Genomic DNA, 57,671 nt, shown 5'->3' on the forward strand with positions numbered 1-57,671 from the left:
CGTTTGCACTTGTTAAAGTGTTTCTCAAAGCGGGTGCAAAAGTGCAACTTCTTTTTTTAACTGACAAGAAATTTTTGAAGTTTTTTTGAAAATTTTTATTTCCGTTTTTCTTCTCTTTTTCTTAGCAGTTTGTCAAGGAACTTCGCTTGTTTTGCGGGGTGCAAATGTAGCGAGCGTTTTCTAATCTCACAAGCTTTTTTGAATCTTTTTTAGAAAATAAATTTTCTTGATTAATTCGTAGTACTTGTCAGTTTGTTAAAGAACGTCTGCGTCATTGCGGGTGCAAAACTAACACCTTTATCCCGTTATTCAAGCTTTTTAACCCCCTTTTTTTGACGTTTTCTTAACTCTCGCTTTAACTCGCTGGAAATATGACTTTTGAAACATAAAGTTTTTTCCTCTCCCCGACCCTCTCCGAAGGAAAGGGAGACGAAATGGGTAAAAAACCGTGGATGTCATTGTATATAGTAATCGTATCGCACCTTTCTTTATTCACCTAATCCTTCTGAATACTCGGAGTTATTGCCGTTTTACTGGCGATGGACTTGCCGTAGTATCTGTAAAGAGTATCTTTAGTTGTCATTATAGTTATGCAAACAAAAAGTTCCATCTCATTCACAATCCATAAAAACTACAAAACAGATCAAATCAAAAGTATGCATGGGTTACCTTAATATAGAGATAAACACACTTTTTCACTTCGCTCCTATATATAAGGTAACAAAATAGATGTTGCTGATGTGATTTCGCCTTCGTCGAAAGAACAAAATCTATGGAATACTAAACCCGCGTTAGGGATAAAAGTGAAAAGCCCACAGTCCCGCTTTTTTTTGGCGGGACGAGGACTTGCAGCGGATAGCCCGACTCATTATATAAAGAGAGGCAACTACCCGCTAAGATAATTGCCTCGCTTTATATTATGAGGAACGCCAAAATGATACTTATTTTTTCAGCTTTTCAGCTCTGGACTCCCAGGAATCAGTTAGATTATCATAATCAACTGGCTTTGCCGGATTCTGATTTTGCAATCTTCCCGAATCAAATGCCCGAACCAAAATCGTTTCTATCAGATAGTCTTCATTGACATCGAAAGGCGTGTATTTAGTTTTTAAATTAATGTCAAACATACTTGCCGCCGTATTGGACCAAAAGGCTTTCCAGCCACTTTTAAGGTTTTTCACCAGCTCGTACGTTGTGGTACCTGTCTGACGATGTATTAACTTCACCAATATTTGACCTTGTTTACGGGAAAGCTTTTTGAGTTTAGCTTCGAATTCATCACTTAAATAATTTTCTACTATCTTAAAGTATCTTTTTTTCTCCTTATTTGTTTTAAGGTTTGCCATTCCTTTATTAAGAATCGTCAATCGCTCCGAAGCAAGTTTTGCATAAGGATAGGTTTTATAAACACGATTTTGAAGGATTAAGAATTGCTTTCTCGCTTCGGGATCCATTTTTACCTTATATATTAACACTTCCGGTAATTGAATGGTATCATTAAGAATGGATTCGTCATCTTCTAACTCATACCCCATCTTTGTGGTATCCTGCGGTATTACCTGTGCATTAACAGATAGAGTTGTAAATAGAAAAAATAACAAAAATTTAATTAGCTTCATATAGGAAAATTTAATTGCCAAAATTATACATTATATACACAACTGTAATGCCAAATTTATAATTTAGCAAAAAAATAATTTTATGAGTACTAAATCAATATTAAACAAGTCATCACTTGAGTTTTTAGAAAACTACCTTAACAATGCCTCGCCTACAGGTTATGAAAGTGGTGGCCAGAAATTATGGATGGATTATTTAAAACCTTATGTTGATACTTTTATAACGGATACCTATGGTACGGCTGTAGGAATTATAAATCCTGACGCTCCATATAAGGTAGTGATTGAAGGCCATGCTGACGAAATTTCATGGTACGTGAATTATATTACGGATGATGGATTAATCTACGTGATAAGAAACGGTGGTTCAGATCATCAAATTGCGCCTTCAAAACGTGTCAATATTCATACTAAAGCAGGAATTGTGAAAGGTGTTTTTGGCTGGCCTGCTATTCATACCCGCAATAGAAGTAAAGAAGAAGTAGCTAAAGTGGACAATCTGTTTATTGACATTGGTTGCGAAACAAAAGAACAGGTTGATAAAATGGGTGTTCATGTAGGTTGTGTGATTACCTATCCTGATGAATTCATGATTTTGAACGACAACAAATTTGTTTGCCGCGCCATTGATAACCGTATGGGTGGATTTATGATTGCCGAAGTAGCTCGTTTGTTACACGAAAACAAAATAAAACTTCCTTTTGGATTGTATATTACCAATTCTGTTCAGGAAGAAGTAGGTCTTCGCGGTGCCGAAATGATTACCAAAACCATCAAACCAAATGTAGCCATTGTAACTGATGTTTGCCATGACTCTACTACTCCAATGATCGAAAAGAAAATTGAAGGAGATACAAAAATTGGTAAAGGTCCTGTAGTTACTTATGCGCCTGCAGTTCAGAATAATTTGAGAGAATTGATTTTAGAAACTGCTTTTGCAAAAGAAATTCCATTCCAGCGATTGGCTTCCTCTCGTGTTACCGGTACGGATACCGATGCTTTTGCGTACAGTAATGGCGGTGTAGCTTCGGCTTTGATATCATTGCCGTTGCGTTATATGCATACCACGGTTGAAATGGTACACCGCGAGGATGTCGAAAACGTGATTAAACTTATATATGAAACGTTACTGAAGCTAGAAAACGACGAAACATTCTCCTATTTCAAATAGTTTTAGGAGCTAATCCCGCTATTCACTAAATCTTTTCCTTTTTAAAGAAAAAAGGAAAAGGATATCGTTTCTATCGGGGCTAAAAAAAAGTAGCAATCCAAAAATCTTATTTTTTACTTTAAAAACAAAAAAGCATCATTGTAAATCCACAATGATGCTTTTTTATTAAATTCAAATTAAACACTAAAGACCGGCTACTGGTTTTGATTCTGATAGTTTCAAAAATGCAGCTGCTTCTTTTGCATTAGATACTTCAGCATATTTTAATGCATTAATACCATTCTCATTTTTCTCTTTTAAACGTGCGCCATTGGCTAATAATAATTTAATAATTTCAACTTTATTATACCTTGCGGCCATCATTAAAGGAGTTAATCCATTTGATTTTTCGTTAACGTCAGCACCGTAATTGATTAATTTTTTTACAATATCAATTTCTCCTTTACTGATTGCAATGCACAAAGGAGTTGCACCTTCATAAATAGAATGACTGATTTCCTTTTGAGTCGAAGAATTGTAATTTGATGCTTGAGAAACAGTTGAAAATGTTACTAAAGCGATTCCTAGGTAAACGATTGATTTTTTCATGATGATTGTTTTTTTTTGTTAATTGATTGATTTTGATGATTCAAATTGCGAACTAATGTTCTATGCAAATATATGTCTAAAAGAAGGTATCTTGTTTTGCAAAGTACTAAAATTTAACACAAAATTAACTTTACGCGTATTAAATAAACTAAAGATTAAATTAAAATATAAATCTTATAAGTTCTTAATATATAGACGATTAATAATTCTAAATGTTACACTATTTACGATATAAATATTTATGCAAAAAAACTAGTTTCAAACATAGATCATGAAACATAGAAAATTATACATTAACAAAAACACAGTTCAAATTATGAATTGCGGTTTTATAATTAACTTTACTAAAACAATTTTTAAAATGCAGTCATCCGCAACATCAATCGAAGCGTATTTAAAAGAAATCCCTGAAGAAAGAAAAAACGCTTTTACCGAACTTCGTGAAACTATTCTTAAAAATATTCCTAAAGGTTTCTCTGAACAAATGTCTTATGGAATGGTGGGCTATATAATTCCACATTCCATTTATCCAAGTGGATATCATTGTGATCCAAAACTCCCTTTACCTTTTGCAGGAATGGCTTCGCAGAAACATTTTATTGCCTTATATCACATGGGAATTTATGCCAATCCCGAATTATTGAAATGGTTTGTCAACGAATATCCTAAACACAGTAAACAAAAACTCGACATGGGAAAAAGCTGTATTCGCTTTAAAAAATGGGATCAAATCCCTTTTGATTTAATTGCAGAACTTATGAGAAAAATGACTGTTGCTGACTGGATCAATTGCTACGAGACACAATTTAAAAAATCAAAATAATTACTAACCTTAATTTTTAAAACCATGAACATTATCAAAAAAATTATCTTAGCCATTGTAGCAATTATTGCTTTGGCTCTTATTCTTGCTTTGTTTACAACAAAAGAATATGCTATAGAAAGAGAAATCACAATCAACAAACCCAAAGACAGTGTTTTCAATTATATTAAATATGTTAAAAATCAAGATCATTTTAGTGTCTGGAATCAGAAAGATCCAAATATGGTTAAAACCTTTTCAGGAAAGGATGGCACGGTAGGATTTGTATATTCTTGGAATAGCAAGAACGAAAATGTAGGTGTTGGTGCGCAGGAAATCAAAAAAATCATTGAAGGAGAACGAATCGATTTTGAATTGCGTTTCAAAGTTCCGATGGAAGCAACTGATATGGCTTATATGACCACCGTAGCAATTTCACCAAATCAAACCAAAGTAAAATGGGGTTTTAATGGAAAAATGCCTTATCCAATGAATTTGATGTTAGTAGTTATGAATATGGATAAAATGATAGGTAAAGATTTAGAAGACGGATTGAATAATCTAAAAATAGTTTTAGAAAAATAGCAGTATTTCCAATAAAAACAAAAAACCGTCTCGTTTTAAAACGAGACGGTTTTTTTATTTGCAAAAAGTATATTATCTATTCGCTAAATAAGCCAAAACATTTTTCTCGATTCTTTCATCAATATTTGAGATATCCGCTTTAACGAACTTCTCCCCTAGAATATTTTCATACAATTCAATATATCTTTCTGAAACCGTTTCAATGTATTCGTCAGTCATATTAGGAATTTGTTGTCCATCCAGTCCTTGAAAACCATTTTCGATTAACCAACGACGAACAAACTCTTTCGATAATTGTTTTTGTTCTTCGCCTTTATCTTGTCTTTCCTGATATCCTTCAGCATAAAAATAACGAGAAGAATCCGGTGTGTGAATTTCATCAATCAAAACAATTACTCCGTCTTTAGTTTTTCCAAATTCATATTTGGTGTCAACCAAAATCAATCCGCGGCTGGCAGCAATTTCAGTTCCTCTTTGAAACAAAGCTCTTGTATATTTTTCTAAAACTAAATAATCTTCTTCAGAAACAATTCCTTTCGATAAAATATCCTCACGAGAAATATCCGCATCATGTTCCCCGTTATCCGCTTTTGTAGTTGGTGTAATAATAGGTTCCGGGAATTTATCGTTTTCTTTCAAACCTTCCGCCATTTTCACTCCGCAAATTTCTCTTTTACCAAGAGCATATTCTCGGGCAGCATGACCTGAAACATAGCCACGAATTACCATTTCTACTTTGAAAGGGTCACATAAATGACCAACAGCCACATTAGGATCAGGAGTTGCAATTAACCAGTTAGGAACAATATCCTGTGTTAATTCCATGAATTTAGTAGCAATTTGGTTTAGAATTTGACCTTTATATGGAATTCCTTTTGGCAAAACTACATCAAAAGCCGAAAGCCTGTCCGTAGCTACCATTACCAAAAGTTCATCATTGATGTTGTAAACTTCTCTTACTTTACCTCTATAAACAGATTTCTGGTTTGGAAAATTAAAATCAGTAGTTGTGATTGTATTGCTCATTATAATAGTTGTGTGTGTTATTTTGTTCCTGCAAATTTAAAACTATTTCATAGAGTTACGCAAAGAAAAGAACGGAACTCTTACATTTTATTTTTATCTCTAAAACTATTTTTTAAGCAACGTATCGTTGAATAAATTTAGGATTCGGCTGTATTCATCAACCCAAGAATAGGTTTCTTTAAAACCGTGTGCTTCGACTGGAAAACTTGATAAACTCCATTTTTTCTTACCCAATTCTATAAAACGCTGAGACAAACGAACAATATCTTTGTATTCTACATTGTCATCTACCATTCCGTGAAGCATCAATAAATCTCCTTCTAAATTATTTGCAAAATAGATTGGAGAACTTTTTTTGTAAGCATCGGGATCCGTTTCCGGGAAATTAAGAATGTTTCCTGTATAGCCATGATTGTAATGTGCCCAATCAGTTACGGAACGCAATGCGGCACCCGAAGCAAACTCTTTAGGAGTCGTCAACATTCCCATCAACGTAATGAAACCTCCGTAAGAACCACCATAAATTCCAACTCTTGAAGCGTCAATTCCATGATTGTCCACTAGATATTTCTTACCGTCAATTTGATCTGTTAAATCTTTTCCGCCCATAAAACGGTAAATTCCCGTTCTAAAATCACGTCCATATCCATCACTGCCTCTATAATCAATATCCAAAACGGTATAGCCTAAATCCACCAATAAATTATGAAACATATATTCTCTATGGTAATTGCTCCAATAGTTATGTGCGTTTTGCAAATAACCAGCGCCATGAACAAACAAGATTGCAGCTTTATTCGCATTGGCGGTTTGTGGTTTATACAATCTGGCATTAACTGGAGTTCCATCTTGCGCCTTGAAAGTAATCACTTCCGGTTCACGCCAAGAATATTCTTTGAAACTTTCCGATGTTGAAGATGTTATCTGATTTAAGTTCGTATTCTTTTTATTAGACGCAACATACAATTCCCAAGGTTTGTTTTTATACGAATAACGAACCAATAATGTACTTTCGTCAGGAGACAAACTCACTTCATGGGCGCCGTCTTTAGTTAAAATAGGCTGCAAAACTGAATTTGCCACTTCCAATTTATAGAAGTTTCTGTTTCCTGGATGCGTAGTCGTTGTGGTTAAATAAAAAGACTTTTTATCTTTTGCCAAACTCACGTTGCGCACTTCCCAATTTCCTTTGGTCAGTTGGGTTTTCTTTTTTGACTTTAAATTATAGATGTACAAATGGGAATAACCTGTTTCTTCCGATTGGAAATAAACGGTTTCATTGTCTCCCAAAAATCCAAGTGTTCCTCTTCCAAAAGAATTCGAAGGGATTCCGGGTCCTCCAATCCAAGCTTCATCATGTTGATGGTCTAATTCCTGAAAAGTTCCTTTTTCTAAATTTAAACTGACAATCCATCGGTCTTTGTTGTCCTGACTTCTGATTTCGGCAATGGCAAAAGATCCATTTTCATTGTAAATAGGTTCCTGAACTACGATTAATTTGTTCTTTTTTTCTGTAGCTTTTGATTTCTCATATAATTCTAAATATTTAGGTGTATCCTGAATGTGGCTTAACGATGAAAAATCTACAAAATAAACAGAATCTTTGACAATGTTATACACTCCAAATTTGGTTGCTACCAAATTATCTACAGAAACTTTTTCCTTAGTATTTTCGATTTGGTTGTAGCCGTCAGCGGTAATGAAAACTTCCATTTTTTCATTCTTACGTTCTGAATCTTCTATTAATCTGAAGGTGGCATAATTTCCTTTTGGATCCACTTTTAAACTTCCAAAAGTATTTTTTCCATAATAATAAGGCTTTGGAAAATCAGATTTTGTGGTTTTTGATTTTGCCAAATTCCATTTTTTCAAAGCTTCCTGATCTCTGATAAATTGAAACAATTCCTCCTGTTGGCTTTTCAAAAAGGACTCTTTTTCAGTTGCACCATCTTCACCTTTTCCTTTTCTGAAATTAGTGATTTGAATGATGGAACCTTCATTGGTATTGAACTGAAACAGGTTTTCATTTTGTCTGAAATAAAGTATTCCAGGCACAGAACCCATTTGCAAATTAGAAATCGGACTGCTTTGTTGATACAGTTTTTTGGATGATTTACTTTTTGCAGCATATGAATACAATCCTCCTTTATCTATGTAATAATACAAATCCGGATTTGCTGTTTTTTTAAAATCTAATTTTGAAAAAGCAGCTTCATTTGGTGACGCTAATTCTGGTTTTGATAATCCGTTTTTCCAAAAATAAGTACTTGTACCCAATTCATTATTTGGATTCCAATCAAAATAAACTTTTTGACCATCTAAAGACCATCTTTCGCTCTCTGGTTGCGCACCAATGAAAGCGTTACCTTTCATGATTTCTTCCAGTTTTAGCGTTTGACTTTGAATTGTTATGGAAAACAAAATACAGATAATAAGGATTATTTTTTTGTTCATTTTACTGTTTTTATTAAAAATGGATTCTAAAATTATTTTCAAAAGTACTTATTTAAAAGCTTTTAATTATTTAATAGTTGCTGGGATATGTATTTTGCAACTCCTTCATTATCATTAGTAGAAATGACTTCTAAATGAGAAAGTCTATCTTTTAAACTTTCAGGTGCATTACCCATAATTAAACCTTTCCCAGAAGATTTAAGCATATTTTCATCATTAAATCCATCTCCAAAAGAAATTGTTTGTTCGAAAACAAAATTCTCTTTTTCCAAAATTTTGGCAATAGCAACACTTTTATCTACCGATTTATCCATAAACTCCAAACAAAAAGGAAGGCTAAAAGCATGGCTAAAATCATCCGGATGTTTTTCTAGAATTTGGTCTCTTAAATCAACTAATTTTTGATGGTTATCATGAGTGAAATAAAATTTTATACTTTCAAAATCTTCCAATGTCTTAAAATCAACAATTTCAGGCAGATATTTGGATTTTTTTTGGTAACTGTTCAGTTTTTCGTTGTTTTTATTAGTCTGCCAGAGGTTTTCCTTGAATAAAATAGTGGTAATCTCGGGATCAATTTGTAAATCAAAAACAGATTTTATAGCATCGCTTTGAATATCAAAAGAAAAAAGAAGCTCTTTTTGAGGCGAATGGATTCTGGCTCCGTTTGAAGTTACCAGATAAACCGGGCAACCCAAGTCTTCTACAATATCTAGTGCATCTAGGTGATGACGGCCAGTAGCAACAATTATTAAATAGTCTTGATTGTGGAGTTCTTGAAAAACAGTTTTGGTATATTGGGATATTTTGTGGTCTGAATTGAGTAAAGTTCCGTCTAAATCGCTAATTACGACTTTAATTTTTTCTGTTGAAATCATTTTTTTTAACTGTCATTTTTAATAATTCCAAATTTATTGCATTTTGAAGAGATATACAACGATTAAAGAAAAGTTTAGTAAAAAACCCATTTCAAAATTATCTCTCCTATTCATTTCCTTTAAGCAAGAATGCGATTTAGATTTTATCCTTATATTTTTAAAAAATTAATTGTTGCATTTTAAATACAACAATTATAAATTGTAGCTATATTTGTAAAAAATTAAATGTGATACTATCATGAATACAATTCAAAAAGAATTAATTAAAGCAACAGTGCCGATTTTAAAATCGAATGGGAATGATTTGATTGCCTACTTTTATCAAAGGATGCTGAAAAACAATCCAGAGTTAAAAAATATTTTTAATATGGCCAATCAAGCCAGCGGAAAACAGCAAAATGCATTAACAGGAGCCGTTCTAGCTTATGCTGAAAATATTGAAAACCCAAGTGTATTGATAAACGTGTTAAAATCAATTGGAAACAAACATGTAAGTTTAAATATTGCGCCAGAACAATACGATATAGTTGGAAGCCATTTAATTGGTTCAATTAAAGAAGTTTTGGGAGATTTAGCCACTGTAGAATTAATTGAAGCATGGACTTGCGCCTATCAAGAATTAGCTCAAATTATGATTGGCCTTGAAGCCGAAATGTATCAGAAAGCCAGCAATAAAAAAGGAGGATGGAAAGGGTGGAGAAACTTTATAATTTCTAAAATTGTTGAAGAAAGCGATGAGATTAAATCATTTTATCTAAAACCGGAAGACAATAAAGATATAGCCGATTTTTATCCGGGACAGTATATTTCCGTGAGTACGTTTATCCCTGAACTAGGTCATAAACAGCCCAGACAATACAGTTTATCTTCAGCTTCCAATAATGAATTTTATAGAATTTCGGTAAAAAAAGAAAAAGGAATAAACAGCACTCCTAACGGAATTGTTTCCAATACACTGCATAATAAAAAAGAAGGTGACAGTATTGAGGTCAGTGCTCCCGCCGGTGTTTTTTATGCCGATCCTGATTCTAAAACCCCACTGGTTCTTGTAAGTGGTGGTGTTGGAATCACTCCTATGATGAGTATGATTGAGACCAATAAAAACTCACTTCAAAAAAACAGAACGGTATGGATTCATAGCTGTCGTAACGAAAATGTTCACGCTTTTAAAGAAACTATTCAAGAGTTAAATGATGAAAACACATGGCTGACTTCATTTGTTTTTTATGAAACTTTACCCGAATCAGAAACAAATGCTATTGAAGGTAGAGTGAATTTACTCGAAATCAAAGAAGAAATTCTTATTAAGGATGCAAAATATTATATTTGCGGACCTGCTCTTTTTATAAAAGTTCAATATCAATCCTTAGTTGAACTTGGAGTCAACAAAGAAAATATACTTTATGAAGAATTTGGTCCCCAATTATTAAGCCTTAATTAATAAAACTCTTATGAAATTGAATCACTTTACTGATTTTAGTATGCGCGTTTTGATGTATTTAGATCAAAAAAAAGAAACTCCTTTAAGTTCTTTAGACGAGTTAGCTGCTGCTTTCAAAATCTCGAGAAACCATCTCATTAAAGTGGTTCAATTCTTATCAGCAAATCAGTTAATCCATACTAAAAGAGGTAAAAATGGTGGAATCATAATTTCTGACAAAGCAAGAGAAATACCATTAGGGGATTTGATTCACCTTTTGGAACAAGATGATAGTCCTGTTGTAAATTGTAATTCAAAACCTTGTGTTTTTCAATCCCAAAATTGCAAATTAAAATCATTATTCAATACCGCTTATCTCGCTTTTCTTGAGAGTCTAAATAAATCCAAACTTTCCGATCTGGAATTTAATAATTGGAATGCTATGTTTCAAACCATATAAAATTTGAAAAGCATTTATATTATCCTCTTTTCAAAATAGAAAAATTCATAAAAAAAACGCCCTTTAAATAAAGGGCGTTTTTTGTTTTAATCGTTATTCTCAATCTGTTTGTATGCATCAATCACTTTTTTGACCAATCGGTGTCTTACAATGTCTTTGTCATCCAGATAAATAATCCCAATTCCATCAACATCTTTTAAAACCAACAAAGCTTCTTTAAGACCTGAAATGGTTCTTCGTGGTAAATCGACCTGACCGGGATCACCTGTAATCATGAATTTAGCACTTTTCCCCATACGCGTTAAGAACATTTTCATTTGGGAATGCGTAGTATTTTGGGCTTCATCCAAAATTACAAAAGCATTATCCAACGTTCTTCCACGCATGAATGCCAATGGCGCGATCTGGATAATTCCCTTTAAAATATAATCTTCCAATTTTTCGTTCGGTAACATATCGCGTAAAGCATCGTAAAGAGGTTGCATATAAGGATCTAGTTTTTCCTTCATATCGCCTGGCAAAAAACCAAGGTTCTCCCCTGCTTCTACCGCTGGACGAGTGAGTATGATACGCTTGACTTCTTTTTCTTTCAATGCTTTTACAGCCATGGCAACTCCAGTATAGGTCTTACCTGTTCCTGCAGGTCCAACGGCAAAAACCATATCATTTTTTCCCATAGTGTCCACCAACAATTGTTGATTGGGCGTCATAGGTTTGATGATTTTTCCTCCTACTCCGTGTACTAAAATTTTATCATGTCCCAAGGCTCTTCTCTCGTCTTGACCGTCACTTAGAATAACACGTTCAATAACATTGTCATCAATAGTGTTGTAACGTGTAAAGTGAAGCATTAACCGCTGAAAACGTTTTTCGAACTCGTCTAAAACCTCTTTTTCTCCAAAAGCTTTTAAAGTTGTTCCCCGAGCGACAATCTTCAATTTTGGGTAGTATTTTTTAATTGTTTCAAGATGAGTGTCTTGAGCGCCCCAAAAGTCTTTTGGAGCGATGTCTATGAGCTCGATTATTCTTTCGTTCAAATGAGGTAGTTTTAAATTAGAATTAATTTTTTTATAAATCAATTGGCTGTCGGGTATATTTCTTGTTTTTAAATAGAAATTGTTTTTTGTTTTTCGTTTTTTGAGTTTACTATTATTAGCTTTGCACTTCTCAAATTTAATAAAATTAGGTTTACATAACACCAATAGTTATAAACAAATTTATGTCAATAATTACCCTAACTACCGATTATGGCTTGAAAGATCACTTTGTAGGTGCGTTGAAAGGGAAAATTTTGTCTGAGTATTCCGAGGCAACAACTATTGACATTTCACATGATATTGACCCATTCAACACAGTAGAAGCAAGTTACATTATTGGAGCATCGTATGCGAGCTTTCCAAAAGGTACGGTTCATCTTGTAGGAGTGGATATGGAATCGAACAAAGAGAATCAACATATTGTGATGCAATGGAACGATCATTATTTTATTGCCGCCGATAATGGGATTTTAAGTATGCTTTCGCAAAAAATTGTTCCGCAAAAAATGGTGGCAATTAATATTCACGATCGTTTGCCAAGCGAAGCTACTGATCTGGATGTATTTGTAAAAGTAGCCTGCCATTTAGCCAAGGGTGGTTTAATGAACGTCATTGGTAAAGAAATAAATACGATTAAGCAAGTGACCAATCTGCAAGCCACTATTTCGGATGATGGGAATTCATTAAAAGGTCATGTGATTTATATTGATCATTTTGGGAATGTAATTACCAATGTTTCTAAAAAATATTTTATCGAAGTTGCCAAAGGAAGACCGTATGAAATTGTTTTGAAAACCAAAAATATTAAAACAATTTTGCCCAATTATTCCGCAATTGCGAGTTCTGAAAAATATCCGATTAAATCTTACGAAGGAGAAAAATTAGCTATTTTCAACGAAGCCGGTTTTCTTGAAATCGCCATTTTCAGAAGCAATCCATCCAAAGTAGGTTCAGCGAATAGCTTGCTGGGGTTGAATTATAGAGATGTAATAAATATAGTATTCAGTTAAATATTTTTTGATTTTTGATTGAAGATTAACGATTTATGATTTCAGATGTAAAGCAACATAATATGAAAACAATTATAAAAATAAGGTTTAAAGATTTAAAACAGAATTATCTTGAAGTACAACAATTTCTTGAAGAAAAATCTGGCGAAAAAAAAATATGCAATAAATCAAAAGTAGCAAATGATTTAAGTCTTTGGGGAGATGATAATTATGATATGTTAGAAGATTTTATTACAAAATATAATTTAGATTTTTCTGGTTTTAATTATGGTGAACATTTCGAAAGTGAAGGAGAAATGTTTGGTCCTTTAAACTTCTTATTCGGTTTTGTGTTTACTATTTTATATATTTTAAAATATGTCCTATTTCTAACTGTTGCATTATTTTCAAAAAAACATTCTAAAGAAATAAATGATTTTAAATTTCACATTGAAGAAAATAAAATTGAAAAGAAAGACTTAACAATGGGGGATTTAATCGCTTCCAAAGTACAAGGAAAGTTCAATTTAAGAGAAAATGTCAAATTTGTTTTTAACTAATTGCAAAATCTAAAATCATCAATCGCTAATCATAAATCTAAAATCAAAATGTTTGTACGAATAGTAAAATTGAGTTTTCACGAGGAAAATATTCCCGCTTTTTTAGAAAACTTCGAGTTAATGAAAGATAAAATTCGAAATGCACCTGGAAATCGTTTCTTAGAATTGTATCAGGATAAAAATAACAAAAGTATTTTCTTTACTTACAGTTATTGGGAAACCGAAGCCGATTTAGAAAATTACAGGAATTCCGAACTTTTTTACGATGTTTGGACATTCACCAAGAAATTATTCAACGACAAACCAGAGGCTTGGAGCGTGGATAAATTAGTAAGTTTAAAGTAATTAGTTTCAGTTTCAAATAAACGAATACACAAATAAACGAATAAACATAAAGAATGAAATCAATAGTACTACGAGAGATAAAATCCTTTTTCGGTTCGCCCATAGGCTACTTAGTTATTGCCATTTTCCTAATTATTAACGGATTGTTTCTTTGGGTTTTCGAAGGAGATTATAATATTTTGAATACTGGATTTTCTGATTTGACTCCATTTTTCACATTGGCGCCATGGATTTTGATATTCTTGATTCCTGCCGTAACGATGCGCAGTTTTTCGGATGAAAAAAAACAAGGAACGTTAGAATTATTACTGACGAAACCGTTGAGTATTTGGCAAATTGTAAACGGAAAATTTCTTGGAGCTTTGCTTTTAATTGTAATGGCGATTATCCCAACATTCATTTATGTAGCCGTTATTTCCAGTTTAGGAATACCGGAAGGCAATATCGATATGGGAAGCACAATTGGTTCTTATTTTGGATTATTATTCCTGATTGCTGCCTATTCAGCCATTGGAATATTCACTTCAACGCTCTCTGATAATCAAATTGTGGCTTTCATTGTTGCGGTATTTTTATGTTTTTTCTTCTATTTTGGATTTGAAGGTTTAGCTTCTGTTATTCCCAATATGTCTTCCATAATCGCCTCTTTAGGAATGCAAGATCATTTCAAAAGTATGAGTCGTGGCGTATTAGACACAAGAGATATTCTTTATTTTACAAGCATAACCGTTGTCTTTCTTTCATTTACTGTTTATAATCTAAAATCTTTCAAATCGTAATGATACCTATTAAAAACAAAAATCTAAAAAACGTATTGTTCACCATTGTTATTTTGCTGATCGCAAATGGCATTGGAAATCACTTTTTCCATCGTTTTGATTTAACAAAAGATAAAAGATACACGCTTTCCCCTACTTCTTTAAACATCATTAAGCAAGTTCAAAATCCTTTGTCTATAAAAGTATATATGCAAGGCGATTTACCGGCTGAATTCAAACGTTTACAACAAGAAACAAAACAATTACTGGAAGAATTTCAGGCGTATAATACCAATATTGTTTTTGAATTCGTAGATCCATTGGAGAACGAAGACGCAAGCATGGACAATATTAAAGATTTGTATCGAAAAGGGCTTACGCCAATAAACATAACCGTTGACGACAAAGGAAAGCAATCCCAAGCGATGGTTTTTCCTTGGGCGATTGCAGTTTATGACAATAAGGAAGTTAATATTCCATTGTTGAAAAACATTATGGGCGCGACAACTACCCAAAAAGTGATTGGATCTGTTCAGCATTTGGAATACTCAATCGCCGAAGCTTTGAATAAAGTCACCAAAGCAAAGCAAAAGAAAATCGCTGTTATCAAAGGAAATGGAGAATTGCAAGATATTTTGATGGCTAAATTTCTTTTGCAAGTACGCGAAAGTTATCATATCGGCCCATTTACATTAGACTCGGTTGCCAAAAGTCCAATAGAAAGTCTACAGGCTTTAGAAAAATATGACTTGGCTGTTATTGCTAAACCTACTGAAACATTTACTGATGCGGAGAAACAGGTTTTGGATCAATTTATCATCAACGGAGGAAAAACATTGTGGTTGATTGACCAAGTTTCGGCAGAAATGGATAGTTTGTACGATTCATCCGGAGCCACTTTGGCCTATCCAAAAGATTTGAATTTGAATGATATGTTCTTTAAATACGGAATCCGAATCAACCCTGATTTAGTAAAAGACGAACAAGGAAGTCCCATAAAACTAGCAACCGGAGAACAAGGAAGTGCCACTCAATTTCAGGAATTTAATTGGAAGTTTGCACCACAGGTGTATCCAAACAGTTTGCATCCGATTGTGAAAAATTTAGGCGGAATCAAATTTGATTTTGCAAATCCTATCGATACCTTGAAAAACGGAATTAAGAAAACCATTCTGTTGCAATCGTCTCAATATTCGAAGAAGATAGGAACTCCAACAGAGATCAACCTGAATAGTGTTGCCGAAGAAACTTCGCCAAATGATTACTTGAACAAAGGAAAGATTCCATTATCGGTTTTATTAGAAGGTTCGTTTCATTCCATGTTTGAAAACCGAGTTTTGCCATTTGAACAAAAAACATTTCAACCAACAGGGAAAGAGAACAAAATGATTGTTATTTCTGATGGGGATTTGATAAAAAACCAATTGGATAAAAACTTTCAACCGGTAGAATTGGGTTATGACCAAAGGTCTGGAAATTTGTATGATAATAAAGATTTCCTGATAAATTGCGTCAATTATCTATTGGATGATACCGGACTTATTAACATTCGAAGCAAAGATCTTGATTTACCTTTATTGGATAAAGAAAAAGTTTATGAAAACTATACCCGAACACAAATCCTAACTATCGGGCTTCCAATTCTTATTTTGGTCCTTTTTGGTGTCGTATTTACTTTCCTTCGAAAAAGAAAATACAGCAAATAGATGTTAATAAAAAAGTTTCCAAACTAGAATAGTTTACGATATATTTGTAAAATGTATCGTATTTCGGATTTAGAGAAGTACCTTAAAAAATAAAACAAAACAGATGAAATTTATAGTATCGAGTTCGTACTTATTGAAGCAATTACAAGTTTTAGGTAACGTTATCAACAGCAGTAACACTTTGCCTATTTTAGATAACTTTTTATTTGATTTAGACCATAATGTGCTAACGGTTTCTGCTTCTGATTTAGAGACAACCATGTCAGCTACTTTAGGAATTGATTCAGAAAGTAAAGGAAGCGTTGCTGTCCCTGCAAAATTGCTTTTGGAAATCCTTAAAACATTTCCGGAACAGCCATTAACTTTCACGGTTGAAGAAAACAGTACGATTGAAATCAGTTCTAATTCTGGAAAATATGCTTTGGCTTATGCTCCAGGAGACGAATTTCCAAAATCGGTTAACTTAGACGATCCATCTGTAACACTTGTTCCTGCTGATGTTTTGGCAACAGCCATAAGCAAAACAATATTTGCTGCCGGAAATGATGATTTACGTCCGGTAATGTCTGGTGTATTCTTCCAGTTTTCGCCACAAGGATTGACTTTTGTAGCAACTGATGCGCACAAATTAGTGAAATATGCGCGTACTGACGTAGTGGCTTCTCAAGTGGCTGATTTCATTATGCCAAAGAAACCTTTGAACATCTTAAAAAATATTCTTGGTACTTCGGATGCTGAAGTAAAAATTGAATACAACGATTCGAATGCTACTTTTTCTTTTGACAATTACCTTTTAATGTGTCGTTTAATTGATGGAAAATATCCAAATTACGAAGCGGTAATTCCAAAAGAAAATCCAAATAAATTAATGATTGACCGTTCTCAATTTTTGAGTTCTGTACGTCGTGTCGCTATCTTTTCGAATAAAACAACACACCAGATTCGTTTGAAAATCGCTGGTGCTGAATTGAATGTTTCTGCTGAAGATATTGACTATTCCAATAAAGCTGAAGAAAGATTAACATGTGATTATCAAGGTGATGATATGCAAATAGGGTATAATTCTCGTTTCTTGACTGAAATGTTGACTAACTTGCAATCGGATATGATTATGCTTGAAATGTCATTGCCAAACAGAGCCGGAATCCTTACTCCTGTTGATGGATTAGAAGAAGGTGAAACTGTTACCATGCTTGTAATGCCAGTAATGCTGAACAGTTAACATTATATTTTGAAATTGTTATATTTTGATTTTTAAAATTCAAATATAATACTTACCATTGTATAACAAATACGCTATTAACCAAACCATTTTTATATTTAAAAAACCGTCTCGATTTATCGGGACGGTTTTTTGCTTTTATTCCTTTTGTATTTATGAGATTCCTCCTCCGAAATGACAACTTAACGTTGAAATCTAAGGAATCTAACAATCCAAACTAAATCACACCCATTTTTTTCATCAGGAACGTAGCGCTTCTATTTTTACAAATTCCATCTCGAAGTTTGTAGTCAAAATGGAGTTCGTCATTGATAATTTCTACTTCAAAACATTTATTAGTCAATATATTTGGATATTCATTCGTTGTCAAGCAAACTTCTATATCGTGCGTTGCAATGGCTCCAATTGCTTTTTTACCAATCACTTTTTTAACCACCTCGATTGTTCCGTTGCGTTTATCATCTGAATTGGTTCCTCGTAATATTTCGTCTAGCAAGACAAATGCTGGTCTATTTTCCAGTTCGTCCATGATTTGCTTTAAGCGCTTTATTTCTGCAAAGAAATACGATTCACTGTCTGACAACGAATCCGATAATCGCATCGAAACCAAAACAGGTAACGGATGCACATTTGCTTGGCTGGCACAAACTGGCGAACCCATTCCTGATAATACCATATTGATTCCCAAACTTCTCAAAAAAGTACTTTTTCCTGACATATTGGAACCGGTTAAAATCATAAATGATTGCGGTTGAAAACGCACGTCATTCCCTACTCTAGTTTTTTCATTTAGTAATGGATGACTTAAATTAGAGAAATCAATTTCAAAATTGGTGTTTAATGTTGGATATGCAAACCCCGGATTATTATAGGAAAGATTTGCTAAACTATTCAGCATTTCGAATTCACCAATAACTTTCAACCAATCTTCAAGAACCGGCGCATGACTGGCTTTCCAGTTTAAAAGGCTTTTTAAAACATGAACATTATATAAAAAAGTTCCATTAAATAAAATAGCAGCCACATAATTACTTATCGAATCCATCTTCGAAAACAATTCGGATAACTCTTTAAGATCTACACTCGCTTTTCTATTCTTTAAAACCAATTCACTTTGCAAAGCGTTTAATTTCTCCGATTGAAAAGTTTCATTTTCAATTTTCTGAACCAGTAAACTATACTGATTTATAATTTTATCAATATTTTCTGCTTTGGCAATTTCGGTTTGGATTTGCTTGAAAAACTTTCCTAAAATAATTATGTTTCCGATAAAAACATAAGATAAAAATGACAATATAACAATATTTGAGGTTATAAAATAAGCTAACAAAAGTCCTCCGAAAATAGCTGGAGCAAGATACATCAACACTGACATTACTTTTGAAAAAGGAGCACTTTTACTATCCTTCCAATTCAATAATACCTGATAAGCTTCTTTAGTATCCTGACCTATTATTGCTAATGCCAGAAATTCCTGACGCCAATCAAGCTTAACTGCAAGTTCTTGTATTGCCTCTTGATTTTGGGTAATTTCATTATTAGAAAGTGTATGCAACAACTGATTCGCCAACGTCTTTTTTCCAATAAAAGTTCCTGTTCTATTAAGACTCTGAAACAAAGAATGTTCGCCGAAAATATCTAAATCATAGGCATACGGATGTTGGAAATCATTGAATTCCTGTCCGTTTTCGAAAGGGATTTTGTTTCTTTCGAGATAGGAAATTTCATTTTCATTAATATTCAAAAGCGCTTTATTGACTTGCTTCTGGAAAAGTAATTTAGTGTGAATACGCATCAAGAACACAAACAATCCAAAAAGAAGCACTGACAAAACAATAAAAACAATTTCGCTGTTTTTGATGTAATAATACAGGGATACCAAAAAAAATACAATAGCCAGCAATCTTAAGATGCTTATACTATTGTACTTTTTATTAATCCCATTTAATACTGCTGAAAACCCTTCTTTTTTTGCTTTGTATATTTCCATAATTCATTTGAATGAAAGACAAATATAGCAAATTAGATTTCGGGGGAAAGCCAAATTTAACACGTTAATCAATATGAATCGCTAAAATTGGAATATCAAAGTTAACCGCTATTTTTTTGGTCAAACTAGGATTAAAAATTCCTTCAAAAAAACCTCTTTTATAGGTAAGCATTGTCAAAATATCAATGTCTTTATACATAATAAAGTCTAAAATGGTTTCTTTCACTTCATTACAGCTAATAACAAAAAACTCAATGGGCTCCTGCATGAATTCCTCTTCCCAACTAGCTATTGTATCTTTGGAAACATCAGATTCATTGGTTTTGACATAAAGACATTTCACTTTGGCTTTTGTTTTTTTAGCAATCTCCAAAACCATTTTCAACGCTTTTTTATCTTTAGGTCTAAAACGGGTTGTAAAACCAATGGTCTCAATTTTTTTAAATTTTGCTTCAGCAGGAACACATAACATCGGGACTTCAATTCCAGAGATTACAGCTCCTGTATTTGTACCTACGAAAAAAGCATCCCAACCAGTGGCGCCTGATGTTCCCATTATTACAAAATCTATTTTATCTTCTTTAATCGATCTTTTGATATTAAAAAGCAAATCTCCATCCATAAGCCTGTGCGTCATTTTTATTTTATCCAAATGACGTTCTTCAGCTATGGCGCGTAATTTTGGGATTTCATCCTTAAACATATCAAATTGAGACAACTCTAATGAATCATAAATGACGGCATAATTTTCTGGGAAAAACTGGTTGTCATATATAGGCAATTCAAATGTGTGCAATAAAACGAGTTCACCCTGAACTATTTTTGCAAATTCTAAAGCATGAACAAAAGCATTTGTGGCCACCTCAGAAAAATCTGTCGGGAAAAGAATCTTTTTCATTTTATTAAGTATTAAAATGGTTTGTTTATCAAAGTTAATTATAAAAACTTAGGTTAAATATGATTAATATCAGGCAATCTGTTAAAATAGTACTCAAATCCAGCCATTACCGTAAATCTTTATAAAATCAAATTATCCAAATCTTAAATGCTTTATTCATGAATAGCAAGAATAGGTACGTTCACATGAAAGGCTAATTTTTTTGAAAGACTAATTTGAAATAATTTTTCAAAGAAATTTTTATGGTATACATGCATTGCAATCATATTGATTTTATATGAATCAACGAAATTTAATATTATACCTTCTACATCATCGCCTGAAATGGAATGCAAAGCTATGTTATGGCCTTTACTTAATTCATTCCAATCTTCCATATAGTCATTCTTATTTTCATGATGTGGCGATTGTACGCGCAAACAATCAATATGTGCCTGAAATACTTTGGCCAAAGCCTTCACTCGCATAAAGGGTTCAATATCTTCGGGTTTATATTCTGTAATAAAAAGCAAATTTTTTATGGGTTGGTATTTACAGTGTTCAGGAATGGCCAAAACAATTGCTTTGACATCATTCATTACTTTTGTTGCTACCGTACCCAAAAAAGTCTCTTTTAAACTGGTCGCGCCTTTAGTTCCCATTACTATAAAATCAATATTTTCGTGTTTTAGTATTTTTTGTATTTCATCAATCAAATTCCCTAAAATTAAAACATGACTTATTTTTACTTTATCCAAATTATTTTCTTCGGCAATATTTCTTAAAATTGGAACTTCATCTTTATAGTTTTCGAAATTACTTAACTCGGTAACATCATAAATTTCATGTAAGTATTCCGAAACATTAACATAATTGACCTTTGGAAATTGATAAACATGCATTGTAATAATTTCAGCATCTATCGAATCTGCCAATTTTAATGCGTAAATAAATGCATTTTTGGATGCATCCGAAAAGTCGGTTGGAAATAGAATTTTCTTCATGACACCTATTAATTAATTGTTAGTCAATTCTTTACATAAAATTACAACAAAAAAATAAATTAATTAGGATAAATATCTCATAGTCTTATTTTTAACTGAAAATAAAGTTAATGGTTTTATAAGGGAATCTTGTTGCTTTACAAGTTTTACTTACTTTTGCATAAAATTGAATACAAATATGATACCTCAAGATTCCATAGTGGCACTGGCAACTCCTTCGGGGGCCGGAGCAATAGCCGTAATTCGAATTTCCGGCGAAGATGCCATTACTATTGGTAATTCTGTTTTTCGATCCATCAAAAACAAAGATTTAACAACGCAAAAAACACATACGTTGCATTTAGGCCATATTGTGGATAATGCCAAAACTTTGGATGAAGTCTTGGTGTCTATTTTTAAAGGACCAAATTCCTATACTGGCGAAAATACGATTGAAATTTCCTGTCACGGTTCAACCTATATCCAACAACAAATCATTCAATTATTGCTTCGAAAAGGTTGTCGTATGGCTGATCCCGGCGAATTTACGTTACGAGCTTTCTTGAACGGAAAACTTGATTTGTCACAAGCGGAAGCCGTTGCCGATTTAATTTCATCCGATAATGAAGCTTCACACCAAATTGCGATGCAACAAATGCGTGGTGGTTTTTCTAATGAAATAGCCAAATTACGGGAAGAATTATTAAATTTTGCTTCGCTAATCGAACTGGAATTGGATTTCGCCGAAGAAGATGTGGAATTTGCAGACAGAACGCAATTCCATGAATTATTAAATAGAATTGAGTTTGTCCTAAAACGATTAATCGATTCGTTTGCGGTGGGTAATGTCATCAAAAACGGAATTCCTGTAGCTATTGTGGGTGAACCCAATGTTGGGAAATCAACGCTTTTGAATGCTTTATTGAATGAAGAACGTGCTATCGTTTCGGAAATTGCGGGAACAACACGCGATACTATTGAAGACGAATTAGTGATTGGCGGAATCGGTTTTCGATTCATAGACACAGCCGGAATTCGCGAAACGGAAGATGTGGTGGAAAGCATTGGAATTCGTAAAACTTTTGAAAAAATTGAACAAGCACAGGTTGTCGTTTTTCTTTTTGATAGTTCCGAATTTAAAGTTTCAGGTTTAAAGTTAAAAGTGGAACTGGAGAAAATCAAAAATCAGTTTCCATTGAAACCGCTTGTAATCATTGGCAATAAAGCCGACAAGTTAGAAGAAAATGAAATTGTAAATCTGAAAGCTGAAATTCCAGAAATCTTGCTTATTTCTGCTAAAGAAAAACTGGGTGTTGAAGATTTAAAAAATCAATTGCTTACGTTTGTGAATACTGGAGCATTACGAAATAATGAAACAATCGTAACTAATACAAGACATTACGATTCTTTACTGAAAGCATTAGACGAAATACAAAAAGTAAAATTTGGACTTGAAACCAACTTGTCAAGCGACTTGATGGCCTTGGATATTAAGGAAGCGTTGTATCATTTTGGGATGATCACAGGTCAGGTTACCAATGATGAATTGTTGGGGAATATTTTTGCTAACTTCTGCATCGGGAAGTAATCTGCATTATTAAAACATCATATTTCTACGTTCCAAGTGCTATAAACAAAGGGATTTCTGCGTGTTGATAGATGACTTTGTTTACCCTTATTTACCCTATTTGTGCTACTAATCGTGTTACTATGTTTTGTGAATCGATATTTTTTATGACTTTTATGATACCATAGTCCGTAAAGTAGCTTCTATATTGAGTTGTTACTTACAGATAGCGTTTTAGTTGATAAACAAAGGAAAATCATATAATAAAAAAGACAGTAAGTAATAATGAGTCATTTACAAATCAAAAGAAATTGTGTAGTCTGTAAAGAAGAATTTATAGCAAAAAGTAGTAAAGGTATCTATTGTTCTATGATATGTTATAAGAGAAATTGGAGGGAATTACAAAAGGAAAATACTCTTGTGATTCCAAAGATAAAAACAATTATAACCAAAGAGGATTTAAACTCAAAACATTATCTATCAATCAAAGAAGCAGTTGTATTGTTTGAAATTTCAGAGGTAACTTTGCGTAGGAAAATCAAAGAGAATAATTTGAAATACGTATGTTTGAAAAATCGTTTTTTGTTTTTGAAGTCTGATTTAAAGAAAACACTATTTGATATCCATAATGTTTTTTAAAAAATCATCTGTAGTTAATTTATTCTGTTTATATAATTCAAGTGTTTCCCCACATACCCAATCAACAAAATCCCTGATTTTTTCTTTCACTAAAAGTTCACTATGTATGTTAGGGTATTCTAATTCGGTAAAACCTTGATAGAAGAAATCTCTATTATAAATATCCTGTTCTGATAATTTCCCTCTTTCATCTGCATTATCTTTAGGATAACCAATAATATCCAAAACAACACTTAAATTATCAATAACAGTTTCATTGACATCAATTTCATCGTTAATCAATAATTCTGACAATTGAAGATCTTGATAAAATTGAATATACAGTAAATTCACTAAATGTTCTATCATAATTAAACTCTATATTTTTACTCTTTAAAATCTTTGTTTGAAATATATTTTTGTTCGTCTTTCCAAAAATCAAAAAGCTTAACTTTTTCCTCTAAAAAAAAAGTAGTTCTTCCTCTAAAAGTACAATGTTTTCTATATTTTTCTACATATTTAAAAAATCCTGCTGAGGGCAAATAATGTTCAGATCCTTTTATTTTTTCCGAACTAAGAACTAACAAAGTCAAACATGGTCTTTCGTTATCAATTTCGAATTTGAGAATCTGCCTTAGTTCATCACGGAATTTATCATAATTATCTATATTGGAAAAATCATATTTTAAATCACAATCTATATTAAAATTCTTATAATAGGTTGTCTCTTCTTTTCTTGCCAGTTCGATAAGATGACTTCTCATTCTTCTTACTTTTATCGTCATTTTATCTGTTTTGAATTCTAATTAATTGAAATAACATTCAATTTTCACTATTTAATAAAACGTATAATCAATTTACAAATCAAAAATAGCAAAATATACAATACAAAAATTTTAGAGTGTTGAACATTGTTAAAACGATTTTCAGAATAAGACGTTGTACTCTATGTTTTCAATGGAAATCAAATTGGAGCATATTTATTCAAGGGTTTATAGTCAATGCACTTACTACACATCTTCATTTGTATCTCCTATCCTTTTTGTTAAATCCCGTGTTTTCACAATCTTTTGTTTAGTATAATATCCAGAATTATGTTCGTATTTATCTAAAAAACCATATTCATTCAATTGCTTTGTCCAAATAGTTATACTCTCTTTACTTGCATTCAACCTATTTGCAGTAGTATCTCTTTTTGAAAAATACTCCTTATCTCCTTTACTCATAGAATTATATTCTCCCCACAATAACTTTGCTCCAGTTTGTAAATGAGGATGATTATAAACCTCAAAAGGCAATAAGACTTCTCTTTTATCCTTCAAAGTGATTTCAACATTATCTAATTTATCCGTTAATCTATAAAATCTTTTATCATCACCATCTTTGACTAAATATTTTTTTTCAATCAACTGTCTTCTACATTTTCCAACAATATTTTGATTTATTCCAAATAACTCCCCAATGTATAAATTGGTATATTTGTTATAACCCCTTTTAAAACTCAAAGTGTAATCTAACGATAATATGAGTTTTTCATTAAAAGACAACTCCATATTTGACAGTATTTTATGAGGTATCTTTAAAATACTCTTTATCAATTCTTCGTTTTCTTTCATACAATTCTATATTTTCTAATTACTTATTTTTTACTACTTTTAACTATTTAAATCTAACTACTATTGTTTTATGATAAAAACGCAAACAAATAATCTCTAATTTTACACTTCAATATCATTTATTATACACTACAATAATACTAAATTTAATTTACTACTATTATAAATATACATTTCAATACCATCAAATATACCCCTATAGTTATATATATAATTAACAAAAATAATTATAAAGATTATATAAAAAGGTAAATTGCAAACAACAAGTAGTTTGTTTTTGTTTTTTCTTCTTTTATACCTTTTAAAACTACTACTACTACTACTACTACTACTACTACTACTACTACTACTACTACTACTACTACTACTACTACTACTTTTGAGAAATATGATTATTCCTTCTCTTTGAAATTTATTACCATTAATCTCCAACTGCTATTATCACTTCCACCAATAACAGCAGTTAGAGATTAATACTAATAAAAAATGTAAGTTCTAAACAGTCAAATACTATTGATTTTATTCTTCTTTGAATAATTGTTTACTTCAAAAAAAGAGACAAACACTCCTTTGAACGAAAATAACAATATTGTACATCGTCAAATTGCTTTTTCGTATAAAGTATCAATTAACAGATTTAAATTGTTGTAAACTCTTAAAAACGGTATTGTAGTTAATTTTAAACGATTAAATAAAAACTAAAATCAAAAACAGTTAAAAAATATTAAAAAATAAAGATTGATTCCTCATAACTTAAAACCTTTTGAATATCGGTTATATTCTGTGTTAAGAAAGTAATTTATGGTTTATGGAAAATACAAAGTAGGTTATTTTATAGGGTTTACTGTTGTCTGTGTTACTAATTAGGAGGGACTTTACACCATAATTAGTAACCAAAAAAGAGAAAACAATGAAAATCTACTTATCTGTGCGTAAAGGACAACAATCAAAAAAGAGTTTTGAAAAAGGTAAACCAAAAATGAATAGTTTGTTTTTGATGTACCACGATGAAGAAAATAAAAAAAGGAACTATGAATTTTTGAGACTATACCTCTACGATAAACCGAAAAACTTTTTAGAGAAAGAACACAACAAAGAAACCCAGTTATTAGCTGAATCAATAAGAGCTCAAAAAATATTGGATTTACAAAGTAGGAAGCACGGATTTGTAAGTAGTGTAAGTGGAAAAATAGGTTTTTTAGAATATTTTAAACAAACAACAGATAAAAAATGTGAAGTAAATGGAACTTGGGGATCGTGGTTAAGTACTTACAAACATCTAAATAGCTTTTGTAAAGGCAAGGACATTCCTCTATCCAAAATCGATGATTTCTTTTTAGAGAATTTCAAAATATATTTATTGACTAATAAAATATCATCACACGGCGGAAAATTATCTCAGAACTCAGCATTATCATACTTCAATAAAGTAAAAACAGCTTTGAAAGAAGCTTACCAAAGTAGGATGATTTCTGAAAATCCATCTCTGAGAGTAAAAAGCATAAAAGAGAAAGAAACCAGTAGGCAATATTTAACCTTGGGAGAACTGCAAACATTAGTTAAAACTGACTGCGACTATCCAATAATGAAAGAAGCCTTTGTTTTTAGTGTATTAACTGGATTGAGATTTTCAGACATAAAACCATTAAGATGGAAAAACATCACTTTTGATAAACTAAACGGTTATATGCTCAAGTTTACTCAACAAAAAACAAAAGGAGTAGAAAATCTGCCGATAAGTGAACAAGCTGTTAAAAATCTAGGGGAACGAAAAAAGGATGATGATTTAATCTTTGAAAACTTAATATACAGTGCTTATCATAATAAAATATTACACAAGTGGATTTCCAATGCTGGAATTGATAAACACATCACGTTTCATTGTGCGAGACATAGCTTTGCTACTTTGCAACTGACAATGGACACCGATATTTATACCGTAAGCAAATTATTAGGGCATCGCCATTTGAAAACTACTGAAATCTACGCAAAAGTGATAGACAAAAAGAAAATAGACGCAGTAGCAAATATGCCTGATTTGTTTTTATAAGAGTGTTTAATAATAGATAAATCGCTCCCGTTATCTCATATACTTACTACTGTAATTGTTTGAATGATAATATTTAATCGAAAAATTGAAATCGAAAATATTAAACATTAAAATCAAATAATTATGGTAGTTAATAGTACACCAAAAGAAGTGGTAGAACTCATTAAAATAAGAGGTTTTGCCAACACATTAGAAGCATCAATTTATTTAGGAAAGAGCATTCATTACATTAGAAGATTATCTAGGGATAAAGTTTTAATCTCATATAAACCAAACGGAAAATGTATCTATTTTAAAATTGAAGATTTAGACGATTTTCTAATGAGTAACAAACGACTTAACCGAGAAAACATAACACAAAAAGCAGCCAAATATTTATTCAATAGCAGGAGATAATTAACCTGTTATGGTGGGTGGTGCTTTGCGTCTTTTTACTTTTATAGACTGTGGAATTTATGATTTTAACATATTACAGCGGACTATCTGGAAGAAAATCCTTTGGGGAACAGTCAAATATTTCTGCTAATTTATTGATATGTGAAAGATTATACTTAGCTCTGGATTTTGAACTCTCAATATCTCCAATAAAACCGATAGAAAGATTCAAAGCGTAAGACAACTCTTTTTGAGATATATTTCTCTCTAACCTCATTCGTCTTACTGCATCAATAACATACTGTTCTATTGGTTCTAAACTTGGATTGTCCATAAATAAATCATTTGGACAAAGTGAGTTAATGCCTAAAATATATTCACTCGTACATATACGAGTGTTTGAAAAAATGTTGATATTTGTGTAAAAAAAATAATACAATGAAAATCAAAATTTTAATCTTAGTGATATTTTATCTTCAAATATCTGCTCTATGTAATGCTCAAAGTCTATCTAATATAGTGAGACAAGATTTTTGTAAAAATGCAATTGAAAATTATTATTACGGAAATGGAACCTTTAATAATTTAATGAATATTTCTGCAAAGAGAATAGGATTAGATACTCCTTTGAAAATTGATAATGCTGTACAAAACCTATGTTCTAACATAAAGCTTCAAAATGAGGTATTTAAAAATATGCACGAATTAAGCAGGGGATTATATGAAGAAGAACAATATATGAGTATAGGCATGAGACGTGCAAATGCAATGAAATTAGTTCACTATTATACCGCAATTGAGGATGTTAAAAATCGCAAAAAATTAGAGTTGTCAAAAATAAATGTTCAGATAGAAAAGAAGAATAAAACACCAAATACTCTGCCCTTCCAGTTATCAGAACTCAATAATAATCCTATTTTAACTATAAATGATACATTAAAAATCAAAAATGATTTATTTCAAATTGTTGATTCATTAATGAATAGGAATGTTAAAGATGAAAAAGTCAGGTTTTCTGATTTGAAATACTCATTCCTTTTTGAGGTTGATTCATCAGGTAATATTTCACACGTGATTAATTCATATAACAATAAAAAAGTAAAAATAAATCTAAAAAGCTTAAAATTCAATGAAGCAGGTTATGTAATGAAAAACAATATCAAAAAATACGTTTCATTTGTATATCCTTTAAAAATCACTGTTTCTAGTTCGGATGTATTTAGCAAAATCGATGTTTCGGTAAAACGTGAAAATGATAAATACATTATTGAAAACATTGACACCAGTCCTTATGCATCATCCCCTGGAGGCATAATCTCCTTTAAAGAAAAATCATTGAAAAATAATTCACTTTTGCCACCATTGAAAAGACATATTCTTAGTGAATCACCTGTAAAAACAACAAAATCTTTTTTGGGAAAAAACACCACATACAGAAAGTTTAAAGTTGATAAATACCTAATTAATATTGACTTAAAAAATGATGAAAAAGTAATATATAAATTTGACGATGTTACTTTTAACATAACCGAAGAAGCCAATTAGTATTTATAAAGTCTTCCAAAGGTTCTTATCAAATTCCAAAAAAATTAGAACTTTCAAAGTTTTAGAGTGGTTATAGATTACAGATAAAAATTGTAGAACCATCGAAAAGAACGATTAAAGTATAAAAAATAGATAAATACATCTATCAAAAAATATCGATTAAATCTACATGTTCTAAAGTATATATAGATTTAATTTTTAATGATTTAATGAAGTTTTATTTTATTCATTACCAAAATAATATTATATTCGTTTATAGTCAATTATTTACAAAAAGGAGTTATTTTTGAATTTAGAAAAATCTTTTATGAAAAAATATCTTCCAGTTTGGTTTCCACTTAAAGAAATTAAATGCGAATCGAAAAATACATCTATAAGTTCCCTTGCTCCAAAGATATTAACCAAAAAGGAAGATATTGAGAAAATACAACCGTATTTAGATAAATTAAGGGATACTATTAATGCTAAAGATGTAAATAATATTGCATTAACTGGTAGTTATGGTTCGGGAAAAAGCACAATAATTAAGACATTCAAAAATCTTAATCATAACAATGAATATTTAAATATATCATTAGCATCTTTTAATAACACAGATAAAAACAAAGAAAATTTAGATAAAGAACAAAAAAAGTTAAATAGAGAAGAACTTGAAAGGCTTTTAGAAGTTAGTATTTTACAGCAAATTTTTTATCACGTCAATCCTTCAAAAATTCCAGAATCTCGTTTTAAACGAATTATTATTATACCAAAATTTAAATTATGGCTAATTTCTATTGGATTTATATTTTGGTCGTTGAGTATTATTTTACTTTTGAGATATAATTATTTAGATAAAATTAATCCAATTAATTGGCATACAAAAGATAATTTAGATTGGTTTTCAATTTTATTAGTTTTTCCAATTGCTTTTTTTGGAGTAAGTTTTTTTTCAAAATCAATTGTAGAATTATTTAAAAATTCTAAAATAAATAAGTTAAACATTAAAGGAGAATTAGAATTAGGAGAAAATATCAATAAGTCAATTTTTAATGAACATTTAGATGAAATATTATACTTCTTTGAAATGACACACTACAATGTAGTCATTTTTGAAGATTTAGATAGATTTGACAATACAGATATTTTCACTAAATTAAGAGAAATTAATATTCTACTAAATAATTCAAACTTGATAGAAAGAGAAATTAAATTTGTCTATGCAATTGGAGACAACTTATTGAAGGACAAAAAAGAAAGAGTAAAATTCTTTGAGTATATTATTCCTATTATTCCATTTATCAATTCTTCAAACGCAGATGAACAACTAAAAACATTGATAAAAGAAACAGATTTAGATAACAATATTTTCTCAAATGAGTTTCTTTCAGACGTTACAATTTTTATAGAAGATATTGATATGCGTTTACTTACAAATATCTTCCACGAATTCGTAATTTATAGAAATACATTAAAGCCTGAGTTTATAAAAAAACCTGAAGAGTTATTTGCAATAATTATATACAAAAATATTGATCCTGAAGATTTTGAAAAACTAAACAATAAAAAAGGAAAGTTATATAATTTAATAAATGGGAAAAATAAATATGTAGAAAGTTTAATTAAAACATTAGATGATAAAATAGCAGATTTTGAAATAAATATTGAAGATATTAAAAAAGAAAAAGTTTTAAATCTTGATGAACTAAGATCTATCTATATAATTATACTTTCCAAAAAATTACCGAATGCATCTGAAATATATTTAAATAATAAAAGGTATAATTGTGGAGATTTAATAAATGAAGATTTATTTAATGAGGTAATGAAAACCTCCGATTTTAGATATTATCAAAATGGAAATGGATTTTATAATAGTGGTATTTCATTTTCTAATATTGAAAAGGAAGTGAACTCAAATTATAATTATATTAAAAGAGAAAGTCTAATACTAGATAAACTAAATAACAAAGAGCAAACTTTAAAGAATGATATTGATAATTTAAAGACTAAAAAAGCAGAAATAAATTCTTGGGAATTAAAACAAATATTCGAAGAAATAGATTTAAATCAATATTTAAATGATTTTTCTAACAATGGATTATTAAGAAACCTAATTTTAAATGGATATATCAATGAGAATTATAATGATTACATTTCATTATTTCATGGAGTCAATTTAGATAAAGAAGATTTTCAATTCAAAAAAAATGTTGTAGGCAAATTTCAAACTGACTTTTATTTTAAACTATCAAAAATAGAAAATTTAGTCGATGAAATTGATGAAAGACATTTCAAATTCGAATTTATATTGAATTATGATTTATTAGACTTTTTAGGAGAAAAATATTCTAAATATTCTTCGAAATATGATGCAATAGTAATCTTACTAACGAATGAAAAAAAGAGGTCTATTGAGTTCATCGATGGATATATAAATCACAACTCATATTTAACTAAGGAAGCTTTATTTGAAACTTTTGGTAAAGAAGTATTTGATGAAGATACTTTACAAAAAATAAATAAAAAAAATAATAAAAAATTAGACATTTTCATAAATAAACTTACAATTTATTGGGGTGGCTTTTGGGAATATATTTATATAAACAGTAATTACCCAGAGGATAAAGTTAATATGTATTTGGGATTGATTATTAGATTTTCAAAAATTGAAACAATTATAAATAATCAAAATAAAAAATTATTAAAAGAAGCTATTGAGCAAAATCCACATTTTTTATCCTTAATAGAAAAATCGAACGAACTAAACTTCTCTGATAAAATATCAAAATTAATTGAACAACTTAATGTTAGTTTTGAGATATTGGAAAATCCAAATAATGAAACCAAAGAATTATTTGAGTTTATATTAAATAATGGCTACTATCAAATTAATAAGGTTAACCTTTTGCAAATGCTCAATTTATATGGTGAAAAAGAAGAAACCTTTGAAACTGCTAATTACTCTACTATTCAAAATTCGAACTGTAAACCATTGATTGAATATGTTAACGCCAACATAAACAACTATGTAGACGATGTATATTTAAAGTTAGAACAAAATAATTCTGAAAATGAAGATGCTCTATTGAAACTATTAAATAATGAAGATTTAGAAGATCAATTTAAAATTAAAATAATTCAAAAAGTAGAAACTCTTATTTCTAATTTAAGTGATATTGAAGATATTCAAATCAAAAAAGAATTATTAATTAACTTAAAAGTTGTTGTTGATTGGGATAATGTAATTGATTATTTTAATAATTGTGAGGATAAGATTGATGAAAAACTCATAGAATATTTGAATACAGAAGAAGTAAGCAATCAATTATCAGAACTTAGTTTATCGAAAGATGACAAAAAATTTGAGGGAAGTCTTTTAGTTTGCAATGAGATTAAAAACGATATATACAAAAAGCTATTAGACTGTATATATTATGTATATAATCAATTAAGTTTTGAAAATTTAAGTGAACATAAAGTAGTTAGTTTGGTTGAGAGAAAACTTACTATAACTAAATCAAACTATGATAAATTGAGAGAGAATTTTGCAGATAATCACATAACATTAATTGTCAGAGATTTTAATACATTCTTTGAAAAAATTGAGGATTTTGAAACTGATGTAGATGATATTTTAAGTATATTGAAATATGATAAAATTACTATTGATAATAGATTTAAGTATATTTCTAAATTAACTGTACAAACAATTATTGATAATAAAGCAATTGCAAAAAAAGTAGGCGAAATAATTTTAAGTAAATCTTCTAAAATTGAATTTGAATTCAATACAATTGAAAGCATTGTAAAAAGTTTAGATTCTACAGAAAATAAAGTTAAATTCGTTAATCTATATTTTACAGAACTTAGTAATGAAAACATTATTTCATTAGTCAAAAGTTTAAGTTACAATCATAGTGAATTATTTGTAAAACAACACAAACCTCTATTTAATGATAATATCTATAACAGAGATTTATTAACTAAATTGAAATCAAAAGGATTAATAAATAGTTTTGGGATTTATGTAAAAGATAATTCTAAAATTAAAGCGGTAGCTAACTACTAAAAATAAATTTTTAATGTCATACAAAAAAAACTATTTGTTATTTCTATTAGTATTTATATATTTTCTGATAGCAATAACTGCTGACTACATAAACATTTTACCTGATTTTGTTAATATCCAGAGATTTGAACCTAAAGAATATTTTGGTTTGATTCTTAGTTCAATTTCATCAATTTTTGGAGTATTAATGGCTGTAATCATACTAACAATAGAATTTTCAAAAGAGAGATTAAATAAAAACAAATATATAGATTCATTAGATAATCAATTAATCATTAATTCTATATATTTTTCCATAAGTTTAATTGCACTCTCCTTCTTCGCCTATGTAAATATTAGTAAATTTGATAATTCAAAGAGCATTACTATTGGTTATTACATAGGATTAATGTTCTTAATTTACATTTATTCAATATTTCCTGTAATAAAAAAAATCGTTGGTAAGAGTAGTCAAATTAAGGAAAATATTGAATTAGCAAATTCAATAACGTTAGAATCATTTAAAGCAGTTTCAAAATATAGATATAATTATGATAAACAAATAACTGAGATTGACGACTCTTTAAAATTATTAAAAAAAGAGATTGATAAATACATCTTGAATAATGATTTTACATCATATGAAAAAATAAATAGAGATATTTTAAAAAATGCTTTGAAAATTATTGAAGATGGAGATGATAGAGAAATTTGTGATATTATTTTTGATGCTTTAACTTGGCTTTGGAGAGAAAACTCTAAAACAGCTATAAGAGCAAATGATTCCCAATACTTCGATTTAATGTGGAATTCTATTAAAGAAATTTATATATATTTTTCCGAGAAAAGTTCTAATCTTCTTCATTTACAAGAATTACATTTATTTCTAAGTTTAGATTTAAAAAAATTATATCTCAAGCTTGGAAATACTATATCTCTAACAACCGCTTTAGATTGCATTGAAATTTCTTTTAATAGTAACGTTTATAGAAATTGTCCTAACCAAGAGGATTTAAAAGACCTTATTAGATTATATGAAAAAGGTGAATTTAAAGAAACAGCTTTTTATGATTCTATGCAATGGGATAGTATCAATGATATAATTGGTTATTTAAATATAGTCGGGGAAATAGCTATAGAACTTTCAGATAAGGATTTGTTTGAAGAATGCAACCGAAGAACAATTTCAATCTGCTCAAATATTAATTTTCATATTCAAAAACTTGGAAATTATCAGAAAGGTTATTTAACGTGGAGTTTATTATTGTCGTCTTTTAATGATTCAAACAATGCTTTGAAAAAGGGACTATATGAAACTACTTTGGATTGTTTTGATATACCAAATTATTTCATAGGAAGATTAATTGAAAATAAAGATACTAATGAAAGAGATATTAGAATAATCATCATTACATTGGGGAATTATTTGATTAATGCTTTTAGAGAAAAAAAATTATATACAAATTATGAATATAGCAGTACTCTCAAAGACTTTTGCCTAATTGGAATTCATTCAATTAAAAATTATCATAAAAATTCATTGGATAAAAAAACTGTTGATTACATTTTTATGTTTTTGAAATATTTGAAAAACTACATTGAAGATGAAAAATTAAATGAGTTTTCAAATGAATACAATGATGTTAAAAGAGCTGTAAGTCATTTTATCAATGTTGCAACAAGTTTAAATGATTTCAAAGAAGATAAAAAACCACTAAAAAAATGGATTGAATTACATAACGATTTTAAAGAAGTTTCAACAGAAAAAGAATTCGGATTTATAAAATGGAAAATATAGAATTACTTAATTTAAGATTAAATAAACGACTTTAAAACTAATTAAATAAATAGCAGATTTTACCAAACAGGATACTATAAACGTATAAACCCACTAAAATAAAGAAATTACATATTCTGTATCGGGAAGTAAGTTCAATGGCAATTTCAATGGACCCGCGACAAAATACATACTTTTATAAAATGATAGCTTTGTGATTTAGCGGCAATTTATTGATAGCTAATTCAGGAATGCGAATCGGTTCTGTTTCTCAAAAAGAATGCCATCAGCTCATTATCTCTTAATCTCATTGTTGAAATTAGAATAGCAGGTGCAATCTGTCGCGCATCCATTTCAATGGCAATAGCAATTTGAACTAACAAGAAAGTATAATTTTAGAAAATATAGCAAACAATCCTTAAAGTTTAATTTTCTTCGTCATCGTCAAAATCAAAAAAATCTTCCGGATTAAAAGGAATGTCATCATCTGGGTCTTTGTCATGGGCAGAAACTCCCGATGGATTGAATAATCCCCATTCATCTTTGATATAATTCCACATGTCAAAACCCGCCACCCAGTCAATGAATAGCAAACGGAATTCATCAATTTCTTTGCGCAATAATATGATATAGTCTTTGTCTGTGATACCTTCCTCAAAACGCAAACTTCCGGCCTGAACATATAATTCCCGGGCAGCTTTTCTAATTATTGCAGCATTTTCCATTCGTAAATCGTATAAATCACCCGCTTCTGCTCCTGCAATTTTTGCTGGAATTATCATTGCATTTTCAAGCATAAAACGAACTGTAGTTTCTTGCAAAAATTCATTATCAGCAGGAACAATTTGTACTAATCCTTGAGTGAGTTTTATAATTTGTTCTGCCTTTTGCATAAGAGGCATTTTTCGGGTTTCATCTAATCTGGACATATTTTATATTTCTGATTTTTTTTAATCGACACTTTCAATATTTTTGTTCACTTTTTAGTCTTTTTTCCTATAAAAAAATTCGACTCAAAAGGACTAATTCAAATTTAAATCGCCAATTTCTTTTATAAAAACTGTGCCAAGATAGGATCTTTATCTCTTATATTTTGCTATTCCTAAGAGGTTAGCTATTTTTTTTATTGGTTAAAAAATGCATGATTAGCCAGGCCAATAAATAGGCAGAGCCACACATAATAAATATAATATTATACCCAGCTGTTATATTGCCCAAAAGCTTAAAATGATCTAAAATCATACCTATGGCTAAAGGAAATAGGATGCCTCCAACGGAACCTGCCATACCGCCGATACCTACAACGGAACTGATGTCCTTTTTGGGAAAATAATCGGAAACCGTAGTAAAAATATTGGCGCTCCAAGCCTGATGGGCTGCCGCCGCCAAACTGATTAACCCCACTGCTACCCATATATTTTGGGTAAACTGTGCCAGCATGATAGGCAGCACACAAATGGCAATGATAAACATGGTCGTTTTACGGGCTCTTTGCACATTCCAGCCTTTTTTGATTAAATAGGAAGATAAAAAGCCACCTCCTATACTACCGATGGTTGTGGCGGTATAAACAATAACTAAAGGTAAACTTGGTTTTTTTAAATCAAGATTAAAAGTTTCGGCAAAATAAGAAGGCAGCCAAAACAAAAAGAACCACCAAACGGGATCCGTTAAGAGTTTACCAAAGATAAAGGCCCAGGTTTGTTTTATTTTAAATAATGTAATCCATTTAACGGGAGCTTCCGTTTCCAAGACTACTTCATTATCGCTGTGGATATAATCGAATTCTTCTTTGGATATTTTTTTATGTCTTGCAGGGGTTTCATAGTATTTCCACCAAAAAATTAACCAAATAAAACCAATGGCGCCCGTAATGACAAAGGCTTCTTGCCAGCCGTAAGCGCCTAAAATTGCGGGAACCATGATGGGAGCAACAACGGCACCCACATTGGCACCCGAATTGAAAATCCCTGTCGCCAGCGCACGTTCTTTTTTAGGAAACCATTCTGCTACCGATTTTATGGCAGCCGGAAAGTTACCGGCTTCCGCCAAACCTAAGCCTACTCTGGCCATGCCAAAGCCAAAGGTACTCTTGGCAAATGCATGGGCTACGGCGGCTATACTCCAAAAGAATACCGATACGGCATAGCCCAGTTTGGTGCCAATTTTGTCAATCCATCGGCCGAAACCCAAAAGACCAATGGCATAGGCTGCAGAAAAAGCCATCACAATATTACTATAATCCGTTTCTGTCCAATTGAATTCTTTTTCCAAGGTAGGTTTTAATAAACCAATCACTTGCCTGTCGATATAATTAATTGTGGTTCCGAAAAACAACAAGGCCAGTATACCATATCGAATTCTTTTTTCTGAAGATATATTCATTTTAGGATTGTTTACAAGATTGAATTAGAATAGTAGCCTTTGTTATATAATCGGAAAGGGCTTCAAAATTGCCTTCTTCAATTAAGTTGGTTTGCAGAAGTTTGCTGCCCATACCTACGGCCGATACTCCGGCTCCAAACCAAGCCTTCAGGTTTTGTTCTTCAGGCTCTACCCCACCGGTAGGCATAAATAGGAGTTCGGGAAAAATATCTTTTATGGATTGAATATAAGAAGGACCCACTAAATTGCCTGGAAATATTTTTACCAACGTAGCCCCAAAAGTTTGGGCTTGGTGAATCTCTGTAGGTGTTAAACAGCCCGGGATCCAAGCCAGGTTTTTTTCCAGAACGATTTTCGCCACATCTGGAGAGACAATGGGACTCACGATAAAGTCGGTTCCTAAATCCAAGAATTCTTTTGCGGTTTCAGCAGTTTTTATGGTGCCAATACCCAGCAATAAATCAGGCATTTCTTTTTCGGCTACCGTCTTGAGTGCTTTAAAATTAACCAAAGCGTTTTTTCCGCGGTTCGTATATTCAAGTACGCGGACTCCTGATTGGTACAAAGCACGCAATATGTTAATGCTTACGTCTTTGTTTTCATGGTAGTACAAAGGCAACAAGCCCGACTGTATGATTTGCTGAATAACACGTTCTTTCTTATTCATGATGTATTAACTTTTCTATTTCTTCTGCTTCAGATGTGGTAGCATCTCCTTTTATAAATAATTTTTGATAAGCTGCTCTTGCCGCAAATTCAACCGTTCGTTGCCGTTCTTGTTTATGTAGTATTCCATAAATAAGTCCAGCCATAAAACAATCGCCGGTTCCCACTTTGTCTATGGGTTTTGCTGCAAATAAAGTTTTGCTTTTATACATGTTTCCTTGTTGGTATAAAACCGCAAAATATTTTACACTTTCTTGTTCATTAAAACGAAAAGTATTAGCAACAGTATTGCAATTGGGATATTTTGCCAAAATTTCTTCGGAGGTATTTTTAGCATGTTCTACTAAATCTGAATCGCTTCCCGACCCTATTAATTTTGGATTAATTGCGATGCCTAACATTTTTTCAGCGGCCCAAATATTGCCCATAATCACATGGGCATAGGTAGCCAGTTTAGGCATTACATCAATGGGCTCAAGGCCATATTTCCACAGTTTTTCCCTGTAATTCAAATCCAAAGAAATGATGATTCCTTTTTTTGTGGCTATAACCAACGCTTCTTCGCAAAGTGCCGCAATATTTGCATTTAGCGCAGGCGATATGGCGGTAAAATGAAACCAAGAGACGCCTTCGAAAACTTCTTCCCAATTGATACTTAATGTTTTTAATTCGGAAAACGAAGAATGTTTACGATCGTAAATCACGCCTGCATTTTTAACATCGGCACCTTGATTGAGATAATAGGCGCCAATGCGTTCACCCGACTTAATAATAGTATTGGTATCAACACCCATTTGCTGATAATAAGTAATAATGGTGTTCGACAAGAAATGATCAGGTATAGCAGTACAATAAGCTACAGGGATTTTCCATTTGGCTAATGCCAATGCGACATTGCTTTCCGCGCCGCCTATATAGGCTACCATATCCTGTTGTTGTGGGAAGTTTCCCCCCATGCTGTATCTTAAAAGGATTTCCCCAAAACAAAGTACTTTACCCATAATTAAAACAAAATGTTTTTTTAGTAATATTGTGTCTAATCCTCAAAAAATGAAAAGGACTATGAAACGTTAAAAATTGCTTTTAATATTTGAGTCGGTTACCTTCCCATCCATCCACCATCTACGGTCAATAAAGTACCGTGCACATAATCGGCAGCTTTTGAGGACAGAAAAACGATAGGGCCTTTGAAATCTTCCGGTTCTCCCCAACGGTTGGCAGGAATTCGCTCTAAAATGGAACGGCTTCGGTTTTCATCGGCACGTAAGGCTGTAGTGTTGTCAGTAGAAATATAGCCCGGTACAATTGCGTTTACATTTACGCCATTGGCTGCCCATTCATTGGCGAAAGCTTTTGTCAATTGGGCAACAGCGCCTTTGCTGGCGGCATAACCAGGAACGGTAATTCCTCCTTGAAAGGAAAGCAATGAAGCGGTAAATATGATTTTTCCCTGTTCTCTTTTCAGCATTTCCTTGCCAATTTCCCGTGTTAGAATAAAAGGGGCGGTTTGGTTTACGGCTATAACTTCATCCCAATATTCATCAGGATGCTCGGCAATAGGTTTGCGTAAAATAGTTCCTGCGTTGTTTACCAGAATATCTATTTGAGGATGGTCCGCCTTTACTTTTTTAATGAAGGAATGTAATGCTTCCCGATTGGAAAAATCACATTGGTAAGCGTAAAATTTTCTTCCGGCAGCCAATACGTCTTGTTCTACCTCGCTGCCGCTAGATTCTAAACTGGCCGAAACGCCAATAATATCTGCGCCGGCTTCCGCCAGCGCCAGCGCCATTGCTTTTCCGATTCCTCTTTTACAACCAGTTACCAAGGCTAATTTGCCGTCTAATTGAAACATTTCTAGGGTTTTCATTTTGTCTTTAATTAATTGTGGTTATTTTACGGTTATGACCAAAGGCTCCTTTATTTGCTGATAAAAATTATCTAAATACTTGAACCATTGTTTGGCATTGGTTATTTTTCCGGCCTTATTCCAAGCGGCTCCGGTGAAGTAAACGATAGGTTCATTATTTTTAACTGCGGTTTTGGCTAATATTTGTGCATTGCCCACAAGCATATTGCTTACCGGAGTGGTTAATATGGAGCCAACGCCTGTGGTGCCATCTTCACCGTGAGTAGGTTCCCAATAACCAATTATGCCTTGTTGTTCGTTTAACGAAATGATTCCGCTTTCGGGTCTTTTGATTATTCCTACAACAACGGGTAGTGGTTTGTTGTCTTCAAAGGAATAGACATTTTCTATACGATTGAGCTGTGATCCTGCGTCTAAAGAAATGTTTTTTGTGGCTCTAACTTTTATTCCGCCTGCATCCCAAGTGTCATAAGTCAATTGGAAAGAGGAGCGTAAAGGCCCGTTATCCAATACTTTCCATTGATGATAATTTGCCGAATATCGAATAGTATCGTTTACATATGGTGCCATATTGCCTGCGCCCAATGAAAAACCAACATGATAATAATCCATCCCATTGCCGTTATCTATGTGGTAATTTCCTAGTTTATAACGTTCGTTAATGATCAATTTGTCCGTCCGCTTAACCCAAACGTCTAAGCCGTAAGCATCTTCTTTTGTTTTTTCTATAGCTTTACCATAGGTGCGAAAGGCTATTTTATCATTTTCCCAAGCGAAATCATCCTTACGTTCCGGCACAAAACGGGCATAGGTTTTGGCAACAAAAATTTCTGGTTTTCCTTTTTGTATCAAAAGGGAAAGTGTCGATTTTGCTTTAACACTAACTTGCACCAGTAAATTTTGAACTGAAGAAAGCCCGCGATGTTCCAGCTGGAAAGGGACTTGCTTTTTGGTCACCGCATTAATCACCACAAAGTTAGTGGTGTCTATTTGCGGATAATGGGATAAAACAGTTTCCCATTTTAAAGCTACAACAGCTTCTTTTCGTTCCAAAGTCGAACTGTTTTGAATGCTGATGGTAGCTTTTGTTTGGGCCAAAAGACCCATAGGTAAGATAAGGGCAAGCCAAAAAAAGGATTTGATGATTTTCATAGTGAGTTATCTTAAATCATTAATAGCACAATGATCCATGTCGCCATAGTCTAAGTTCTCGCCGGCCATGCCCCAAATAAAAGTATAATTAGAGGTTCCCGCTCCTGAATGGATGGACCAATTGGGTGAGATTACAGCCTGTTCGTTCTGCATCCAGATGTGTCTCGTTTCTTGTGGTTGACCCATAAAATGGCAAACACTTTGATTTTCGGGTATTTCAAAATAGAAATACGCTTCCATGCGTCTGTCGTGGGTGTGGGCTGGCATGGTGTTCCAAACACTTCCAGTTTTTAGTTCGGTCATTCCCATTTGAACCTGACAGGTTTGCACCACACTATTCACGATTAATTTATTGATGATGCGATGGTTAGCCGTTACTGCTGATCCTAATTCTACAATCTCTGCATCAGATTTTGTTATTTTTTTGGATGGATAAACATGATGAGCCGGAGCCGAATTCAAATAAAATTTTGCCGGATTATTAGCGTCAACCGATTCGAAAAACACCTCTTTTGTGCCTTTTCCAAGGTACAAAGCTTCTTTAAAGTCAATTTCAAATTGCTCGCCATCTGCGGTAACAATCCCTTTTCCGCCTACGTTAATCATACCGATTTCTCTTCTTTCCAGAAAATATTCAGCTTTTAAATCATTAGGATTGGGTAGCGCCAATTTTTGGTTTATTGGCATGGCACCTCCTATAATAAATCTGTCGAAATGAGATAAAGTCAGTCTAACCTCATCGGCACTAAAAACGGTTTTAATTAAAAAATTTTCGCGTAAAGCTTCAGTATCCATTTGTTTTGCTTCTTTTGGACTTACCGCAAAACGACTTTCAAAATTGGAATTCATAAGTGTTGTTTTTATTTTTTTGTATTCTTAGGGTTTGATTTTAGCCCATTATTTAGCTGAAAAATCTCCAATACTGCTTTTTTGGCATGAGATTTTTCTACTAAATTCTTCAAAAATGAAGAAGTATTTTAGGTTGACATCCTTCTTATCAACTGCACAGGTATTGTTGTAACTTCAGTTTGTACAGTAGTCTCGACTTCATTTGTTTTCTCGGTTAATTTTTTCATCAATTCATCGACTATTTTATTACCGACCAATGTTGGAAATTGTTCTACCGTAGTAATCGATGGCCTGATGATTTCGGTTCTGGAATCATTGGAATAACCAACAATTTTCAAATTTTCGGGCACGGCGATATTGTGTTCGCGGGCAAACTCCAATACCGCAATGGCGCTAGTGTCATTGGATGTGAAAACGGCATCAGGTTTTATTTCGTCTTCAAATATTTTTTCCATCGCCTTGCGGGCATTTTCGTGTGTTAGTTCTTGATAGAAAATTAGGTCTTCATTAATCGGAATGTTGTATTGTGCCAGTGCTTTTTTATAACCTGTAGAGCGGTCGATATAAAGATTGGAAGTCAGCGGTCCTGAAATATGGACTATTTTTTTGCATCCCAATTCCAATAAATGTTGGGTAGCCAAATATCCTCCTCTGAAATCATCGCCTTTAACAATCGTTGCTTTATAAGGTTTAGTAGGTACCCTATCGTAAAAAACCAAAGGAATATTGTTGTTGACAAACACATCAAAATGGCTAAAATCCTCGGTTTGGAGCGTACAGGCAACAATCAAAGCATCAACCCGAGAGGAAAACATAATGTTGGCCAGTTCTTTCTCTAACTGTAATGAATCGTTTGACTGGCAAATGATCAAATTATAACCCAGTTTATGCAATTGGTTTTGTATAGTCGTAATTACTTCAGCATGAAAAAACATCGATATGCGAGGAACCATTAGACCTATAGTATGGGTTTTGTTACTGCGCAGACTTGAAGCCATTAAATTGCGACGGTACCCCAATTTTTCAGCCATATCCAACACTCGTTTTTTAGTCTCCGCTTTTACATAGGTCCCATTATTTAATGCTCTAGAGATTGTTGCAGGAGAGAGTTTTAAAGCCTCTGCAATATCGAGTATGGTATTATCTTGATGTTTTTTTTCTTTTGGCATAATATATAGTATGATAACTAATTAATTTTAAAGGTATTGGTGTGTTTTTTAATGTTATTTATTTTTTTCTGCTTTATATTCATTTTCAAATGCTACTAAAATAAATTTTATTTTCAAAATAAGAGTTTTTATTTTATGTTAAACGCTTTTTATTACTAAATTTTGAAAAATAAGTGAGTAAAAAAATACTTTTTTCATAGTTCTATTTACGTTTTGGCTTGTTGATAGGCTTCTTTTATTTCTTCTGTTCCTCCTACTTCGAGTACGATAACAAAAGGTTTATTTGATTTATATTCCGTAGGAATTGCAATGCTATAAAGGCTGGAATTCTGTTTGTTTCTTCCTCTGTTAATAATGTCTGCTGTTTTTTTATTTTCTAATAAATAGGCTTTAATAGGTTTTAATCCTCCTTTTGGGATTTCGATGTTTACTCTTTCATTAATTGGTCTGTTTATGACAGTGAGATAAATTTTGTTGTCTTTCTTGGTATAATAACCCCATCCTTGTTTCTTTAAATTAACGTAGGTGCAACCATATATAGCTTCATTGTTTATCTTCATCCAATCCCCTATTTCCTTTGCCAATTTGGTTTCTTCGGGTCTGATAGCTCCTTTGCCATCAGGACCAAAATTAAGAACGAAATTACCATTCATGGAAACCGATTTTACAAGCATTTCTATTAAATCATCGGAAGTTTTTACATATCCTCTCCAATCTGAATGATAGCCCCATTGATTTTCGGGGACTGTCATCACGCAATCCCAGTCATTTCCGTGTACATCCTCAATTGAATTTGGTAAATCACGTTCCCATCCTTGTTCATAATCGCCCATCAAAACACCATTACTATCAAAACCACGTTTTCCGTTTTCATCAGCTCTAAATCGACTTCCTATTATTAGTCCGGGACGCATTGCTCTTAATTCTTTTTCCAATTGGTCCACCCAAGCAAATTCTTTCATCCATGCGCCATCCCAAGTGCCATCGAACCAAAGTCCTTTTGCTGTTGGGTAATCCGTTAATAGTTCGATCAACTGATTGCGGGTAAATTCTTTGAATGTCGCATACCTAGTCTTCTCTTCATCCGTTTTAAAAGGTTTATAATTAGACCAATTCAGCCTGTCTTCAGGAGTTATCCCAGTACCTGCCTGATAACCCGGATGATTCCAATCAATAATAGAAAAATATAGGTAAACATCAATCCCTTCCTTATCATAAGCAGTCACTATTTCTTTAAGTATGTCTTTCTTATAAGGGGTGTTTTTAATGTTGTAATCCGTGTATTTACTTGGCCAAATACAAAATCCATCATGGTGCTTGGTGGTTATAATTACATATTTAGCGCCCATGTTTTTAGCCTGTTTTGCCCATGCTGCAGCGCTAAAATTGACAGGGTTGAATTGTTTGTACAACTTATCATATTCGGCATTCGGCATACCTTCCCAAGAACGAATCCATTCCGCAGCTCCTCCATAATATTTTCCATCCCAATGCCCTCCCGGAATGGCATATACTCCCCAGTGGATAAACTGTCCCAGTCCATACCCTCGCCAACGAGCCATATCAGCATCCGTTCTTTTTCCTTCTCGGTGTGAACCGTACTGCAATGAAATTTTTGTTTTTTCTTGGCTAAATGATTTTGCAGGCAAGCAAATTGTTGCAATGAAAACGATAAGAAGTAAATATTTTGCTGCTCTATTTTTTGTTTTTGTACTCATCTTATTCCTAGTTTAACAGACTGGTGTTTGTTGTTATTTATTTAGTAGTTTGATCTTTTTTGTAGCTGAATATTTGGATGCGATTAATAATCGACCGCATAATCTTTCTCAAAAGGTTGGCCGCTCCAAGCCTTACGTTGTGTCCAATCTGTAAAGGGTTCTGACCAAAATTCATGAGTGGCAGGTAAACCCAATGGTAAAAACACCAATGACGTAATGTACATACTGCCTGTGTTAGAATAATAATCGGCAAGGTTTGTTTGCTTATCGCCTACTAATCCCAATGTTAACCAATTTCCTTTTGTAAATGTGGATGGGATGAACATATTCTTCATCACTAATGTTAACGCAGATCGTACTTGGGCAGGTTTTATCTCTTTAGGCAAGGCATTATCCAAAGCGAGTTTTACCAATGGCCAAAATGCCCCCACGCGGTAAGTAGAAGACCTGCCCACCACTAGATACGTGCCTTCGGGTGAAATATACCGCTCTTGAAAAGAAGCATAACGTTGCATTCTTTTGTAAGCAATGTCATATTCCTTTTTGTCTCTTCTTCCCTTTGCTACATTTACTCTCAATACTTCAACCAGCATCGTATGGATGACAAAGCCATTATAATGGTCGAAGTGAAATTTATCGCCATCGCTATACCAGCCATCGCCAACATACCACTTGTTTATTTTATCAATAGCAGTATCAATTCTTGCCACATCAATGTCTTCATCAATACTCAATAAAAAACTCTCAATAATAGCTGCAAATAAAAGCCAGTTGCTGTTGAATGGCTTTATTCGACGAATGGTCTTGAATTCATGGATGAAACGTTGCTTGGTTACCGCATCCAAGGGTTTCCATAATGTATCGGGAGCTGCTAATAATGCTTGTGCTATATAGGCCGCATCTACTAGAGGTTGTTGTGTTTTTGAAGAACCCCAATACAAATAGTCGGGGCTGTTTGGGTCTACAGCATGAGCAAGGCTTTGTTGTGTTTGCAAAAGCAGCCGTTGCCTAATTACACCTTCAGCGGTAGCATCTTGGGGCAAAGCAAGAAAAGGAGCGAGCCCAGGAATCAGTCGGCCAAAGGCTTCCATATATGCCACTTGTTTATTTCGCCCGTCCCAGGTTGGACTATATTCCATAGGCATGTTTTTTCGCAATTCTCCCTTACTCATATTGCTTAGTATGGGAGTTGCAATTTTATCCATCAAATCTAGCCAATAGGCACGATCATTTTGTTTTTTTATTTTAGTGCCATCAAAAATATCAGTTGTATTTGCCACTATACTTTGACCAGGGACAAAACCTGTAAAAGCAAGTAAGGATGACCATTTAAGAAAGTTTCTTCTTTGCATTGTTTGTTGTTTTTTTTTACTGTTTCAAATTGTTTTTTATCGCTCTCTGTTATTGAGGATTAAAATATTCATCCGTTTCAAGTCTGCTAAAAAAAGGAGTACTTTTGCCTCTGAAAATTAGCTTTCTCAAGACTTGTTAAGAGGATTTTACAAATACCATTTCTTATATCGCAACAATGCCTCCAAAAAATAATAATCGGCATAAGTAAGTGGCACGTCTATCTCGCTTTTATGCGGTATCGATCCTACACTATGCATTAAAAGAAAGCCTCCATTTTCTCCCAACTTAGCACGGTATTTATCTGAAGCAAGAGATTGGATCATCTTTTCTGCTGAAGTCAAATACAACTTTTTCTCTTTTTTGTTGGCATATTGTCCCAGTTCTAATAATGCCGAAGCCACTACCGCTCCTGCAGAAGCATCTCGTAAAGCATTTGGCATGTTTGGTGCGTTAAAATCCCAGTATGGAATTTTATCTTCAGGCAAATTAGGATGATTAAGTATAAACTTGGCAATATTTTTTGCTTGATCAAGGTATTTTTTATCTTTTGTGAAACGGTACATCATTGTATAGCCATACAAAGCCCAAGACTGTCCACGGCTCCATGCACTTGAGTCTGCCGCACCTTGCGCAGTGATTTTCTTCAGGACTTTACCTGTGTTTAAGTCATAATCAATTACGTGATATGAACTGAAATCTGGTCTAAAATGATTCTTTATGGTAGTATTCGCGTGTGTGATAGCAATCTCTTTATACTTGGCATCTCCTCCGTTATCTGTCACCCAGCTTAATAATTCCAGATTCATCATATTGTCAATAATCACGGGACAATTGTAGATTTTACTGCTATTCCAACTTTGAATTGCTTTTATGGAAGGACGATATCGGGTTGCTAATGAAGCTGCCGAAGTATCAATAGTGGCTTTATCTTCTGGTCTGCCAAACAATCTGTAAGCATTACCAAAGCTGCAATACATCATAAAACCAAGATCGTGGTTGCCTGTGTAATGTTTTTCTTTTTCCAGGATCGCCAAGCGTTTTCCCGCTTCAGCTCTTATTTCTGAATCTTTTGTGTATTCATAAATATATAAAAGAGTTCCAGGGTAAAAACCGCTGCACCACCATTTAGTATCGCTCGTTTCCACCTTGTTAGTTTTGGTATTAAATGTTTTAGGCATAACATCCCCAGCCACATTTTTACTTAAAACCTTGTATTGCTGGGCGGCAAAACTGAACTGCTCATTGATGAGCTGCGTCATTTTGTTTTTAGTTGAGGTGTTTTTGTTTGATTTATCTTGTGCAAGAATGGTGTTGGACATCCATAGGCATAAGAGTAGTATAAAAACAGACTCTCTTTTTGATGATTGTTTCATGTTATTTTGGTTAAATTATATTTATTTTAATCGGGGTTTAATAGTTTTTAACAATATTATAAAAACGTTTTCATAAATTGTGTGTTTATTTGTAGTTTTTTAGTTTTCGGCTATTCTTAATTTATAATTGTTAAGTAATAATTTTTTCTTATCTATCAATATGATGCGGTATAACTTGTCTTGCTTCCAAGAAGTTAGCAATCGCTTATCGGTAAGGGGCAATTCTTCTATCTTTATTTCAAAAATGGCTGCGGGATAATAGAAATTGATGCTTTTCCCTCCTTTTTCTTTCAGTTTTATTTCGCCAGCTTTTACCAGTACTGGAAGCTGTGTTGTTATAAAATGTTGCTTCGATTCCCCTTTGTATTCCTTCAATGAGAATTGATCCTCAATTACTAATTCGGGCTGGGATGTTCTTTTCAGGGTATAGGTTCTGTTCCAAAATTTACATGAAGCGGATTCTGGATAAGCGCCCGCTACGTTTAAACCAAAGCGGAGCTGGGATTTTGAGTTTTGAAAACTGACCTGTGAGGCTTTGAATTTTTTTCCATAGGCTTGGGAAAAACCGTTAATCATAGGTACATTATGGTAGTCCGATTGCATGGTCCAAATTTCATATCGCTTGGGACCAAAAGTTTTTGACGAATAGGTTTCTACTCCGATATCTGCTAAAAGAGGTGTCCCTTCATGATAAAGAACAAAGGTGCCTATGTCATTGTGATTATGGCTTTCATCATTATAACCGCCTTTTGCGGCAAAGAAAAAACCTTTTGAAGGATCTTTGTGTGTTCTTCCTCCAGCAACTTCAGTGCCATTATACCAAAATGACATTTCCGTAGCTTTGATGGCGGGGGTAGCCTGAATTGATGGATAAAGATCGACATTATGTATTGCAACATCTAAAGAACCTTTTGTAGGAGAGCCATAAAAATTTTCTTGATTGGCCAAAAAAGACCCAAATTGTTTTAATGAAGTATCATTTACATAATTTCCATATCGAAAAACCACACCTGGATAGGTATGCAGCCTCACGGAAGAGTCAGCAAAATTGATATAATAATCTTCATTAACATGGGCATTTAATATATAGGTTCCCATATTTTTTATAATAGGAGCATCAGATAAAGATATTTTTCCTTCGGAATAGGTTTTTAGCAGTTCCAGATATTCCATCATCTTGGCAGCAGCATGACTCCAATAGGCTGGTCCCTCTTCGCAAGCACCATCGTCTTTGTAGTAATTTATAAATTTATCTACAGATTGCATACTTTTTGTAATTACTTGCTTACGTACTTTTGGTGTTACTTCGTTCCCCAATAACAAGGTGCTTAATAGTACATTGTAATTACACCATGGGTTCCAATTGTTTACGAAATTCTCGTTTTTAAAACTCATCCACCAAAAGTCATCTCGAACGGTGTAGGGTTCGATAATTCTATGGGTAATTTCATAAGGAATCCTTGCTTTTAAAAAAGGGGAAGTTTTTTCGAAATCCTCTTTAAAAAAATAATACGTCCACGCCAGTGTACTCGCGGTTTCTCCAGCGCCTAAATCTATAATTGGATCATTAATATTGGGGATTCCGGCACCTCCTTTTTGAGAAGGCAAATGAGCTGATAAAACCCAGGTGGATTGTTCACATACCGCCCAACTTCCATTAATAATGGCATCCAAAAACCTTCCTTCGCCTTCCAGAACCTCAGCAAGAACCAATTTTTTTAAAACATCAAGGCCATCCGACCAATATTTCTCCATTCCCATACGATCTCCGCTACGTTTATAATCAAGATACGCTGTTGCCGGAATGCTAGGCCAATTATACGTCATAATTTCCTTGGCGTCAGATAGTATCTTTTTTTGGACGTCTTTAGGCAAGTTCATCAGGCGATTATGGAATTCTTTTTTTTCAAATGGTTTGTATAGTGTTGAATCGAGCGACTCTACTACGTCTTTTTGAATTATGGCTGTTAGTAGGTCTCTTTTTTTTTGGGCATTTGAAACAATAGAAAAAAGTAAAAACATTCCAAAAATAGCCCATCCAAAGGTGGACTTATTATTGTTTCTGCTTGTCTTGAAGGGAGTAGAAAAAAAAGAGGTCATATATAGAATGCTTTAACAATGTTGAACTTTATAGTATCTAATTCCATTTTATCTTAAAATTTACTGGACTATTTATTGATAATGTTGTCATTTCGACGGAGGAGATCACATAAGGAAATCCGATTACGTGATTTCTCCTTCGTCGAAATGACAAACTATCTGTTTATTTATTCTAGTAAATACAAAACTAAAAGAGTATTAGTAATAAAAGCCGTTTAAATTTTAATTCAAACGGCTTTTGGTTTACATTACCAATTTGGATTTTGCTTTAAGTTAGGATTAAGAGCCAATTCATTAGTTGGGAAAGGCCATAAATAATCTCTGGAAACGTCGAATTTTCTAGTAGAAGCTCTTTGAGCTATGATAAATTTTTGTGGATTTAGCATAGGTAAAACTGAGGTGCCAAATTCCGCAAAGAAATAATTTCCTAACATCTCTTTAGGAAGTTCTGTTTCGGCAGTTTTCCATCTGATTAAATCCCAATAGCGAAAACCTTCAAGCGCAAGTTCTACTCTGCGTTCTCTTCTTAGCTCATCTCTCATGTTCAACCCTTTGGTAGCTACAAACGCATTTGTTACTATAGGCATATTAACCGTAGCTCTTTTTCTCAGCAAATTAATCGTTAGGTTCAGGTCAGCATCACTAATGCTGCCATTCAATTCATAAGTGGCTTCAGCATGAATCAGTAATACTTCAGCATATCTTGTAATTGGCAGGTCAATATAGGATCTTGATACGTTCCAATCAGCAATATTGGCATAACATCTATTAGCAAAACCTGTTTGTGCAAAACTTAATGGAGGCACGGTGAATACCAGTTGCGTTGCAATATAGGGATCTCCTCTCTTGAAAAATCGATCGCCCATTCTAGGGTCTCTGTTTTTGAAAACTTCAGTTGTTGTGGTAGGTGTTACATATAGCGGGGACTGGGTTGTAGGTAAGCCGTCTGTCATCAAATAGGAGTCTGCCAATGCTTTTGTAGGACTTGCTGCCCCTCCCTCTAAATTTCTTTGAGTAGCATGAGAAAGTGTCGATTCCGTGGTGTTTTTACCGTATTGTTTCACCAGAATATTTTCTTTATTGGCAAAACCTTCCCCTTCATATTGAAACAATTGAAAGTAATTTGCAAACAGGCTATGTTGTCCTGAAAGCATTACCAGTTTTGAAGCATCTTTGGCTATAGTCAGGTGTTTTACAGGATTTCCATATCCATGAAATTTTGAACGTGTTCCTTCAAACAAAGCTACTTGGGCTTTTAGAGTCAAAGCTGCGGTTTTTGAGATTCGCCCATAATCCGCAGATCCTAATTGTGTTGCGGTTCTTAATTTGAGAACAGCATCGTCTAAATCTGCATATATGGCATCAACAATTTCTTCTCTTGTTGCTTGCGCAGCCTGTAATTCAGGTGCATCTATGTCCAATGTTTTAAGTATTAAGGGAACGCCTCCAAAACGTTGTAATAATTGATAATAGGCCCAGGCTCTGAAATATTTGGCCTCAGCAACATACCAATTGACACGTTCTGCTGTCACACCAGCTGCCAAAGCTTTAGCCGATTTTTCTATCATATTATTGGCGGCTCTAATGGTGGTGTAATTATTATTGTAGCTTCCATCTGTTGACCCGGGAACTCTCGAGCCATCACTAATTGAATTTGGGGTTCTGCCATAAGCATCATCTGACCAAGTGTCGTTAGTTATCGGCAAAGTTGGTAATCTGGTATAAAAATAATTAGCGGCTAATTTCAAATCATTTTCGCTTACCCAGAACGATTGGTCGCTTAAACTTGTTTCTGGAACTCGGTCCACATCACACGATGATAGAGTTGCTATCAAAAATAATACAGCAACTATTGTTTTATTTGTAGGTATCATAATTCGTAGTTTAAAAAAAATTAAAATGTTAGGTTAACTCCAAATGAAATTATTTCAGACACTGGGTAATCAGTATAAATGCCATTTCTTTGTTCCGGGTCAAAGGTTGTTTTAAATACGCCAAATTTAGAAACGGTAGCAATATTTTCTGCTGAGAGATAGAATCTTACTCGGCTTAAAAATGCTTTATCTAACACGCTTTTTGATAAGGAATACCCCAATTGTATGTTTTTTAGTCGTGCATAGGCGGCGTCTAAAACCCATCTGTCCGAAGGAATAAAGTTGTGGTATCCGTTTAAATAAGGTCTTGGGAAAGCAGCATTTTGATTTTCAGGTGTCCAATAGTCAGCATGGATAGCCATTGGCATAATATATGTTTCGGCAAACGGCGTTATCATTTCTGAGCTAGGCATGATAGCTCTCTTGCCTACCCCTTGAATAAAAACAGTAAAATCTAAATTTTTCCAATTTGCATTAGCATTAATTCCAAATAAATAACGTTGTTGGTCTTGACCTAATTGCACTAAATCGCCATGGTCTTCTATGGTTCCTTTACCTTGATTAATTTTCCCATCGCCATTTTGATCGATATAGGCAATATCACCCACTCCCGTAAGAGTAGAATAAACCGGTGTTGTTGCTAATTGTTCCGGAGTGTTGATGTACCCTGGTGCCGTTTTGTATCCCCATATTGTAGCTAAAGGATATCCTTCGATAAGTCTATTTGTCCCAATTCCTATTACACTGACACCGGCATAATTAACCAGTTTGTTTTGATTGTCAGACAGGTTGAATCCAATACCATAATTAAAATCGCTGCCTATTTTGTCTCTATAATTTACCGCCAATTCCCAACCCCAGGATTGTAATATACCGTTATTGATCCTTGGTGTACCTACGCCAAAAGTACCAGGTAACCTTAAGGGAGTCAGCATGTTTTTATTTTCTTTAGTATAATAATCAAAACTGCCTGTCAACTTATTTTTGAAAAATCCAAAATCAACTCCATAATTGAATGTTTCTACTGTTTCCCAAGATAAACTGGAAGAAGGTATAGAGTTTTGAGAAAAGAAAGAGCTTCTTATTTCTGCGCCTCCTAATACCAGATTAGAACCTGTGGAAAGTTGACTTAGGTAATCATAATTGCCGATATTCTGTCCCAGTGCATTTGCTAATTGTCCCCAGGATACCCTTGGTTTAAGTTCAGAAATGAAAGGAACATTTTTTGATACCCATCCTTCTTTGTGTATGTTCCAGCCCAATGAAGCAGAAGGAAACGTTTTAATACGTAATCCGGGTGCCAAACGGGAACTTTCATCTGTTCTTAGGGTTGCTTCCACAAGATATTTGTCTTTGTAACTATAATTGAAACGCCCAAAATACGATTGATTCGCATATGTTTGAATACTTTGACTATTTGTTTTAGTGGTTGCTTCTCCTAAATTTAAAGTAGGGACATCGTTACTTTTTAAATTAGTCGCGCCAGCATTGACATTTGAAAACCGGTAGTCTTCCCATTGGTAACCCCCTAAAACAGTAAATTCATGATTTTCAGCTATCGTGAGATTGTAATCAGTCAGAAATTGGAAATTTTCTGTTCTCAAAATATCCTGGTCTAAGACATATCCATTTGGATTGTTCAAGACATAGAGGGGTTTTGTACGTCCCCATAATTCAACAGTTCTACTAAAAACTTCTGAGTCTTCTGATCTTAGTTTGCGTCCGTATATTGTTGTGAATTTAAGTCCTTTAGCTAAATCTTTTATGGTCATCTTAAATGTCCCGTCGAGATCGTCTATGGTTCGTTTGTTATATCCCCCTTCGGCCAGGTATGCATAAGTATTGAATCCTGAGATACCACTCATGCCGTTTAAACGTCCTTCGGGAGTAAATATTGGGAATCTCTGCCTTACTTTATACAGTTGGTAGAGTAACGCACCGCCTCCATTAACACCAGCTGCGGGCGCATCCGTGTCATGTACAGCATACGATATATTTGAATCTAAGCGAATGTGTTTTGTTAAGTCTGTTCCAATATTCATGCGTAGGTTAAAACGACTAAAATTATCTTTACCCACTTTAAATATTCCTTCCTGATCCAAATAGCCTACAGAAAATAAATAATTTGTTCTTTCAGTACCGCCACTGGCACTTAAATTATGGGTTTTCATAATTGATTGTTCTTTTACTACCTGCTGCATAAAATCTTTTTGATCGTAAAAAATATACCTCTCAGGGTCAGCAGGATCCAATATGTATTCAACGCCATTTTTAATGTTATCTAAGTCTGCAGGAGTGTATTCAGCCCCTGTCCCTCTATTCTTTCTGGCAAGATTAGACAAATTTGCTTCGTCCAGTAATGACATCCTTTTTGGGAGGTATAATGGTTTTTGAACCGCTAACTGAGTGGAATATTCAAATATAGTTTTACCTTCTTTCCCTTTTTTTGTAGTCACTAATATCACACCTCCGGCCGCTTGCGCACCGTAAATTGCCGCCGCTGCACCATCTTTTAAAACGCTCATGGTTTCTACGTCCAAAGGATTTATCGTTTGTAAGTTAAACAAAGGAGTTGCTACGCCGTCTATAAGTAGTAATGGGTTTACACTGCCATTAGCAGAAGTTACCCCGCGAATTTGAATGTTTAGATTTTCCCTACCGGGTTGTCCGGTTGTTCGTGTTACATTCATCCCTGGAACGGTACCTTGCAGCGCAGTTGCTAAACTCGTAACGGGACGGTTTTGAATCGCCTTAGAAGACACTGTAGAAACGGCACCTGTCAGGTTTTCTTTTTTCTGGGTTCCGTATCCAACCACAATTACTTCGCTGAGTTGAGACACATTCTCTTTTAGGGTTGCGTTCACTTGGGTCTTAGTTCCAACAGCAATTTCTGCATTATCAAAGCCAATGTAGCTGAACACCAAGACGGCATTTTCGCCTGAGGCTTTAATTTCATATTTACCGTCAAAATTGGTTATCGTTGAAGTTTTAGTTCCTTTTACAAGGACTGTTACTCCTGGTATTCCTGCTTTGTTCACATCGGATACCATACCGGTTACTGTTTTGCTCTGCGCCTGTGCAAATGCAGGGGCAAAAAACAAAAGAATACCAACAAGCAGATATTTGAAAATAAAAGCAAAGGGTTGGTGATTCAATTCTAAATCTTTTTTCATACGCATTATAATTTATGGGTTGGTTTAGTTTGTTTGACAATATTATAAAAACGTTATCATATAAACAAATTAAAAATAAAAAATATGGAAAAATAACCTAAAAGGCATGTGATAACCATTATTTTGAAGGAAATTTTCGGTTATATTATTAGGATTTTATGTAATTTATTATGGGTTATGTATTTATTAGACAAAAATAAAACGCTTTTTATTTTTATTCCGTTTCCCTTTTTTAGAGGCCGAATACGGCTAATCGCTTGTGGTTTTTATGAAATATTTCAATATAAATGAAAACGTTATTTTTTTTACAGAAATTACTCAGTTGTGTTTTTTTGTTAACTTTTAAGGCTGCTTGAGAGAATGAAAAAAAAAGGATTTGTTGTTTAATTTTAAAGCACAAAATTGTCTAAGCAGTTTTTGGAGATAAGGAGTATTCTTTCCGATTTAGAAAATAAAAAAAAGAAAGCACTCCCCATGGGTGGAGGAGTACTTTCTTTCCGTAATCAAGCCAACTTTTGAGACAGTAACTGTCTTTTTTGTTGTTTTATAATTTAATCAACTTTACAACAGTTCTGTCGGCTCCTTGGCGTATTTCTACAAAGTAAACACCAGCCGCAAAGGTTTGTCCGAATTCTATTGATTTCCCAACTGCTGAATTGATTTTCGCTACCAGCTGTCCGTTTACATCAATTACTCTGATGAACAGTTCTTCAGTGCCGTTACTTTGTACATCCAGTTTAAAATCGGACGTACTTGGATTAGGATAAACTTTTACCGTTAATCCGTTAGCAATGTTAGCCGTTTTCATATCTGTTGCAACAAGGTCAACTTTAGCAGTATTTGCCGGGTTGCGATTTATGATAACTTCACCTTCATTTACCGCTTGTTCCTCAGTAGATCCGGTCCAGTTATTGGAGTACCAGAGGCTTCCATTTTTATTCCAAACAGTGATACCTATCTTGTCGGTAGCGCCAGAGCTGCTGCCATCGGTCATAGTTACCTGCAGGGTGGCGTTACCGTCAATTGATATCGGCGCCAGTGGGTTGGTGATGTCCTGAATGTTAGCTTTAGCTCCAAACGTTGCTGTAGAATAAGGATGTGCAGCCGTTATGTTTGTATCGGTAACCAGTGTTGAAATAGAATTTGATTTTATTTGGTAGATTTTTTCAATACCGTTTTCAGTATGACGGATAATCGTGTTCATGCTACCTTGTAAACTGGTTTTGGTTTTGTTCCAAATCACGCCAAACCCGAAACTATTCAACGAATTGGCGTCGCTCGCCATGATACCGGCAGAATTATTCACCACCAGATTACCTCCGCCGGTAATAAATCCATTTAAAGGCTTAGATACGGTAATTACGGCATTATCTGCCGAACTGTTATGGGTGTAATAATTATTAACAATAACACCAATGGTATAGTTTTGTGAATTGGCATTACCAATATTCACAACCCAGTTAAAGGTAGCAATACCTGTTTTAGTATCGCCGGGAGTAGCCAGCACTAATGGTACATTGGCCGCAATCACCATATTATTATCACGATTGATAAAGGTGGCAGTTGCATTGCGGATATCACCGGCATTGGCATCAAATAAAGAACTGCCAGTTTCTGCTGTGATGTCTCTTACTGTAGCTTTCAGCGTTACATTGGCCGAACCGCTGTTGGCAGATGTAGTGGACACAAACAATGCTCCACTATAATGCACACCAGCATCTTCTTTAGTAATGGTAAACGCAGCAGTCGGATTATTTGTTATTGCATAGTTGGTGTTATCAACCCCATTAAATGTAGCGGTTACGTTTTTGATGGTTCCCGGTGCATCCAGTAACTGCTGGCTTGTTAATGTAGCCATTAGGTCGTCACCATTTGCTGTCATCGGAACCGTTCCAATGGCAACACCGTTCATATTAAAGGTAACCGTAGAAACTGCCCCGCCTCCGCAGGCATTGGCGCCTCCGGCAATGCGAGCCGTTAGTCCAGCCTTATCACTATATTGAACCGTTGCCGGTACAATTAGGGTTGATGTTGTAGGTGCTTTATTAACCGTTACCGTAAAGCTTACGCTTGAACTATTGCCTGATGGGTCAATCGCTTCGTAGGTTTCGGTAGTTGTTCCTACAGGGAATACTTCTCCGCTACCCAAACCGGCTGTGCGGGTAAGACTAGTACTGCAATTATCTTCGGCCGAAATAGCGTAAATTACTTTACCACAATTAGCGGCATCGTAATCCATTACAATATCAGTAGGACTGGTAATAACAGGAGTTTGTGTGTCATTTACGATTACGGTAAACTCACAACTGCTGCTGTTGCCTGCCACATCGGTGGCGGTAGCGGTAACGGTAGTTGTTCCAATAGGAAATAATGTGTCTGGGTTTTTATCGTAGCTGATAGTGATGCCTTCGCAATTATCTGTAGCAGTAGCTGCAAAGTTTACAATAGCTCCGCAATCTCCTGCATCATTGTTTATGGTAATATTATCTGGACAAGTGATTGCAGGATTCTCTACATCTTTCACCGTTACAGTAAATGTACAATTGCTGCTATTGCCCGCCTCATCAGTGGCGGTAGCGGTAATACTGGTGATACCCGGCAGTAAGAATGTTCCGGAAGCTACAGTGTAGTTGATGGTAACATTGCTGAAATTATCTGTGGCTGTGGCTAAAAAGTCTGCGATGGCTCCGCACTGTCCTACACCGCTTTCTATTATTATATCCGTAGGGCAGGTAATAACCGGAGCAGTGATGTCTCTTACCGTAACATCAGTTGCAGACGAAGTTGTAACATCTCCATTATTATCAGTCGCTTTTGCGGTAAGAACATAAGTTCCGGCAGCAACGCTATTCCAGATAAAGCTATATGGTGCAGCGGTTGATTCCCCCAACAAGGTACTACCTTGATAGAATTCTACTTTTGAGATGGTTCCATCCGTATC

Annotated in this window: 46 protein-coding genes (1 of these 46 running past the window's edge); 17 read left to right on the plus strand and 29 right to left on the minus strand. The window is 33.4% G+C overall.

Going from position 1 to position 57,671, the window contains the following annotated elements:
- Window positions 1–941: 941 nt before the first annotated feature.
- Window positions 942–1,619 (minus strand): DUF4294 domain-containing protein, encoded by a 678-nt coding sequence (locus E0I26_RS07945; RefSeq protein ID WP_131915962.1) that lies wholly within the window; start codon window positions 1,617–1,619, stop codon window positions 942–944.
- Between the two features lie 82 nt (window positions 1,620–1,701).
- On the opposite strand from E0I26_RS07945, the gene E0I26_RS07950 reads away from it, so the two are divergent.
- Window positions 1,702–2,790, plus strand: coding sequence for a M42 family metallopeptidase (locus E0I26_RS07950; RefSeq protein ID WP_131915963.1), 1,089 nt, complete (start codon window positions 1,702–1,704; stop codon window positions 2,788–2,790).
- Window positions 2,791–2,973: 183 nt separating this feature from the next.
- Here E0I26_RS07950 and E0I26_RS07955 read toward each other — a convergent pair whose 3' ends face one another.
- Window positions 2,974–3,378, minus strand: coding sequence for an ankyrin repeat domain-containing protein (locus E0I26_RS07955; RefSeq protein ID WP_131915964.1), 405 nt, complete (start codon window positions 3,376–3,378; stop codon window positions 2,974–2,976).
- 361 nt (window positions 3,379–3,739) lie between these two features.
- Between E0I26_RS07955 and E0I26_RS07960 the strand changes: the two genes are divergently transcribed.
- Complete coding sequence (locus tag E0I26_RS07960; RefSeq protein WP_131915965.1) at window positions 3,740–4,201, plus strand: DUF1801 domain-containing protein; 462 nt, start codon at window positions 3,740–3,742, stop codon at window positions 4,199–4,201.
- 24 nt (window positions 4,202–4,225) lie between these two features.
- Window positions 4,226–4,765, plus strand: a complete 540-nt coding sequence (locus E0I26_RS07965; RefSeq protein WP_131915966.1) for an SRPBCC family protein — start codon at window positions 4,226–4,228, stop codon at window positions 4,763–4,765.
- Between the two features lie 72 nt (window positions 4,766–4,837).
- Here the strand turns inward: E0I26_RS07965 and E0I26_RS07970 are convergent, their stop codons facing one another.
- The 3 genes from E0I26_RS07970 to E0I26_RS07980 all read right to left on the minus strand — a co-directional run bounded on the left by E0I26_RS07970 (window position 4,838) and on the right by E0I26_RS07980 (window position 9,123).
- Window positions 4,838–5,791, minus strand: a complete 954-nt coding sequence (locus E0I26_RS07970) for a phosphoribosylaminoimidazolesuccinocarboxamide synthase (protein WP_131915967.1) — start codon at window positions 5,789–5,791, stop codon at window positions 4,838–4,840.
- A gap of 105 nt (window positions 5,792–5,896) precedes the next feature.
- A complete protein-coding gene (locus E0I26_RS07975; protein WP_131915968.1) occupies window positions 5,897–8,245 on the minus strand; it encodes a S9 family peptidase in 2,349 nt (782 codons plus the stop codon).
- Between the two features lie 62 nt (window positions 8,246–8,307).
- Window positions 8,308–9,123 carry a Cof-type HAD-IIB family hydrolase gene (locus tag E0I26_RS07980; RefSeq protein WP_131915969.1) on the minus strand — a complete coding sequence of 272 codons (816 nt, stop codon included), beginning with the start codon at window positions 9,121–9,123 and terminating at the stop codon, window positions 8,308–8,310.
- Window positions 9,124–9,361: 238 nt separating this feature from the next.
- Between E0I26_RS07980 and hmpA the strand changes: the two genes are divergently transcribed.
- Window positions 9,362–10,564, plus strand: coding sequence for an NO-inducible flavohemoprotein (hmpA, locus tag E0I26_RS07985; protein WP_131915970.1), 1,203 nt, complete (start codon window positions 9,362–9,364; stop codon window positions 10,562–10,564).
- A gap of 10 nt (window positions 10,565–10,574) precedes the next feature.
- The gene (locus E0I26_RS07990) at window positions 10,575–11,003 is read left to right on the plus strand and encodes an RrF2 family transcriptional regulator (protein ID WP_131915971.1); all 429 of its coding nucleotides are present in this window, start codon (window positions 10,575–10,577) and stop codon (window positions 11,001–11,003) included.
- Between the two features lie 86 nt (window positions 11,004–11,089).
- Here the strand turns inward: E0I26_RS07990 and E0I26_RS07995 are convergent, their stop codons facing one another.
- Complete coding sequence (locus E0I26_RS07995; protein ID WP_131915972.1) at window positions 11,090–12,040, minus strand: PhoH family protein; 951 nt, start codon at window positions 12,038–12,040, stop codon at window positions 11,090–11,092.
- 182 nt (window positions 12,041–12,222) lie between these two features.
- Between E0I26_RS07995 and E0I26_RS08000 the strand changes: the two genes are divergently transcribed.
- The 6 genes from E0I26_RS08000 (at window position 12,223) to dnaN (ending at window position 17,620) form a co-directional block, all read left to right on the plus strand.
- Window positions 12,223–13,050, plus strand: a complete 828-nt coding sequence (locus E0I26_RS08000; RefSeq protein ID WP_131915973.1) for an SAM hydrolase/SAM-dependent halogenase family protein — start codon at window positions 12,223–12,225, stop codon at window positions 13,048–13,050.
- A gap of 62 nt (window positions 13,051–13,112) precedes the next feature.
- The gene (locus tag E0I26_RS08005; RefSeq protein WP_165929427.1) at window positions 13,113–13,589 is read left to right on the plus strand and encodes a DUF1493 family protein; all 477 of its coding nucleotides are present in this window, start codon (window positions 13,113–13,115) and stop codon (window positions 13,587–13,589) included.
- Between the two features lie 48 nt (window positions 13,590–13,637).
- A complete protein-coding gene (locus tag E0I26_RS08010) occupies window positions 13,638–13,934 on the plus strand; it encodes a putative quinol monooxygenase (protein ID WP_131915975.1) in 297 nt (98 codons plus the stop codon).
- 53 nt (window positions 13,935–13,987) lie between these two features.
- Entirely contained in the window at window positions 13,988–14,713 is a 726-nt protein-coding gene (gene gldF, locus E0I26_RS08015) for a gliding motility-associated ABC transporter permease subunit GldF (protein WP_131915976.1), read from the plus strand.
- Window positions 14,713–16,398, plus strand: coding sequence for a gliding motility-associated ABC transporter substrate-binding protein GldG (gene gldG, locus E0I26_RS08020; RefSeq protein WP_205728783.1), 1,686 nt, complete (start codon window positions 14,713–14,715; stop codon window positions 16,396–16,398). Before gldF ends, gldG begins: the two co-directional genes overlap by 1 nt.
- A 103-nt stretch (window positions 16,399–16,501) precedes the next feature.
- Window positions 16,502–17,620: a DNA polymerase III subunit beta gene (gene dnaN / locus E0I26_RS08025; protein WP_131915977.1), complete on the plus strand. Its 1,119-nt coding sequence runs from the start codon at window positions 16,502–16,504 to the stop codon at window positions 17,618–17,620.
- A 217-nt stretch (window positions 17,621–17,837) separates the two neighbouring features.
- Here the strand turns inward: dnaN and E0I26_RS08030 are convergent, their stop codons facing one another.
- The 3 genes from E0I26_RS08030 to E0I26_RS08040 all read right to left on the minus strand — a co-directional run bounded on the left by E0I26_RS08030 (window position 17,838) and on the right by E0I26_RS08040 (window position 21,491).
- Window positions 17,838–19,610: a MutS-related protein gene (locus tag E0I26_RS08030; protein WP_131915978.1), complete on the minus strand. Its 1,773-nt coding sequence runs from the start codon at window positions 19,608–19,610 to the stop codon at window positions 17,838–17,840.
- 64 nt (window positions 19,611–19,674) lie between these two features.
- Complete coding sequence (locus tag E0I26_RS08035; protein WP_131915979.1) at window positions 19,675–20,508, minus strand: universal stress protein; 834 nt, start codon at window positions 20,506–20,508, stop codon at window positions 19,675–19,677.
- A 152-nt stretch (window positions 20,509–20,660) separates the two neighbouring features.
- Window positions 20,661–21,491 carry a universal stress protein gene (locus E0I26_RS08040; protein ID WP_131915980.1) on the minus strand — a complete coding sequence of 277 codons (831 nt, stop codon included), beginning with the start codon at window positions 21,489–21,491 and terminating at the stop codon, window positions 20,661–20,663.
- A gap of 178 nt (window positions 21,492–21,669) precedes the next feature.
- Here E0I26_RS08040 and mnmE point away from each other — a divergent pair, with 178 nt between their 5' ends.
- Window positions 21,670–23,058, plus strand: coding sequence for a tRNA uridine-5-carboxymethylaminomethyl(34) synthesis GTPase MnmE (gene mnmE, locus E0I26_RS08045; protein ID WP_131915981.1), 1,389 nt, complete (start codon window positions 21,670–21,672; stop codon window positions 23,056–23,058).
- A gap of 591 nt (window positions 23,059–23,649) precedes the next feature.
- Here mnmE and E0I26_RS08055 read toward each other — a convergent pair.
- From E0I26_RS08055 to E0I26_RS08065, 3 genes are all read right to left on the minus strand, one after another.
- Window positions 23,650–24,024, minus strand: a complete 375-nt coding sequence (locus E0I26_RS08055; RefSeq protein ID WP_131915983.1) for a hypothetical protein — start codon at window positions 24,022–24,024, stop codon at window positions 23,650–23,652.
- Between the two features lie 17 nt (window positions 24,025–24,041).
- Complete coding sequence (locus tag E0I26_RS08060; RefSeq protein WP_131915984.1) at window positions 24,042–24,440, minus strand: hypothetical protein; 399 nt, start codon at window positions 24,438–24,440, stop codon at window positions 24,042–24,044.
- Window positions 24,441–24,665: 225 nt separating this feature from the next.
- On the minus strand, window positions 24,666–25,271 hold the full coding sequence (locus E0I26_RS08065; protein WP_131915985.1) for a hypothetical protein: 606 nt from the start codon (window positions 25,269–25,271) through the stop codon (window positions 24,666–24,668).
- 910 nt (window positions 25,272–26,181) lie between these two features.
- On the opposite strand from E0I26_RS08065, the gene E0I26_RS08075 reads away from it, so the two are divergent.
- Window positions 26,182–27,321 carry a tyrosine-type recombinase/integrase gene (locus E0I26_RS08075; RefSeq protein WP_131915986.1) on the plus strand — a complete coding sequence of 380 codons (1,140 nt, stop codon included), beginning with the start codon at window positions 26,182–26,184 and terminating at the stop codon, window positions 27,319–27,321.
- 123 nt (window positions 27,322–27,444) lie between these two features.
- Window positions 27,445–27,717 (plus strand): MerR family transcriptional regulator, encoded by a 273-nt coding sequence (locus E0I26_RS08080; protein ID WP_131915987.1) that lies wholly within the window; start codon window positions 27,445–27,447, stop codon window positions 27,715–27,717.
- A 73-nt stretch (window positions 27,718–27,790) separates the two neighbouring features.
- On the opposite strand, the gene E0I26_RS08085 is transcribed toward E0I26_RS08080, so the two are convergent.
- Window positions 27,791–28,030, minus strand: a complete 240-nt coding sequence (locus tag E0I26_RS08085; protein ID WP_131915988.1) for a helix-turn-helix domain-containing protein — start codon at window positions 28,028–28,030, stop codon at window positions 27,791–27,793.
- A 104-nt stretch (window positions 28,031–28,134) separates the two neighbouring features.
- On the opposite strand from E0I26_RS08085, the gene E0I26_RS08090 reads away from it, so the two are divergent.
- The 3 genes from E0I26_RS08090 (at window position 28,135) to E0I26_RS08100 (ending at window position 35,069) form a co-directional block, all read left to right on the plus strand.
- Entirely contained in the window at window positions 28,135–29,241 is a 1,107-nt protein-coding gene (locus tag E0I26_RS08090) for a hypothetical protein (protein ID WP_131915989.1), read from the plus strand.
- A gap of 307 nt (window positions 29,242–29,548) precedes the next feature.
- Entirely contained in the window at window positions 29,549–33,292 is a 3,744-nt protein-coding gene (locus tag E0I26_RS08095) for a YobI family P-loop NTPase (protein ID WP_449404233.1), read from the plus strand.
- A gap of 13 nt (window positions 33,293–33,305) precedes the next feature.
- Entirely contained in the window at window positions 33,306–35,069 is a 1,764-nt protein-coding gene (locus tag E0I26_RS08100; RefSeq protein ID WP_131915991.1) for a hypothetical protein, read from the plus strand.
- A gap of 224 nt (window positions 35,070–35,293) precedes the next feature.
- On the opposite strand, the gene E0I26_RS16485 is transcribed toward E0I26_RS08100, so the two are convergent.
- The 16 genes from E0I26_RS16485 to E0I26_RS08175 form a co-directional block, all read right to left on the minus strand.
- Window positions 35,294–35,431: a hypothetical protein gene (locus tag E0I26_RS16485; RefSeq protein WP_165929428.1), complete on the minus strand. Its 138-nt coding sequence runs from the start codon at window positions 35,429–35,431 to the stop codon at window positions 35,294–35,296.
- Between the two features lie 42 nt (window positions 35,432–35,473).
- Window positions 35,474–35,977, minus strand: coding sequence for a hypothetical protein (locus E0I26_RS08105; protein WP_235831741.1), 504 nt, complete (start codon window positions 35,975–35,977; stop codon window positions 35,474–35,476).
- A gap of 181 nt (window positions 35,978–36,158) precedes the next feature.
- Complete coding sequence (locus E0I26_RS08110; RefSeq protein ID WP_131915992.1) at window positions 36,159–37,433, minus strand: MFS transporter; 1,275 nt, start codon at window positions 37,431–37,433, stop codon at window positions 36,159–36,161.
- 1 nt (window position 37,434) lies between these two features.
- Window positions 37,435–38,100: a beta/alpha barrel domain-containing protein gene (locus E0I26_RS08115; protein ID WP_205728784.1), complete on the minus strand. Its 666-nt coding sequence runs from the start codon at window positions 38,098–38,100 to the stop codon at window positions 37,435–37,437.
- The gene (locus E0I26_RS08120) at window positions 38,093–39,100 is read right to left on the minus strand and encodes a sugar kinase (protein WP_131915994.1); all 1,008 of its coding nucleotides are present in this window, start codon (window positions 39,098–39,100) and stop codon (window positions 38,093–38,095) included. The genes E0I26_RS08115 and E0I26_RS08120 overlap by 8 nt, the downstream gene beginning before the upstream one ends.
- Window positions 39,101–39,198: 98 nt before the next feature.
- A complete protein-coding gene (locus E0I26_RS08125) occupies window positions 39,199–39,969 on the minus strand; it encodes an SDR family NAD(P)-dependent oxidoreductase (protein WP_131915995.1) in 771 nt (256 codons plus the stop codon).
- A 21-nt stretch (window positions 39,970–39,990) separates the two neighbouring features.
- Window positions 39,991–41,121: a DUF4861 family protein gene (locus tag E0I26_RS08130; protein ID WP_131915996.1), complete on the minus strand. Its 1,131-nt coding sequence runs from the start codon at window positions 41,119–41,121 to the stop codon at window positions 39,991–39,993.
- A gap of 6 nt (window positions 41,122–41,127) precedes the next feature.
- Window positions 41,128–41,970 carry a 5-dehydro-4-deoxy-D-glucuronate isomerase gene (gene kduI, locus E0I26_RS08135; RefSeq protein ID WP_131915997.1) on the minus strand — a complete coding sequence of 281 codons (843 nt, stop codon included), beginning with the start codon at window positions 41,968–41,970 and terminating at the stop codon, window positions 41,128–41,130.
- Between the two features lie 128 nt (window positions 41,971–42,098).
- Complete coding sequence (locus tag E0I26_RS08140; protein ID WP_131915998.1) at window positions 42,099–43,139, minus strand: LacI family DNA-binding transcriptional regulator; 1,041 nt, start codon at window positions 43,137–43,139, stop codon at window positions 42,099–42,101.
- 206 nt (window positions 43,140–43,345) lie between these two features.
- Window positions 43,346–44,857, minus strand: a complete 1,512-nt coding sequence (locus E0I26_RS08145) for an alpha-L-fucosidase (RefSeq protein WP_131915999.1) — start codon at window positions 44,855–44,857, stop codon at window positions 43,346–43,348.
- 83 nt (window positions 44,858–44,940) lie between these two features.
- On the minus strand, window positions 44,941–46,209 hold the full coding sequence (locus E0I26_RS08150) for a DUF2264 domain-containing protein (RefSeq protein WP_131916000.1): 1,269 nt from the start codon (window positions 46,207–46,209) through the stop codon (window positions 44,941–44,943).
- Window positions 46,210–46,356: 147 nt separating this feature from the next.
- Window positions 46,357–47,583: a glycoside hydrolase family 88 protein gene (locus tag E0I26_RS08155; protein WP_235831742.1), complete on the minus strand. Its 1,227-nt coding sequence runs from the start codon at window positions 47,581–47,583 to the stop codon at window positions 46,357–46,359.
- A gap of 99 nt (window positions 47,584–47,682) precedes the next feature.
- Window positions 47,683–49,683: a heparinase II/III domain-containing protein gene (locus E0I26_RS08160; protein WP_131916001.1), complete on the minus strand. Its 2,001-nt coding sequence runs from the start codon at window positions 49,681–49,683 to the stop codon at window positions 47,683–47,685.
- A gap of 248 nt (window positions 49,684–49,931) precedes the next feature.
- Window positions 49,932–51,557, minus strand: coding sequence for a RagB/SusD family nutrient uptake outer membrane protein (locus E0I26_RS08165; RefSeq protein ID WP_131916002.1), 1,626 nt, complete (start codon window positions 51,555–51,557; stop codon window positions 49,932–49,934).
- A gap of 20 nt (window positions 51,558–51,577) precedes the next feature.
- The gene (locus E0I26_RS08170) at window positions 51,578–54,730 is read right to left on the minus strand and encodes a SusC/RagA family TonB-linked outer membrane protein (protein ID WP_131916003.1); all 3,153 of its coding nucleotides are present in this window, start codon (window positions 54,728–54,730) and stop codon (window positions 51,578–51,580) included.
- A 544-nt stretch (window positions 54,731–55,274) separates the two neighbouring features.
- Window positions 55,275–57,671, minus strand: partial view of a CBM96 family carbohydrate-binding protein gene (locus E0I26_RS08175; protein ID WP_131916004.1) — the 3' end only. 2,964 nt of this gene lie beyond the right edge of the window; only the last 2,397 of its 5,361 coding nucleotides appear in the window; its start codon lies off the right edge, out of view; it ends in the stop codon at window positions 55,275–55,277.

This window comes from Flavobacterium rhamnosiphilum (assembly GCF_004349195.1).
GTDB classification, from domain to species: Bacteria; Bacteroidota; Bacteroidia; order Flavobacteriales; family Flavobacteriaceae; genus Flavobacterium; species Flavobacterium rhamnosiphilum.

Excerpts from the sequence above, each read along its gene's own strand:
- E0I26_RS07945 (WP_131915962.1), bottom strand. The coding sequence starts at position 1,619 with ATGAAGCTAATTAAATTTTTGTTATTTTTTCTATTTACAACTCTATCT.
- E0I26_RS07950 (WP_131915963.1), top strand. The coding sequence starts at position 1,702 with ATGAGTACTAAATCAATATTAAACAAGTCATCACTTGAGTTTTTAGAA.
- E0I26_RS07955 (WP_131915964.1), bottom strand. The coding sequence starts at position 3,378 with ATGAAAAAATCAATCGTTTACCTAGGAATCGCTTTAGTAACATTTTCA.
- E0I26_RS07960 (WP_131915965.1), top strand. The coding sequence starts at position 3,740 with ATGCAGTCATCCGCAACATCAATCGAAGCGTATTTAAAAGAAATCCCT.
- E0I26_RS07965 (WP_131915966.1), top strand. The coding sequence starts at position 4,226 with ATGAACATTATCAAAAAAATTATCTTAGCCATTGTAGCAATTATTGCT.
- E0I26_RS07970 (WP_131915967.1), bottom strand. The coding sequence starts at position 5,791 with ATGAGCAATACAATCACAACTACTGATTTTAATTTTCCAAACCAGAAA.
- E0I26_RS07975 (WP_131915968.1), bottom strand. The coding sequence starts at position 8,245 with ATGAACAAAAAAATAATCCTTATTATCTGTATTTTGTTTTCCATAACA.
- E0I26_RS07980 (WP_131915969.1), bottom strand. The coding sequence starts at position 9,123 with ATGATTTCAACAGAAAAAATTAAAGTCGTAATTAGCGATTTAGACGGA.
- hmpA (WP_131915970.1), top strand. The coding sequence starts at position 9,362 with ATGAATACAATTCAAAAAGAATTAATTAAAGCAACAGTGCCGATTTTA.
- E0I26_RS07990 (WP_131915971.1), top strand. The coding sequence starts at position 10,575 with ATGAAATTGAATCACTTTACTGATTTTAGTATGCGCGTTTTGATGTAT.
- E0I26_RS08000 (WP_131915973.1), top strand. The coding sequence starts at position 12,223 with ATGTCAATAATTACCCTAACTACCGATTATGGCTTGAAAGATCACTTT.
- E0I26_RS08005 (WP_165929427.1), top strand. The coding sequence starts at position 13,113 with ATGAAAACAATTATAAAAATAAGGTTTAAAGATTTAAAACAGAATTAT.
- E0I26_RS08010 (WP_131915975.1), top strand. The coding sequence starts at position 13,638 with ATGTTTGTACGAATAGTAAAATTGAGTTTTCACGAGGAAAATATTCCC.
- gldF (WP_131915976.1), top strand. The coding sequence starts at position 13,988 with ATGAAATCAATAGTACTACGAGAGATAAAATCCTTTTTCGGTTCGCCC.
- gldG (WP_205728783.1), top strand. The coding sequence starts at position 14,713 with ATGATACCTATTAAAAACAAAAATCTAAAAAACGTATTGTTCACCATT.
- dnaN (WP_131915977.1), top strand. The coding sequence starts at position 16,502 with ATGAAATTTATAGTATCGAGTTCGTACTTATTGAAGCAATTACAAGTT.
- E0I26_RS08030 (WP_131915978.1), bottom strand. The coding sequence starts at position 19,610 with ATGGAAATATACAAAGCAAAAAAAGAAGGGTTTTCAGCAGTATTAAAT.
- E0I26_RS08035 (WP_131915979.1), bottom strand. The coding sequence starts at position 20,508 with ATGAAAAAGATTCTTTTCCCGACAGATTTTTCTGAGGTGGCCACAAAT.
- E0I26_RS08040 (WP_131915980.1), bottom strand. The coding sequence starts at position 21,491 with ATGAAGAAAATTCTATTTCCAACCGACTTTTCGGATGCATCCAAAAAT.
- mnmE (WP_131915981.1), top strand. The coding sequence starts at position 21,670 with ATGATACCTCAAGATTCCATAGTGGCACTGGCAACTCCTTCGGGGGCC.
- E0I26_RS08055 (WP_131915983.1), bottom strand. The coding sequence starts at position 24,024 with ATGATAGAACATTTAGTGAATTTACTGTATATTCAATTTTATCAAGAT.
- E0I26_RS08060 (WP_131915984.1), bottom strand. The coding sequence starts at position 24,440 with ATGACGATAAAAGTAAGAAGAATGAGAAGTCATCTTATCGAACTGGCA.
- E0I26_RS08065 (WP_131915985.1), bottom strand. The coding sequence starts at position 25,271 with ATGAAAGAAAACGAAGAATTGATAAAGAGTATTTTAAAGATACCTCAT.
- E0I26_RS08075 (WP_131915986.1), top strand. The coding sequence starts at position 26,182 with ATGAAAATCTACTTATCTGTGCGTAAAGGACAACAATCAAAAAAGAGT.
- E0I26_RS08080 (WP_131915987.1), top strand. The coding sequence starts at position 27,445 with ATGGTAGTTAATAGTACACCAAAAGAAGTGGTAGAACTCATTAAAATA.
- E0I26_RS08085 (WP_131915988.1), bottom strand. The coding sequence starts at position 28,030 with ATGGACAATCCAAGTTTAGAACCAATAGAACAGTATGTTATTGATGCA.
- E0I26_RS08090 (WP_131915989.1), top strand. The coding sequence starts at position 28,135 with ATGAAAATCAAAATTTTAATCTTAGTGATATTTTATCTTCAAATATCT.
- E0I26_RS08095 (WP_449404233.1), top strand. The coding sequence starts at position 29,549 with ATGAAAAAATATCTTCCAGTTTGGTTTCCACTTAAAGAAATTAAATGC.
- E0I26_RS08100 (WP_131915991.1), top strand. The coding sequence starts at position 33,306 with ATGTCATACAAAAAAAACTATTTGTTATTTCTATTAGTATTTATATAT.
- E0I26_RS08105 (WP_235831741.1), bottom strand. The coding sequence starts at position 35,977 with ATGTCCAGATTAGATGAAACCCGAAAAATGCCTCTTATGCAAAAGGCA.
- E0I26_RS08110 (WP_131915992.1), bottom strand. The coding sequence starts at position 37,433 with ATGAATATATCTTCAGAAAAAAGAATTCGATATGGTATACTGGCCTTG.
- E0I26_RS08115 (WP_205728784.1), bottom strand. The coding sequence starts at position 38,100 with ATGAATAAGAAAGAACGTGTTATTCAGCAAATCATACAGTCGGGCTTG.
- E0I26_RS08120 (WP_131915994.1), bottom strand. The coding sequence starts at position 39,100 with ATGGGTAAAGTACTTTGTTTTGGGGAAATCCTTTTAAGATACAGCATG.
- E0I26_RS08125 (WP_131915995.1), bottom strand. The coding sequence starts at position 39,969 with ATGAAAACCCTAGAAATGTTTCAATTAGACGGCAAATTAGCCTTGGTA.
- E0I26_RS08130 (WP_131915996.1), bottom strand. The coding sequence starts at position 41,121 with ATGAAAATCATCAAATCCTTTTTTTGGCTTGCCCTTATCTTACCTATG.
- kduI (WP_131915997.1), bottom strand. The coding sequence starts at position 41,970 with ATGAATTCCAATTTTGAAAGTCGTTTTGCGGTAAGTCCAAAAGAAGCA.
- E0I26_RS08140 (WP_131915998.1), bottom strand. The coding sequence starts at position 43,139 with ATGCCAAAAGAAAAAAAACATCAAGATAATACCATACTCGATATTGCA.
- E0I26_RS08145 (WP_131915999.1), bottom strand. The coding sequence starts at position 44,857 with ATGAGTACAAAAACAAAAAATAGAGCAGCAAAATATTTACTTCTTATC.
- E0I26_RS08150 (WP_131916000.1), bottom strand. The coding sequence starts at position 46,209 with ATGCAAAGAAGAAACTTTCTTAAATGGTCATCCTTACTTGCTTTTACA.
- E0I26_RS08155 (WP_235831742.1), bottom strand. The coding sequence starts at position 47,583 with ATGAAACAATCATCAAAAAGAGAGTCTGTTTTTATACTACTCTTATGC.
- E0I26_RS08160 (WP_131916001.1), bottom strand. The coding sequence starts at position 49,683 with ATGACCTCTTTTTTTTCTACTCCCTTCAAGACAAGCAGAAACAATAAT.
- E0I26_RS08165 (WP_131916002.1), bottom strand. The coding sequence starts at position 51,557 with ATGATACCTACAAATAAAACAATAGTTGCTGTATTATTTTTGATAGCA.
- E0I26_RS08170 (WP_131916003.1), bottom strand. The coding sequence starts at position 54,730 with ATGAAAAAAGATTTAGAATTGAATCACCAACCCTTTGCTTTTATTTTC.